At 70.9% G+C, this 57,671-nt stretch carries 50 protein-coding genes, 7 tRNA genes and 2 pseudogenes (1 of these 59 running past the window's edge); 17 read left to right on the plus strand and 42 right to left on the minus strand.

From position 1 onward, the window contains the following. Positions 1-150 precede the first annotated feature (150 nt). From VB059_RS13420 to VB059_RS13515, 20 genes and pseudogenes are all read right to left on the minus strand, one after another. Complete coding sequence (locus tag VB059_RS13420) at positions 151-1,464, minus strand: YhjD/YihY/BrkB family envelope integrity protein (RefSeq protein ID WP_323422487.1); 1,314 nt, start codon at positions 1,462-1,464, stop codon at positions 151-153. 50 nt (positions 1,465-1,514) lie between these two features. Beyond that, complete coding sequence (locus tag VB059_RS13425; RefSeq protein ID WP_323422488.1) at positions 1,515-2,096, minus strand: MerR family transcriptional regulator; 582 nt, start codon at positions 2,094-2,096, stop codon at positions 1,515-1,517. A 190-nt stretch (positions 2,097-2,286) separates the two neighbouring features. Next, complete coding sequence (locus VB059_RS13430; protein ID WP_323422489.1) at positions 2,287-2,826, minus strand: bifunctional nuclease family protein; 540 nt, start codon at positions 2,824-2,826, stop codon at positions 2,287-2,289. 64 nt (positions 2,827-2,890) lie between these two features. After that, positions 2,891-3,640, minus strand: coding sequence for a MerR family transcriptional regulator (locus tag VB059_RS13435; protein WP_323422490.1), 750 nt, complete (start codon positions 3,638-3,640; stop codon positions 2,891-2,893). Then, on the minus strand, positions 3,640-4,125 hold the full coding sequence (locus VB059_RS13440) for an FHA domain-containing protein (RefSeq protein WP_323422491.1): 486 nt from the start codon (positions 4,123-4,125) through the stop codon (positions 3,640-3,642). Before VB059_RS13440 ends, VB059_RS13435 begins: the two co-directional genes overlap by 1 nt. Positions 4,126-4,158: 33 nt before the next feature. After that, positions 4,159-4,542 (minus strand): glycine cleavage system protein GcvH, encoded by a 384-nt coding sequence (gene gcvH, locus VB059_RS13445; RefSeq protein WP_323422492.1) that lies wholly within the window; start codon positions 4,540-4,542, stop codon positions 4,159-4,161. Positions 4,543-4,693: 151 nt separating this feature from the next. Beyond that, a complete protein-coding gene (locus VB059_RS13450; RefSeq protein ID WP_323422493.1) occupies positions 4,694-6,157 on the minus strand; it encodes a DUF881 domain-containing protein in 1,464 nt (487 codons plus the stop codon). After that, the gene (locus VB059_RS13455) at positions 6,150-6,482 is read right to left on the minus strand and encodes a small basic family protein (protein ID WP_323422494.1); all 333 of its coding nucleotides are present in this window, start codon (positions 6,480-6,482) and stop codon (positions 6,150-6,152) included. The genes VB059_RS13450 and VB059_RS13455 overlap by 8 nt, the downstream gene beginning before the upstream one ends. Further along, entirely contained in the window at positions 6,479-7,300 is an 822-nt protein-coding gene (locus tag VB059_RS13460) for a DUF881 domain-containing protein (protein WP_323422495.1), read from the minus strand. The genes VB059_RS13455 and VB059_RS13460 overlap by 4 nt, the downstream gene beginning before the upstream one ends. Beyond that, positions 7,297-8,952, minus strand: a complete 1,656-nt coding sequence (gene lnt / locus VB059_RS13465) for an apolipoprotein N-acyltransferase (protein WP_323422496.1) — start codon at positions 8,950-8,952, stop codon at positions 7,297-7,299. Before lnt ends, VB059_RS13460 begins: the two co-directional genes overlap by 4 nt. Then, positions 8,949-9,560: a phosphatidylinositol phosphate synthase gene (gene pgsA / locus VB059_RS13470; RefSeq protein WP_323422497.1), complete on the minus strand. Its 612-nt coding sequence runs from the start codon at positions 9,558-9,560 to the stop codon at positions 8,949-8,951. The genes lnt and pgsA overlap by 4 nt, the downstream gene beginning before the upstream one ends. Positions 9,561-9,706: 146 nt before the next feature. Next, positions 9,707-10,261 (minus strand): annotated as a pseudogene (locus VB059_RS13475) (HIT family protein); the annotation flags it as partial. Positions 10,262-10,281: 20 nt separating this feature from the next. Then, a complete protein-coding gene (gene thrS, locus VB059_RS13480) occupies positions 10,282-12,282 on the minus strand; it encodes a threonine--tRNA ligase (protein ID WP_323422498.1) in 2,001 nt (666 codons plus the stop codon). A gap of 388 nt (positions 12,283-12,670) precedes the next feature. Continuing rightward, positions 12,671-12,745 (minus strand) — tRNA-Val (locus tag VB059_RS13485). A gap of 1 nt (position 12,746) precedes the next feature. Further along, positions 12,747-12,817, minus strand: a tRNA-Cys gene (locus VB059_RS13490). 61 nt (positions 12,818-12,878) lie between these two features. Further along, positions 12,879-12,951: transfer RNA gene (locus tag VB059_RS13495), tRNA-Gly, on the minus strand. Positions 12,952-13,821: 870 nt separating this feature from the next. Further along, positions 13,822-14,238 carry a hypothetical protein gene (locus VB059_RS13500; RefSeq protein WP_323422499.1) on the minus strand — a complete coding sequence of 139 codons (417 nt, stop codon included), beginning with the start codon at positions 14,236-14,238 and terminating at the stop codon, positions 13,822-13,824. 235 nt (positions 14,239-14,473) lie between these two features. Next, positions 14,474-14,548: transfer RNA gene (locus tag VB059_RS13505), tRNA-Val, on the minus strand. Between the two features lies 1 nt (position 14,549). Next, positions 14,550-14,620: transfer RNA gene (locus tag VB059_RS13510), tRNA-Cys, on the minus strand. 99 nt (positions 14,621-14,719) lie between these two features. Beyond that, positions 14,720-14,792: transfer RNA gene (locus VB059_RS13515), tRNA-Gly, on the minus strand. Positions 14,793-15,209: 417 nt separating this feature from the next. Here VB059_RS13515 and VB059_RS13520 point away from each other — a divergent pair. The 3 genes from VB059_RS13520 to msrB all read left to right on the plus strand — a co-directional run bounded on the left by VB059_RS13520 (position 15,210) and on the right by msrB (position 17,014). Beyond that, positions 15,210-15,281, plus strand: a tRNA-Val gene (locus VB059_RS13520). Positions 15,282-15,712: 431 nt separating this feature from the next. Further along, positions 15,713-16,528: a sirohydrochlorin chelatase gene (locus VB059_RS13525; protein WP_323422500.1), complete on the plus strand. Its 816-nt coding sequence runs from the start codon at positions 15,713-15,715 to the stop codon at positions 16,526-16,528. 45 nt (positions 16,529-16,573) lie between these two features. Continuing rightward, positions 16,574-17,014, plus strand: coding sequence for a peptide-methionine (R)-S-oxide reductase MsrB (gene msrB / locus VB059_RS13530; RefSeq protein ID WP_323422501.1), 441 nt, complete (start codon positions 16,574-16,576; stop codon positions 17,012-17,014). Positions 17,015-17,222: 208 nt separating this feature from the next. Here msrB and hemQ read toward each other — a convergent pair whose 3' ends face one another. Together hemQ and hemE are read right to left on the minus strand one after the other, a co-directional pair. After that, positions 17,223-17,915 carry a hydrogen peroxide-dependent heme synthase gene (gene hemQ, locus VB059_RS13535; protein WP_323422502.1) on the minus strand — a complete coding sequence of 231 codons (693 nt, stop codon included), beginning with the start codon at positions 17,913-17,915 and terminating at the stop codon, positions 17,223-17,225. 45 nt (positions 17,916-17,960) lie between these two features. Then, complete coding sequence (gene hemE, locus VB059_RS13540) at positions 17,961-19,010, minus strand: uroporphyrinogen decarboxylase (RefSeq protein ID WP_323422503.1); 1,050 nt, start codon at positions 19,008-19,010, stop codon at positions 17,961-17,963. Between the two features lie 265 nt (positions 19,011-19,275). Between hemE and VB059_RS13545 the strand changes: the two genes are divergently transcribed. After that, complete coding sequence (locus VB059_RS13545; RefSeq protein WP_323422504.1) at positions 19,276-19,878, plus strand: DUF3000 domain-containing protein; 603 nt, start codon at positions 19,276-19,278, stop codon at positions 19,876-19,878. A gap of 3 nt (positions 19,879-19,881) precedes the next feature. Then, positions 19,882-21,129 (plus strand): HRDC domain-containing protein, encoded by a 1,248-nt coding sequence (locus VB059_RS13550; RefSeq protein WP_323422505.1) that lies wholly within the window; start codon positions 19,882-19,884, stop codon positions 21,127-21,129. A gap of 141 nt (positions 21,130-21,270) precedes the next feature. Here the strand turns inward: VB059_RS13550 and dxs are convergent, their stop codons facing one another. Then, a complete protein-coding gene (dxs, locus tag VB059_RS13555) occupies positions 21,271-23,196 on the minus strand; it encodes a 1-deoxy-D-xylulose-5-phosphate synthase (protein ID WP_323422506.1) in 1,926 nt (641 codons plus the stop codon). Between the two features lie 286 nt (positions 23,197-23,482). Between dxs and VB059_RS13560 the strand changes: the two genes are divergently transcribed. Genes VB059_RS13560 through VB059_RS13570 form a run of 3 tightly spaced genes read left to right on the plus strand, consistent with a single transcriptional unit; the run spans position 23,483 to position 25,784 of the window. After that, entirely contained in the window at positions 23,483-23,749 is a 267-nt protein-coding gene (locus tag VB059_RS13560; protein ID WP_323422507.1) for an ATP-binding cassette domain-containing protein, read from the plus strand. After that, a complete protein-coding gene (locus VB059_RS13565) occupies positions 23,746-24,195 on the plus strand; it encodes an ABC transporter ATP-binding protein (RefSeq protein ID WP_323422508.1) in 450 nt (149 codons plus the stop codon). The genes VB059_RS13560 and VB059_RS13565 overlap by 4 nt, the downstream gene beginning before the upstream one ends. Then, on the plus strand, positions 24,192-25,784 hold the full coding sequence (locus VB059_RS13570; RefSeq protein WP_323422509.1) for a hypothetical protein: 1,593 nt from the start codon (positions 24,192-24,194) through the stop codon (positions 25,782-25,784). Before VB059_RS13565 ends, VB059_RS13570 begins: the two co-directional genes overlap by 4 nt. A gap of 144 nt (positions 25,785-25,928) precedes the next feature. On the opposite strand, the gene VB059_RS13575 is transcribed toward VB059_RS13570, so the two are convergent. The 4 genes from VB059_RS13575 to acnA all read right to left on the minus strand — a co-directional run bounded on the left by VB059_RS13575 (position 25,929) and on the right by acnA (position 31,396). Further along, on the minus strand, positions 25,929-26,240 hold the full coding sequence (locus VB059_RS13575) for an AzlD domain-containing protein (protein ID WP_323422510.1): 312 nt from the start codon (positions 26,238-26,240) through the stop codon (positions 25,929-25,931). After that, complete coding sequence (locus VB059_RS13580) at positions 26,237-26,959, minus strand: AzlC family ABC transporter permease (protein WP_323422511.1); 723 nt, start codon at positions 26,957-26,959, stop codon at positions 26,237-26,239. Before VB059_RS13580 ends, VB059_RS13575 begins: the two co-directional genes overlap by 4 nt. A gap of 10 nt (positions 26,960-26,969) precedes the next feature. Then, entirely contained in the window at positions 26,970-28,517 is a 1,548-nt protein-coding gene (locus tag VB059_RS13585; protein ID WP_323422512.1) for an amidase family protein, read from the minus strand. Positions 28,518-28,717: 200 nt separating this feature from the next. Continuing rightward, a complete protein-coding gene (gene acnA / locus VB059_RS13590; protein ID WP_323422513.1) occupies positions 28,718-31,396 on the minus strand; it encodes an aconitate hydratase AcnA in 2,679 nt (892 codons plus the stop codon). A gap of 203 nt (positions 31,397-31,599) precedes the next feature. Between acnA and VB059_RS13595 the strand changes: the two genes are divergently transcribed. Next, positions 31,600-32,058 (plus strand): Rrf2 family transcriptional regulator, encoded by a 459-nt coding sequence (locus tag VB059_RS13595; protein ID WP_323422514.1) that lies wholly within the window; start codon positions 31,600-31,602, stop codon positions 32,056-32,058. Positions 32,059-32,180: 122 nt separating this feature from the next. Here VB059_RS13595 and VB059_RS13600 read toward each other — a convergent pair whose 3' ends face one another. The 4 genes from VB059_RS13600 to VB059_RS13615 are packed head-to-tail and all read right to left on the minus strand — an operon-like array spanning position 32,181 to position 35,210. Next, complete coding sequence (locus VB059_RS13600; RefSeq protein ID WP_323422515.1) at positions 32,181-33,395, minus strand: class I SAM-dependent RNA methyltransferase; 1,215 nt, start codon at positions 33,393-33,395, stop codon at positions 32,181-32,183. A 2-nt stretch (positions 33,396-33,397) separates the two neighbouring features. Beyond that, a complete protein-coding gene (locus VB059_RS13605) occupies positions 33,398-34,243 on the minus strand; it encodes a DUF3710 domain-containing protein (RefSeq protein WP_323422516.1) in 846 nt (281 codons plus the stop codon). Continuing rightward, positions 34,240-34,770: a dUTP diphosphatase gene (gene dut / locus VB059_RS13610; RefSeq protein WP_323422517.1), complete on the minus strand. Its 531-nt coding sequence runs from the start codon at positions 34,768-34,770 to the stop codon at positions 34,240-34,242. Before dut ends, VB059_RS13605 begins: the two co-directional genes overlap by 4 nt. After that, entirely contained in the window at positions 34,767-35,210 is a 444-nt protein-coding gene (locus VB059_RS13615; RefSeq protein WP_323422518.1) for a DUF3093 domain-containing protein, read from the minus strand. Before VB059_RS13615 ends, dut begins: the two co-directional genes overlap by 4 nt. 84 nt (positions 35,211-35,294) lie before the next feature. Between VB059_RS13615 and VB059_RS13620 the strand changes: the two genes are divergently transcribed. After that, positions 35,295-35,585 carry a DUF4235 domain-containing protein gene (locus VB059_RS13620; RefSeq protein WP_323422519.1) on the plus strand — a complete coding sequence of 97 codons (291 nt, stop codon included), beginning with the start codon at positions 35,295-35,297 and terminating at the stop codon, positions 35,583-35,585. A 183-nt stretch (positions 35,586-35,768) separates the two neighbouring features. On the opposite strand, the gene VB059_RS13625 is transcribed toward VB059_RS13620, so the two are convergent. Next, the gene (locus VB059_RS13625) at positions 35,769-36,071 is read right to left on the minus strand and encodes a DUF4193 domain-containing protein (protein WP_323422520.1); all 303 of its coding nucleotides are present in this window, start codon (positions 36,069-36,071) and stop codon (positions 35,769-35,771) included. 208 nt (positions 36,072-36,279) lie between these two features. Continuing rightward, positions 36,280-37,335 (minus strand): ferrochelatase, encoded by a 1,056-nt coding sequence (locus VB059_RS13630; protein WP_323422521.1) that lies wholly within the window; start codon positions 37,333-37,335, stop codon positions 36,280-36,282. A 63-nt stretch (positions 37,336-37,398) separates the two neighbouring features. Between VB059_RS13630 and sepH the strand changes: the two genes are divergently transcribed. Continuing rightward, positions 37,399-38,439, plus strand: a complete 1,041-nt coding sequence (gene sepH / locus VB059_RS13635) for a septation protein SepH (protein ID WP_323422522.1) — start codon at positions 37,399-37,401, stop codon at positions 38,437-38,439. Between the two features lie 211 nt (positions 38,440-38,650). Here sepH and VB059_RS13640 read toward each other — a convergent pair. The 3 genes and pseudogenes from VB059_RS13640 to VB059_RS13650 all read right to left on the minus strand — a co-directional run. Continuing rightward, positions 38,651-39,337, minus strand: a pseudogene (locus VB059_RS13640) (thymidine kinase); the annotation flags it as partial. A 48-nt stretch (positions 39,338-39,385) separates the two neighbouring features. Then, on the minus strand, positions 39,386-40,576 hold the full coding sequence (locus VB059_RS13645) for a nucleotide pyrophosphatase/phosphodiesterase family protein (protein ID WP_323422523.1): 1,191 nt from the start codon (positions 40,574-40,576) through the stop codon (positions 39,386-39,388). Further along, the gene (locus tag VB059_RS13650; protein WP_323422524.1) at positions 40,573-41,160 is read right to left on the minus strand and encodes a DUF5998 family protein; all 588 of its coding nucleotides are present in this window, start codon (positions 41,158-41,160) and stop codon (positions 40,573-40,575) included. The genes VB059_RS13645 and VB059_RS13650 overlap by 4 nt, the downstream gene beginning before the upstream one ends. Before the next feature lie 130 nt (positions 41,161-41,290). On the opposite strand from VB059_RS13650, the gene VB059_RS13655 reads away from it, so the two are divergent. The 3 genes from VB059_RS13655 (at position 41,291) to VB059_RS13665 (ending at position 45,449) form a co-directional block, all read left to right on the plus strand. Beyond that, complete coding sequence (locus tag VB059_RS13655) at positions 41,291-42,349, plus strand: App1 family protein (protein ID WP_323422525.1); 1,059 nt, start codon at positions 41,291-41,293, stop codon at positions 42,347-42,349. Between the two features lie 90 nt (positions 42,350-42,439). After that, on the plus strand, positions 42,440-44,935 hold the full coding sequence (locus VB059_RS13660; RefSeq protein ID WP_323422526.1) for a DNA topoisomerase IV subunit A: 2,496 nt from the start codon (positions 42,440-42,442) through the stop codon (positions 44,933-44,935). A 10-nt stretch (positions 44,936-44,945) separates the two neighbouring features. Continuing rightward, the gene (locus VB059_RS13665) at positions 44,946-45,449 is read left to right on the plus strand and encodes a carbonic anhydrase (protein ID WP_323422527.1); all 504 of its coding nucleotides are present in this window, start codon (positions 44,946-44,948) and stop codon (positions 45,447-45,449) included. A gap of 11 nt (positions 45,450-45,460) precedes the next feature. Here the strand turns inward: VB059_RS13665 and VB059_RS13670 are convergent, their stop codons facing one another. After that, complete coding sequence (locus tag VB059_RS13670) at positions 45,461-47,554, minus strand: DNA topoisomerase IV subunit B (RefSeq protein WP_323422528.1); 2,094 nt, start codon at positions 47,552-47,554, stop codon at positions 45,461-45,463. Between the two features lie 327 nt (positions 47,555-47,881). Here VB059_RS13670 and VB059_RS13675 point away from each other — a divergent pair, with 327 nt between their 5' ends. Beyond that, positions 47,882-48,085, plus strand: coding sequence for a hypothetical protein (locus tag VB059_RS13675; protein ID WP_317839723.1), 204 nt, complete (start codon positions 47,882-47,884; stop codon positions 48,083-48,085). Positions 48,086-48,176: 91 nt separating this feature from the next. Here the strand turns inward: VB059_RS13675 and VB059_RS13680 are convergent, their stop codons facing one another. The 4 genes from VB059_RS13680 to VB059_RS13695 form a co-directional block, all read right to left on the minus strand. After that, positions 48,177-49,652, minus strand: coding sequence for an alanine/glycine:cation symporter family protein (locus tag VB059_RS13680; RefSeq protein ID WP_323422529.1), 1,476 nt, complete (start codon positions 49,650-49,652; stop codon positions 48,177-48,179). Positions 49,653-49,945: 293 nt separating this feature from the next. Next, entirely contained in the window at positions 49,946-51,295 is a 1,350-nt protein-coding gene (locus VB059_RS13685; protein WP_323422530.1) for an RNA polymerase sigma factor, read from the minus strand. A gap of 174 nt (positions 51,296-51,469) precedes the next feature. Further along, positions 51,470-51,826, minus strand: coding sequence for a universal stress protein (locus VB059_RS13690; RefSeq protein WP_323422531.1), 357 nt, complete (start codon positions 51,824-51,826; stop codon positions 51,470-51,472). Between the two features lie 64 nt (positions 51,827-51,890). Beyond that, entirely contained in the window at positions 51,891-53,384 is a 1,494-nt protein-coding gene (locus VB059_RS13695) for a glutamate--cysteine ligase (RefSeq protein ID WP_323422532.1), read from the minus strand. A gap of 168 nt (positions 53,385-53,552) precedes the next feature. Here VB059_RS13695 and VB059_RS13700 point away from each other — a divergent pair, with 168 nt between their 5' ends. Beyond that, positions 53,553-55,826, plus strand: coding sequence for a S9 family peptidase (locus VB059_RS13700; protein ID WP_323422533.1), 2,274 nt, complete (start codon positions 53,553-53,555; stop codon positions 55,824-55,826). A gap of 246 nt (positions 55,827-56,072) precedes the next feature. Then, a complete protein-coding gene (locus VB059_RS13705) occupies positions 56,073-57,047 on the plus strand; it encodes a sigma-70 family RNA polymerase sigma factor (protein ID WP_323422534.1) in 975 nt (324 codons plus the stop codon). A gap of 204 nt (positions 57,048-57,251) precedes the next feature. Here VB059_RS13705 and VB059_RS13710 read toward each other — a convergent pair whose 3' ends face one another. Beyond that, positions 57,252-57,671, minus strand: partial view of an acyl-CoA thioesterase II gene (locus tag VB059_RS13710; RefSeq protein ID WP_323422535.1) — the 3' portion only. Its footprint extends 456 nt past the window's final position; 420 of the gene's 876 nt are visible here — the last part of the coding sequence; its start codon lies off the right edge, out of view; the stop codon is at positions 57,252-57,254.

Consider the following 57,671-nt stretch of genomic DNA (forward strand, 5'->3'; position numbering starts at 1 on the left):
GCCCCCCCCCCCACGTCCGTGTCCGGGGTCATATCCGTGTCCGGGGTCAGAGGTGCCCGGAGTCCGGGGCGTACGTGTCCGGGGCCCAGGGCACCGTACGCATCTCGCGGTGTCCCTCCCCGTGTCCCCGTGCGGGGGAGCATCCCGGCCTCAGCGTCGACGGGTCAGGGCCCGGCCCAAGGCCGCCAGCAGGGTCCCCAGCCCGACCCCGGTCAGAGTGCCGGTGATCCAGCCCGTACGCATCGCCATCCGGGCGTTGCGGACGGCCATCGGGCGAGTGACCTGCACGGTCCCCGGTGGCGGGGCCATCGCGGCCGCGGCCCGCGCCTCCCGCTCCCCGGTGATGGTGGCTCCGGCAGCAGAGCCGGTGAGGGTGGCCCCGGCAGCGGTGGCGGTCGACCCGACAGCATCGGCGGTGAGCCCCGGAGCGGTGGCGGCCCCCGGAGCAGCAGGTGACGTGACGGTGCCCGGGGACGTGGGCTGCGAGCCGGCCTGCAGGGCCGCCACCTGGGCGGTGGTGACCCCGGTGCCGGGCAGTGCGGCGAGGGGGGCGTCGATGTCCTGGAGGCGCAGCGGGTTGGCCCGCTGGACGGCGGTCGCCATCCAGGCGGCCACGTAGAGGATCAACCGCGCGAACAGGTTGAGGAACAGCATCAGGACGATGACGGGGCCGAAGAGCGCCGCCGCGGGATTACTGGTGAAGCTTGCGACCAGAAAGCTCGTCAGGTACTCCAGCAGGCCCAGGCCGATCGACCCGATGAGAGCAGCACGCCATTTCACCCGGAACGCGAAGGACTCCTCGGGGAACACCGTGAGGACGTAGAGGAAGAGCAACCAGCCCGCCGCGGTGGCGGCCAGGATGCCCACCAGCCGCAGCGCGGCGCCGACACCGGGAACGTCTTCGGCCCCGATCAGCACCAGCAGCGCGTCGGTCAGCGTGGTCGAGGCGTTCGCCAGGGCGATCGTGGTCGGGATCAGCACCAGCAGGCCGAGCATCAGCGCGACGTTGACCAACGTCTCCACCACCACGTTGCGATTCGTCTCGGCCAGGTCGAACTGCGCGCGGGTCTGGGCCCGGATCGCACTCTTGAGGTTGCCCGCCCAGCCGGACGCCGAATAGATGCCGGAGAGCAGGCCGACGATGCCGATGGCGCCCCAGTTGATGAGGAAGCTGCGAATGATGCCGGAGATCATCGCCTGCAGATCCTGGCCCAGGCCGGACAGCTGCTCGGTGATCGCCGCCTCGACCAGGACGAGGAGGTCCGGACGGGCGACGGTCAGGATGAACCCGACGGTGGCGAAGGTGACCATCAGCAGGGGCACCAGCGCCAGGACCGAGAAGTAGGTGATCGCCCCGGCGAACTGAGCGCCCAGCCTGGTGCCGAACCGGTCCTGCATGCGCAGGACGTGGGCGATCCACGGCACCGTCTTCGCCCGGGCCACGTACTCCTGGAGCTTGCTCATCACGGCGTCCTGCGGACCGCGTCGTGACGGACCGGGATCCGGCGGCCGGGTCAGCTGGCCTGACGGCGCCGACGGCGGGCGGCAAGTTCGTCACCCTGGACGACGGCCGGGGACTCCTCCGCATTGCGCTCGGCCGGCAGCTCGGACAGCGAGCCCTCGACGTCGCGCCAGACCGAGCCGATGGCGATGCCGAACATCCCCTGGCCGCCCTTGAGCAGGTCGATCACCTCGTCGTCGCGGGTGCACTCGTACACCGAAACGCCGTCGCTGATCAGCGTCACCTCGGTGAGGTCCTCGACGCCACGGTCGCGCAGATAGTCGACGGCCTTGCGGATCTGCTGCAGGGAGACCCCCGCGCTGAGCAGCCGCTTGATCACCTTCAGCATCAGGATGTCGCGGAAGCTGTACAGCCGGGCGGACCCGGAGCCGTTCGCGTCCCGGACGCCGGGGGTGACGAGCCCGATCCGGGCCCAGTAGTCGAGCTGGCGGTAGGTGATGCCGGCCGCCTTGGCCGCGATCGGGCCGCGGAAGCCGACGTCCTCGGGGACCGGCGCGAAGTCACCGTCGAAGAGCGTGGCCTGGGCCACCGGGGACTCGACCGCGGGGTTCGTGGTGCCCGTCGTGCTGCTCATCATCTCCGCCTTCCGACGACCTGCTCGCCTGCCTTGCTGGACGTTGCTCGCCACGTCATCGATTCCGCTGACGCTGCTTGCCAACGACGTCGACACTAGCCAGGGAGCCCCGTACGACAGGGCCGCCGTGCGGCGACACGCCCAGGGACCACCTCAAGCTCAGGGACGGGTTGAGGGTTCAGGGCAGACTCTACGCCGGCCCGTCGTCTCCGGCATCCCCCGGAGAGTCGTCGTCTCCGTCGTGCCCGTCGTCCTCCCCCTCGCCGCCCTCGTCGACGAAGTCATCGGCACTGACGTGGTCGAGGAATTCGCGGAACTTCTCGACCTCCTCCTCGGCCTCTTCCTCCTCCTCGAAGCCGGCGGCCTCGAGCACGTCCTCGGCGCAGTAGACCGGGGCCTGGCAGCGCAGCGCAAGCGCGATGGCGTCGGACGGGCGAGCGCTGATCTCGACGCCGTCGATCATCAGGACCGCGTAGAACGTCCCGCCCTCGAGCTCGGTGATGTGGACCTCCTTGAGGGTGTGGCCCAGTCCGGTGAGGGTGTCGATCATCAGGTCGTGGGTCAGCGGGCGCGGCGGCCGCAGGCCTTCGAGCGCCTCGGCGATGGCGTTCGCCTCGTTCCAGCCGATCCAGATCGGCACCATCCGGTGGCCCCCGACCTCCCGCAACAACACGATGGGTTCGTTGTTCGGCATCTGGGCCCGAACGCCGACCACGTCCATCTCGCGCATGGCCCCACACTACCCGCGGCGGCGTGGCGCGCCAGCCCTCTGGGTCACCCCGTCACGACCGCGGTCAGCCGAGCTCGCGCTGCACGCCGGAACGCACCATCGCCAGATGGGTGACATTGATCAGCCGGGTGAGCTCCTCGATGGTCTGGCGGGAACTCCCCCGTCGGCTGTGGGCGGCGGTCGCCTGGTTGATCAGGCCGACCTCCTTGTCGGCTGCGATCTTGATCTGGCGCAGGTGGCGCGGGTCGATGCCGAAGCTGGCGAGCTGCTTGGCCGCGATCGCCACGGCGAAGGCGTCCTGGTCGTAGTAGTGGGTGCCGCGCCGCGGGGTGATCACCAGCAGGCGTTCCAGCTCGGCCAGCACCGGTTCGGCCAGCCCCGACTTCTCGATCAGCTCGGCCCGGCTCAGCCGCACCGGGCGGCGCTTGCGCGGCTCCTGTCCGGTGCGCGGCGGGTCATCGACGTGGCGGTCACCGGGTGCGGGCCGGCGGGATGGCGCCGCCTCGGGCTCCGGCGGCGGATCGGGGACGGCCGGGCTGGGGGTGTCGATCCGGGGCGGAGTGAGTCCCCGGTCGATCTGGTCCAGGTGCTCGCGGATCACCTTCAGCGGCAGATAGTGCGTCCGCTGCATGTTGAGGATGTAATGAAGGCGCTTGACATCCCCCGCCGAGTACTTGCGGTACCCGGAGGGAGCTCTCTCGGGGCTCAGCAGTCCTTCGGTCTCCAGATACCGGATCTTGGAGATCGACAGATCGGGGAACTCCGGCGTGAGCTCCTTGACCACCCACCCGATCGAGTGTCGGGCCTCAGTCATCAGCGGGAGCCGCGTCCGCCGGTGAAGTAGATCATCCGGAACTTGCCGATCTGCACCTCATCCCCATCCTTGAGGACGACGTCTCCATCGACCAGGGTCCGGTTGACGTACGTCCCGTTGAGGCTGCCGACATCGCGCAGCACGACGCCCTCGGGCCGCCGCAGGAACGTCACGTGATGGCGGGAGACGGTGATGTCGTCGAGGAAGATGTCCGAACGCGGGTGGCGTCCGGCGGTGATCTCGTCCCGGTCCAACAGGAAGCGGGCGCCGGCGTTGGGGCCACGACGGACGACGAGCAGTGACGATCCGGACGGCAGCGCGGTGACCGCCGCCTTCTCGTCGGAGTTCAGCTCGTTGATGTCGTTGTCCTCGGGCACGGCGGGGATGACCTTGGTGGTCTCGGACACCGTGACCAACGGCTCGCCGCATTGCGAGCAGAACTTGCTGTCCTCGGTGTTCAGGTGGCCGCAGGAGGGGCACAACATGTCAGTCAATTCCTTGGTCTCGGGGGTGAGCTTTCAGGACTCGATCAGTTCTGCATAGGCATCGGCATCGAGGAGGTCGTCGACCCCGTCATCGTCGCCGAGTTCGACCTCGAACAGCCAACCGTCGCCGTACGGGTCGTCGTTCACCAGGTCTGTGTTCGCGTCGAGGTCGTCGTTGATCTGGGTCACCACGCCCGCGACCGGACTGAGGATGTCACCGGCACTCTTCACCGACTCGACCTCGCCGACCACATCACCGATCGCCACCTCGTCCCCCACCGAGGGCAGCTCGATCGACACGACCTCGCGCAACTGGTCGGCCGCGTACTCGGTGAATCCGACGCGTACGGAACGCCCGTTGCCCGACCTGACCCACAGGTGTTCCTCGCTGTATTTGAGGTACTCGGGGAGCTCCATCCGTCCTCCTGGGTCTGGGGGGTGACCATCGTCGCTGAACACTGAACCTTAGCCTAACGCCGAGGGATCCGGCACGCGCACCCGGTGCTGGGGCCGCGGAACACCTCGGCGACCCGCCCGGTCGGTTGCCGCCCGGTCAGTTGCCGCCCGGTCAGTTGCCGGCCGGGGTGCTGCCGCCGGTGCTCTCGACCGTACGGGCGAACCGCGGGGACTGCACCGTGTGCAGGGAGGTGATCGACAGCCGATCCGACCGGGCGATGCTCACCTGCCCACCCACCCGCGGATCGGTGATCTGGCTGACCAGCCCGCCGCGGAACCGGGCGGCCTCCTCCAGGGAGTGGGGATCGCCGATCACCTCCATGGTGATCGGGGTGGACACCGCCTGCCCGTCGACGACGATACCGGCGGGACCGCTGCCGACCCAGCTGCTCGCGACCACCCTGATCCGGCCGTTGATCTGGATCACCTCGCCGCCCGCATCCCGCATCTCCTCGAGAGCATCAAGGATCATCGCGGGCTTCACCTTCCCCTGCGGGTCGGTGATCGTGATGGTGATGCCCGGCCCCTGGGCGGGGAGGGTGCCGGCGAGGATACCCAGCGCGGTGAGCCGATCCTCGGCCTGGGAGCGGGCCAGGGCCTCGTTGTTCTGGCCGGACTCGAGCTCGTTGCGGGCGCTCTGGAGGGACTCCAGCTCGCTCTGCAGCCGCTGGGACTCCTGATTGAGCCCGTCGAGCATGCCGACCAGGTCGGACTGACGCAGCGAGCTGTAGCTGTCGACCTGGCCTCGGGTACGGATCTGCGTGACGGCCCCGAAGGCCACGACGGCGAGGACCAGAGCGACCACCACCTGGGTGCGTTCCGGGCGCAACCAGTCGCGCACCGTCGGCCGCGCCGGCGCCGCGTCGACCGGCGAGGGCTCCGGGTCCTCGGTCCCGGGCCCCGCCGACGAGGTCGGGTCGGGCTCGGCGGGCGTCGATCCGGTCCCGGCCGTTCGGTGCTCCCGCGACCAGATGGACGGAGCCTCGGCGGCCGTATCAGCAGCCGGTCCGTCGTCAGCGAATTCGCCGGTCACGGCCTCGGGGGCCACCGGCTCGGCAGCGTCGGATTCCTCCGGGGCCACCTCTGTCCCGATATCGCCCGTCCCGGACTCGACCTGCACCTCAGCGTCGACGTACACCTCAGGGTCAGAGTCCGCCTCTGCATCGGTGCTTGCCGAGGCCGACTCCACGGTGACGGGCGGGTCCGTCAGGTCCTCTTCGGGCCGGTCCTCGGCCATCACCTCGTGGTGCTCGGGCGGCGCCTGCACCGGCTGCGACCGCTCGGTCTCCGCGTCGACGGCGCCGGCCGGGTCGCTCGACTCCACGGCGTCATCCGGGTGGTCCGACCCCACGGCATCGTCCGGGTCACCGGGCACCGCGGACACCCGGGCGTCTCCGCGGGTCTCCTCGACGGACGCAGGCTCGGCCTCGCGCGGGCCGGGCGCCCCGACCTCACCGGGCCGGGTCTGATCCGGCTGGGGACGAGCCGGCCGGGGGTGATCCGGGCCGGTGGGGGCGGCCGTGGCGGGCGGTTCGTCGCCGGGGGTGGCCTCGGAGCGGGCGCGGTCGTCAGGCATGGAAGATCGCCCGTCGGATCGCGGCGACGTTGGTGAAGATGCGGATGCTCAGCACCACCACGACACCGGTCGACAACTGGGACCCGACGCCGATCTGGTCGCCCACCCAGACGATCAGGGCGGCGATCAACACGTTGGAGAAGAACGACACGACGAACACCCGGTCGCTGAACCGTCCCTCGAGCCAGGCCCGGAAGGCTCCGAACATGGCGTCCATCGCGGCGATGATCGCGATCGGGAGGTACGGCTGGAGGGCGGCCGGGACGTCGGGCTGGAAGATGATCCCGAGGACGATTCCGACGACGAGCCCGATGATGGGGATCACGGGGTGCCTCCCTTCGCGTGGCGGAGCGTGACCCTGGTGGCCGCGGGCAGCTGCAGGTTCTGCTGGCGGGTGACGGTCATCCGGATACCGATGTTCTTCTCCAGGTAGGTCCACCAGACGCCGCCGTCGGTACTGATGAACTTCTGCTGCAGGCTGTTCGGGTCACCGATGGCGCTGACCGTGTACGGCCTGGTGAGCGAACGATAGTCGACGGTGATGGCGTCACCGGCGCCGCGGATGGCGGTGAGCGCGGTGAGGCGGTGTCCGTTGACGGCGATGCCCTCGGCGCCCGCCTGCCACAGGCCGTTGACCAGCTGCTGCAGGTCGGTGTCGATCACCCGCGCGTCGGTGGCACCGGACGTGGCGTCGTCGACGACGATCTCGAGGCCCGGGCCGTGCACGGCGACGGCACCGGTCGGCACCGACAGTTGGTCGATCTGGCCGCCGATCCGGGCGTTGCCCGCATCGTTGGCCAGCCCCTGCTGCTGCAGTGCGTACACCTCCGAGCGGGTGGTCGCGATGTCCTTGCGGAGCTGGTCCTGGTCCTTCTGGGTGGCCTGGATGGCGGTGATCATCGCGGCCCGGTCCTTCTCGATCTGCGGCGCCGCGCGGGTGGTCATCACCGCGGACATCGCGAACAGCATCGCCGCCAGGACGAACACCGGCAGCTGCACCCAGCGATGTGCCCGGCCGCCCTGGGCCCAGGCCCGTTGGCGGGTGTAGTCGGGGTCGACGGCGCAGGCCTGGATCTCCCGCAGCAGGTCCATGCTGTCGGCGCGCACCGGCGCCGACCGCTGGTTCCCCCCCGCTCCGTTCACATCGACAGCCTAGGCGATGCCGAGACCGCCCCCGCTCCCCGACGACGCCGGATCGTGGCGCCGAGCGCCGCGGCCAGCAGGCCGAGGACGCCGATCCCGGCGCCGGTCAGTCGGATCGCGGTCCCGAAACGTACGGCCGGGGTGATCGTGGTGGTCAGCGGCACGTCGACGACCATCGCCTCCGGTGTGTACCAGGGGACCTGGGCCAGCACCCGGCCGTCCGGGCCGAACGCGGCGGTGTGCCCCACGGTGGACACCTGGACGAGGGCCCGGCCGGTCTCGACGGCCCGCAGCCGGGCGAAGGCGAGCTGCTGGTCGAGCTCGTCGGTCCGGCCGAAGTCGGCATTGTTGGTCGGCGACACGAGCCACTGCGCCCCGTCGCGCACCGCCTCCCGGCCCAGCGCGTCGTCGATGATGTCGTAGCAGATCGCCACCCCGACCTTGGCGGACCGCCCGTCCCGTGTGGTCAGTCCGAGGACCGCAGGACCGGTTCCCGGCACGATGTCGCGCTGGATCAGCCCGATCAGGCCCGGGACGATCCTGGTGTAGACCTCCCGGTCGGGCACGTACTCCCCGAACGGGACCGGATCGCGCTTGTCGTAGATCTGCCGGGTGCCCCCCGAGGTCGGCCAGACGTACTCGGACTGGTAGGTCCTGCCGTCCCGTTCGGTCGACGACCCGAGCAGCAGCGGGGCCCCCAGCCGGGTGCTGAGGGCGTCGAACTCGTCCGTCAGCACCGGCCACTTCGCCGGGTCCCACTCCGCCGATCCCTCCGGCCAGACCACCACGTCGGGAGCGGTGCCGGGGGCGATCAGGCCCGACGCCTTCAGGTGCGCGGCGAGGACATCGCCCGGCTGGCCGCCCATGAAGTATCCGGCCCTGTCGTCGCCGCCCTGGACCCCGACCACCCGGATCGTCCCCACTGTCGGCGTCGGGAACGCGGGGACCGCCACCAGACCGAGGGCGATGGCGAGCCAGCCGGTGATCGGCAGCAGCCGCGACGACGGTCGGACGCCGCGGCACACGGCCCGCCGGGCCACCGGCACGATCCAGGCGGCCAGCAGCGCGAGGACGAAGCCGGTCCCGGCCAGTCCGAGCCAGGCGACGACGTCCAGCAGCGGGCTCCAGGCGAGTGACTGGGCCGGCCGCCCCCAGGCGAAGCCGCCGTAGGGCCAGGAGCTGGAGAGCGCGTCGCGAGCCGTCCACAGCCCCGCGGTGACGAGCGGGGTGAGCAGCCAACGCCCGACCGGCCCGGGCCAGGCCGTCCTCCCCCACCGGTGCAGCCAGTGGACGGCGACGTAACCGAGCGTCCACCAGGCGGCCATCACGGTGCCGAGTGCGACCCAGGGCAGCCAGCCCAGGAAGAGTGTCGCCCAGTGGACGAGCGGGAGGTAGAAGGCCAGGCCGCTGAGGAATCCGACCGGCACCGCCGTCCGGGGGCGGACCGCCACCGAGGCGGAGGCGAACACCAGGGCGAGTCCGGGCACCAGCAGTGGCCACCAGCCGGGCTGCGGGAACGCCAGCCGCATCATCAGTGCTCCGGCGACGGCCATCGCGGCCACCACCCACCACGGCGTACGGTGCCCGGTGGCCGGGCCGACCGACGTCGTGGCAGCGGCCGGAGCCTGGCCGGTGATCACGGTCGTCCTCACCGGTCCTGGAGCACTTCCGCCTGGGTCCGGACGGTGCACAGGCGCTGTGCAACCGTCACCGTGCCGGCGACGGCGAGCAGCACCACCGCCGCTTCGGCGGCCAGCGGCACTCCGAGTCCGGAGAGCAGCAGGCCGAGCAGGACGACGACCAACCGGTCGGCCCGTGCGGCGATGCCCACGTCGGCGTGGAAGCCTTCCGCCTCCGCCCGTGCCTTCACGTACGAGGTGACCTGCCCCATCGCCAGTGCCCAACCGGCCAGGCCGACCATCCAGGGTGAGTCGCCGATCCGGACGAAGTGGATCATCGCCGCGGTCATCACCGCTGCGTCGCTGACCCGGTCCAGGGTGGCGTCGAGGAAGGCCCCGTAGCGGGACTCCTGGCCGCTGAGCCGGGCCATCTGGCCGTCGACCGAGTCGGACATCACCAGGACACCCATCGCCAGGGCCCCCTGCCACAGCCAGCCGAACGGGATGGTGCCGAACGCCACCAGCACCAGGCACAGCGTGCCGACCCAGGTGACGGTGTTCGGGTGGACCCCCCGGCCCAGCAGCAGCCGGGCCGGTGGCGTCATCACCCGGCGCCAGCCGTGGCGGAACCGTTCGAGCATCAGTCGGTCCGTTCTGCCGTGTCGGGAGCCACGTCGGGTCGGGACGCCGTGTCAGAAGGCACCTCAGGCCGGGACGGGTCGGGGTCCGCTTCCGGCTCGGCCGCGTCGGAGGCCGCCTCGCGCCGGGCCACGTCCGGCCGGGAGGCTCCGGGCCAGGCCTCGGCGAGCAGCCGCCGGGTCTCCCCCAGCAGCTGCGGGATCGCCTTGGTCCTCGCCACGATCGGGAAGAAATTGGTGTCCCCGCGCCAGCGCGGCACGACGTGCTGGTGCAGGTGCGCCGCGATGCCGGCCCCGGCCGCCTCGCCCTGGTTCATCCCGAGGTTGAATCCCTGCGGGTGGCTCACCGAACGGATCACCGTCATCGCCGTCCGGGTCAGCTCAGCGACCTCGACGACCTCGGCCGGGGTCAGGTCGGTGTAGTCGGCCACGTGCCGGTACGGGCAGACCAGCAGATGGCCGGCGTTGTACGGGTAGAGATTGAGCAACACGTACGCCACCGCGCCGCGGTGCACGATCAGCCCGTCCTCGTCACTGGTCCGCGGGGCCGTGCAGAACGGGCAGGTGTCCCCCGCCGCCGGCCGCGGATGCTTGTCCCCGCTGACGTACGCCTGCCGATGGGCGACCCACAGGCGGTCGAACACGTCGGGGTCGCCGGCCAGCGTCGAGGCCTCGACGGTGACCGGTCCCCCCTCCTGCCCCATACGGTCGGGCTGCACCGCGATCAGACCTGGACCTTCCGTGCGATCGCCTCGACGATCTCCTCGATCGCCTCGTCGATCGGCACCCCGTTCTTCTGCTCGCCGTCGCGGTAGCGGAACGAGACGGCGCCGGCCGCCCGGTCGTCGCCGCCGGCGATCAGCATGTAGGGCACCTTCTGCTTCTGGGCGTTGCGGATCTTCTTCTGCATCCGGTCGTCGGAGGAGTCCACCTCGACGCGTACGCCCCGGGCCCGCAGCTTCTCGGCGACCTCGTCGAGGTAGCCGGTGAACTCGCCGGCGACCGGGATTCCGACCACCTGCACCGGCGCCAGCCAGACCGGGAAGGCGCCGGCGTAGTGCTCCAGCAGCACGCCGAAGAACCGCTCGATCGACCCGAACAGTGCCCGGTGGATCATCACCGGCTGCTGGCGGGAGCCGTCGGCAGCGGTGTACTCGAGGTTGAACAGGCCCGGCTCGAAGAAGTCCAGCTGGATGGTCGACAGCTGCCAGGTGCGCCCGATCGCGTCCTTGGCCTGGACCGAGATCTTCGGGCCGTAGAACGCGGCGCCGCCCGGGTCGTCCACCAGCTCCAGCCCGGAGGCATGGGCGACCTCGGCGAGCGTACGGGTCGCCTCCTCCCAGGTCGCGTCGTCGCCGACGGACTTCTCCGGGTCACGGGTCGACAGCTCCAGGTAGAAGTCATCGAGGCCATAGTCCTTGAGCAGGTCCAGGACGAAGGTGAGCAGGCGGGTCAGCTCGTCCTTCATCTGCTCGCGGGTGCAGTAGATGTGCGCGTCGTCCTGGGTGAAGCCGCGGGCCCGGGTGAGGCCGTGCACGACACCGGACTTCTCGTAGCGGTACACCGAGCCGAACTCGAACAGCCGCAGCGGCAGCTCGCGGTAGGAGCGCCCGCGTGAGGAGAAGATCAGGTTGTGCATCGGGCAGTTCATCGGCTTGAGGTAGTAGTCGACGCCCGGCTTGACGACCGTGCCGTCCTCGTCGCGCTCCTCATCGACCCGCATCGGCGGGTACATGCCGTCGGCGTACCAGTCGAGGTGCTTCGAGGTCTCGAACAGATGGCCCTTGGTGATGTGCGGGGTGGAGACGAAGGAGTACCCGGCCTCGAGGTGACGCTGGCGGGAGTAGTTCTCCATCTGCATCTTGATCAGCGCACCCTTGGGGTGGAACACCGGCAGGCCGGAGCCGATCTCGTCGGGGAAGGAGAACAGGTCCAGCTCGCTGCCCAGCTTGCGATGGTCGCGCTTGGCGGCCTCCGCCATCCGGGTCTGGTAGTCCTTCAGCTCGTCCCTGGACGGCCAGGCGGTGCCGTACAGGCGCTGGAGCTGCTGGTTCTTCTGGTCACCGCGCCAGTAGGCGGCCGAGGACCGGGTCAGCGCGAAGGCCGGGATGTAGCCGGTGTGCGGCACATGCGGGCCGCGGCAGAGGTCCTCCCAGGCGCGTTCGCCGTTGCGCCGGACGTTCTCGTAGATGGTCAGGTCACCGGCGCCGACCTCCATCGACGACCCGTCCTCGGCGTTGGCCGAGCCCTTGTCGGTGATCAGCTCGAGCTTGAACGGCTCGTCGGCCAGCTCGACGCGGGCCTCCTCATCGGTGACGACCCGCCGCCGGAAACTCTGCTTCTCCTTGATGATCCGCTGCATCTGCTTCTCGAGCGCCTTCAGCGCCTCGGGGGTGAACGGCTCGTCGAGCATGAAGTCGTAGTAGAAACCGTCGGTGATCGGCGGGCCGATCCCGAGCTTCGCCTCCTCATGGAGGTTCTGTACGGCCTGGGCGGCGACGTGGGCACAGGAGTGGCGCAGGATGTTCAGCCCGTCGGGGCTGCCGATCAGGACCGGCTCGACCGTGGCGCCGTCGGGCAGCGGGAGATGGAGATCCTTGATCTCCCCGTTGACGCGGCAGGCGACGATCGTACGATCCTCGCCGAACAGGTCCAGCCCCGTGGTGCCGTCGGCGACCACCTCGCGCAAGGTGTCGGAACGGACCAGGGTGACGGTGATGGACACGGCGGTTTCCTCTCTCCCCGACCGGTTGTCGCACACATACCGGGCATGCGGTCGGACGGGCTCGTGTTCAGGGACGCCGGTGGCGTCTCCAGGGACGCCGGTGGCGTCGATCCACGAGCCTACCGTGCCGACGACCGGGGAGATCCTTCCGGACAGGCCCGGCCGGAAGGTGAAGGTTCCGAGCGCCCGCGGCCAGGTGCTCGCATGTCGGCGGGTGTCCGGCCGGTCTTTCGGGTGTAGCCGACCCCGGATGCGTCGAGGCCCCAGGAGATATCGGGCCCCGGATGCGCCGGGTCCCCAGCAGGCGTTGAGCCCCGGATGTGTTGGGGGCGGCAGAGGACATCGCGAGGGGCCGCGGGGCAGGAGAGAAAGCCGGCCGGAGAAGACCTGGTGGGCGGTACTGGGTTCGAACCAGCGACCTCTTCCGTGTCAGGGAAGCGCGCTACCGCTGCGCCAACCGCCCGAGGTGGAGACGGGATGCGAACACGCATGCACGGATGTGCAGTCCGTTGCCTCGCCTCTCGGCCACTCCACCGCGTGAAGAAACTCGCCCGGCGGAGGGCGTACAGGTCTGCCCAAGGGCGGAACCCGCTCCGAGCGGACGACGGGATTCGAACCCGCGACCCTCACCTTGGCAAGGTGATGCTCTACCAGCTGAGCCACGTCCGCAGACGATTTCAGGAGACCCTGCCGGGCATCCTGCACCATCTTCGACCCCGTCAATCGCTTGGCGAGGCGTTCAGGAACTTTAGCAGACGCCACCCCGGATGAGGCAAATCCGGGACGCCGGGCGCGGTCGTCACCCGCCGACCGAGGAGCCGACAGGCAGGCGTACCGAGATCTCTCGTGAGGTCGATTCCTGGCGGCGGTGGCGGGACGGTGGTTGCCGCTCACACCTCCGGGCGGCGATCCTCAAGCTCACCTGTAACTGGAGGGTGTCCTCTCGGATCGGGCCGGCTCTACCCTCAACGGGATCGAGCTCGCTCGCGGCGGTTCGCCGATCGGGCACACCCGGAGAGGGCCCCAGATGAACACGATTCCCGCACGGATGTTGGCCGCCGTCGTCGCCACCACGACGATCACCGTGCTGCCCTTCACCCCGATCGCCGATGCCGCCTCGGACAGGTCCGTCCAGTTCTACCTGACGGGCTACAGCTGGTGGGACAACACGCCGGCGGGCAGCAGCACGATCTCGGATCCGGTCATCCACCGCACGGCCGGCGGCGTCGGCACATATGCAGATCCGATCACGCTGGCCGTCGGGCACAGCATCACCGCAGCCGGGGACGTCCTCGACTACCCGGCCGGTACCCGGATGTACATCCCCAACCTGCGTCGGTACGTGATCGTCGAGGACACCTGCGGTGACGGGTCGACTCCCCAGAACGGCCCCTGCCACACCGGCTACCGGACGAGCAGCGGACGGGTCCCATGGATCGACGTCTATGTCGGCGGGGAGGGCACGTCGAGGAGGCTGTCCGACGCCTGCATGGATGCGATCACCGGCGTGACGCGGGTGATCCTCAACCCGGCGAAGGACTACCTCGTCGCGGCGGGGCCGATCTCGGACGGTCGCTGCGTCCAGTACGGGGTGACGCCCGTGCGCGTGCCTGCGGCCACTCCGACCACGACCATGACCACGGCGGACTCGCCGACGACGGCGCCGCCGACGTTGTCACCGCGGCCGGCAGCGGCCACCCCCACCCCGCTCGCGCCGGCCCCCAGCGCGCCCCCCACCAGCACACCTCCGACGCTCACCCCCACCGCCCCGACGCCCTCTCCCACGACGAAGCCGACTGCTTCGACGACCGCGGTGACCACAACCGCCCCCACAACGGTCCCGGCCGCCACCGCGCCAGCCACACCCTCCAGCACACCGGCTCCGGCCGTCGTCACCCCGGTGACGTCCGCCCCGGCCCCGGGCGCACCGACCGTCAGGGCAGTCCCGCAGCCCACGGACACCCGCCGTCGAGGCGCCGAGGTCGTCGCACCGCCGGGCCCCCTGGGACGGCTGGTTCGGTCGTACGAAGGGGTGGTGGCGCGGGTTCATGCACTGGATGGGCACCGACAACTGACTCGAGGGGACGAGCCGGCCCACCAGCACGAGGAAGTGGACCGGGAACCACGAGGAAGTGGACCGGGAACAAGAAAGTCGTCCGACCGGTGGGTACCGATCGGACAACTTTCTCTCTGGTGGGCGGTACTGGGTTCGAACCAGCGACCTCTTCCGTGTCAGGGAAGCGCGCTACCGCTGCGCCAACCGCCCGAGGTGGAGACGGGATTTGAACCCGTGTACACGGATTTGCAGTCCGTTGCCTCGCCTCTCGGCCACTCCACCGCGTGAAGGACTCCCACCCGGATGACACATCCCGGATGCACCCGGTCCGAAGGCAGGAGACCTGCTCCTGCCGAGCTTCCAAGGGCGAGACCCTCTCCGAGCGGACGACGGGATTCGAACCCGCGACCCTCACCTTGGCAAGGTGATGCTCTACCAGCTGAGCCACGTCCGCAGACGACGCCAGCCGTCCGTGACCGGACAGACCTTCGCCATCAGTGCCCCTCGGGACCCGAGGCGCGATCAGGAACTCTAGCAGGCTTCCCCCGAGGGGCCAAATCCGCGATGTCGCGGATCCCGCTCCTCGTCGAAGGCCAGTTGCTCCGGACGACGCCTCCCGTCTCCGTTCGGCGAGGAGATGTCTATCAGAGCACGTGACACGGGTGCAACTTCGGCCCACCCGGACCAGCCGAGCGACCACCCGGCCAGACAAAGAGGCCACCCGACGGGACGGTCCACCACAACAGGGCGGATCACCCTCGACAGGACGGTCCACCTCAACCACACGCGGACCGGATCCACCCCGCGAAAAGCCCGCCGCCACGCCGGTTTGGCGATTCCACACCGTCATGGCTATTGTTGGCTACCGCACGGGCGGTTGGCGCAGTGGTAGCGCACTTCGTTCACACCGAAGGGGTCGCTGGTTCGAATCCAGTACCGCCCACTGATGAAGCCGTTCCGACGGGAGATCCCGTCGGAACGGCTTCTGCATTCACCGCCGGACCTGACAGCATCACCAGATCCGGACGGTGTCGTCCGGACCGGACGACACCCTCGGACCGGAGGGACCACGGGTCCGGACGACATCACCGCGACCGGGCAGCCCACGGGACCGGACCGACCGGAACCGAACGGCAGCAGTCCCTCCCGGCCCCGCCGGCACACTTCCCGAGGTCCCCTCCTCAAGTCCCACACAGGACCACATTTTGAGAGACGGTCCCAACAGGTGAGACAAGAACTTGCGTTACCCATTTCACACGGGCGAAAGTTCTCTTATCCACCTTTTGAGACGCCGTCCCAGGACGGCCCTCCTGATCAATACTCCCCGGCCACAGGTCCGGCTCATCCGGCGGCCCGGGGGGAAAGGAACCGGCAATGACGGCCCCGGCCCTCGTCCTGCTCGCCCATGGCCACAGCGATCCCCAGATCGCGGAGATCACCCATGCGATGCGGAACGAGCTCATGGCCAGGTGCCCCGAACTCGTCGTACGGGCCGCCTATCTCGGCGGAGCCGGCCCCTCCCCGGTCCAGGTGGCCGGGAAGCTGGCCCGGCTGGGCACCGAGGAAATCGTCTTCGTCCCGCTCGAGGTCGGTTGCGCCTACCGTGCCAGTGCCACCGCCCGTGACGCGATCTCCCGGGTCGCCGCGGCCCATCCCGACCTGCGGGTCCAGCTGGCCCGACCGATCGGACCCGAGCCGGTGCTGCTGACCATGCTGGACCGCGCCCTGCGCCAGGCTCTCAGCGACCACCACGTCACCGAGCTGGACGGCCTGGTGCTGTCCACCGCCGGGACCGAGGACGTCCGCAGCCGCGCCCTGCTGGCGCGTCGGACCCGACAGTGGGGCATGCACCACAAGCTGGCCTGTGTCACGGCGTACGTGGACGAGACCGGCCCCTCGGTCGAGGAGGCGATCCAGACGCTCTGGAGCCAAGGGCGCCGGCACGTGGCCGTGGGCTCATGGTTCCTCAGCACCTCCGACCTGTGGGCGCACCAGGCCGAGTCCGCCCTGGCCGCCGGCGCGATCGCGGTCAGCCGACCGATGACCGCCGGACCGGCGGTGGCCGAACTGGCCATGCACCGGTACGTGGTGGGCGCGATGGACCTGATCGACTTCGGCAGCCTCGTACCGGCCGCCGAGGGCGACGAGGAGCCGGACGAGGCCCCCGAGCTGCGCGCCATCGGCGCCTGACCGCAGGCCCCCGGTGGCGCGGGGGCCCGGCCTACACTGACCCGCATGAAGCCCACCCCCCATCAGCACCCCCAGGAGCCGGCCCTGAAGCTGTCGGAGCAGGAGTGGCGCACTCGGCTCACCCCCGCCGAGTACCACGTGCTGCGCGAGGCCGGCACCGAGCGGCCCTTCAGCGGCGAGTACGAGACGACCACCACCCCCGGCGTCTATCGCTGCCGTGCCTGCGGCGCGGAGCTCTTCCGGAGCATCGAGAAGTTCGACGCGCACTGCGGCTGGCCCGCCTTCTGGTCACCACTGGCCGGCGACCGGATCGTCGAGTTGGTCGACGACAGCCTCGGCATGCGCCGCACCGAGGTGCGCTGCGCGAACTGTGGCTCGCACCTCGGCCATGTGTTCGAGGGCGAGGGGTTCGACACCCCCACCGACCTGCGTTACTGCATCAACTCGATCAGCCTCACCCTCGACCCGGGCGACACCCGCGGCTGACGCCCCCGGCGGGCGCCGGTCATCCACCCTCGGTGCGTACGGCGCCCGGACGCACCGATGCCCACAACGGCAACGCGTACGGGCACGCACGCCCGCCCGGACGACGGACGACAGCCCCGGCTCCAGGAGCCTCGACCGCGACGAACGACCCGCCCCTTGTCAGGGACGGGCCGTTCGTCGTGTCGGCAGATCAGGTCGTGCCGGTAGGTCAGTGCGCCGGGTTCCAGCGGGCGACGAGCTCCGGCAGCTCGTAGCGGCACCCGGTGTAGAACGGGACCTCCAGCCGGGTGTGCCGGCGGGCCTCAGCACCGCGCAGGTGACGCATCAGGTCGACGATGCGATGCAGCTCGTCGGCCTCGAAGGCCAGCATCCACTCGTAGTCGCCCAGGGCGAACGAGGCGACGGTGTTGGCCCGGACGTCCGGGTAGTCCCGGGCCATCATGCCGTGCTCGGCCAGCAGCTTGCGCCGCTCGTCGTCGGGCAGCAGGTACCACTCGTAGGACCGGACGAACGGATAGACGACCAGGTAGGGGTGGGGCTCCTCCTCGGCCATGAAGGCGGGGATGTGGCCCTTGTTGAACTCGGCCGGGCGGTGCAGCGCGACCTGCGACCAGACCGGCTCGAGCGTACGACCGAGCGCGGAGGCGCGCAGCGTGTTGTAGGCGGCCTGCACGGTCTCCACCTCGGGGGCGTGCCACCACACCATCACGTCCGCGTCGGCCCGGAAACCGGACACGTCGTACCAGCCACGGATCACCAGGTCGGTGTCGTCACCCTCGTACCCGGCCAGCGCGGCGAGCGCCTCGCGGGCCGCCGCCGTCCCGACGGTGGGATCCGTCCGCCGGAACACGGACCACATGGTGTAGCGGATGGTGTCATTGATCTCGCGCGCCTTCTTCACGGCGGTGCCTTTCTGCGATGGACGGGGTCAGTGGGCCGGTGCCGTTCAGCGGGCCGGTGCCGCGGCGCGGAGGGCAGGGCCCTCCTCGTGCACCAGGGCCACCAGCCGGGTCAGCACGTCGGGGTCGGTGTCGGCCGGCACGCCGTGGCCGAGGTTGAAGATGTGGCCGGGCGCTGCCGCCCCGGCCCGGATGACGTCGCGGGCACGGTCCGCGACGACCTCCCACGGTGCCCTGAGCAGCGCGGGGTCGAGGTTGCCCTGGACGGCCCGGCCGGGGCCGATCCGCCGGGTCGCCTCATCGAGCGGCACCCGCCAGTCGACGCCGACGACATCCGCGCCGGCCGCGCCCATCAGGCGCAGCAGCTCACCGGTGCCGACACCGAAATGGATCCGCGGCACGTCGGAGACGCGGGACAGGACGTGCGCCGAGTGCGGTTGGACCCGGGTGGCGTAGTCGAGCGGGGCGAGGCTGCCGGCCCACGAGTCGAACAACTGGACCGCCTGCGCGCCGGCATCGATCTGGACCCGCAGGAAGGTCGCGGAGATCCTCGCCAGCTTCGCACACAGCTCGTCCCACAGCATCGGCTCGGCGGCCATCAGGGCCTTCGTCCGGGCGTAGTCCTTGCTGGGCCCGCCCTCCACCAGGTAGGAGGCGAGGGTGTACGGCGCGCCGGCGAAGCCGATCAGCACCTTGTGCGGCGGCAGGGCCGCCCGGATCGCCCGGACCGACTCCGCGATGTCGGGGATCGCCTCCGGGTCCAGGTCCGGCAGGGCGTGGATCTGTTCGGCCGTACGGATCGGGTCGGCGATCACCGGGCCGACGCCGGCCCGGATCTCCAGGTCCACCCCGGCGGCCGCCAGCGGCACCATGATGTCGGAGAAGAAGATGGCCGCGTCCACGTCGTGACGCCGGACCGGCTGCAGGGTGATCTCGGTGACCAGGTCCGGCCGCCGGCAGGACTCCAGCATCGGGATCCCCTCGCGGATCGCCCGGTACTCCGGCAAGGAACGACCCGCCTGACGCATGAACCAGACGGGGAGGGTGTTCCCCTGTTCTCGGGCGGCGGCGGCCAACAGGCTGGGGGTGTCTGTCACCCGGCCATCCTCGCACGCCGGACCAGGTGGCCGGCCGACGTCCGCGACGTCGTTCCGTGCTGCGGTCATCCGTACCGCGGACACCAGTGCCGGGGGCTCCGCATCGCGGACGTCCCGGCCGTCGAGTCGGTGCCACCGACTCCGCGTCACCGACTCCGCATCACTGGCATCCCGACCGGTGCACGCGGTCCCGGCGGGCGCCACGGGCACGGGGCCCGGCGAGTCGTACGCAGACGGGAGGGACCGGGCAGCATACCCTACAGGGGTGGCAGCTCATCCCGACCCCACGGCAATGCCGACCCCGTTCCAGCGGGTGGTCGCCGACCTGAGGGCACACCTGTGGCGCCCGGGCCTGGTGATCGAGGAGATCCCCTCGCCGCAGCGGGTCGCCCCCTATGCGGTCGCCGTCTCGGCCGACCTCACCATCCGGGACCAGGAGCTCGGCAGTGGCCGCTTGGTGATCCTGCACGACCCCGACGGGATCGACGCCTGGCAGGGCACGTTCCGGGTCGTCGCGTACGCCAAGGGCGCGATGGACCCCGAGATGGTGACCGACACCATGCTGGCCGACGTCGGGTGGTCGTGGTTGCTCGAGGCACTGGGGTCCCACCAGGCCGCGTACGTCGCCCCCAGTGGCAACGTGGCGTGCACCTGGAGCCGGTCCTTCGGCGGCCTCCAGGAGCAGCCGTCGCAGGCCGAGATGGAGATCCGGGCCTCCTGGACCCCCCGGCTCGACCTGGACGGCGGTGGGATCGAGGCGCACCTGGATGCGTTCGCCGAGTTGCTCTGCGCCACCTGCGGCATCCCGCCGCTGCCCGACGGCGTCGTGATGATGACCCCGCTGCGCCAGCGCAGCCAGGAGCGCTGAGCCGTGGACGGGCTGGTCACCGGGACGGACACCGAGCTGCCCACTCTGCTCACCCCCCGCGACGGGGTGCCGGCGGTCACCGACACCGACGCCGGGTACGAGGCGATGGTCGAGGCCCTCGCCGGCGGGGAGGGCCCGCTCGGCATCGACACCGAACGCGCCCACGGGTTCCGCTACTCCCCGAAGGCCTGGCTGATCCAGCTGCGCCGCCGGGGAGCCGGGACGTTCCTCCTCGACCCGGTCGCGCTGGCCCCCGACGACGAGCTGGCGGACCTCTCCGGCCTGCGCGACGCCGTGGGCGATGCCGAGTGGATCATCCACGCCGCCACCCAGGACCTGCCCTGCCTGGTCGAGGTCGGGCTGACCCCCACCCGGCTGTTCGACACCGAGCTGGCCGGCCGACTGCTCGGCTACCCCAGGGTGTCATTGGGGGCGATGGCCGAACAGTTCTGCGGGGTGCACCTGCTGAAGGAGCACTCCGCGGACGACTGGTCGACCCGGCCGCTGCCGGAGGACTGGCTGGTCTACGCCGCGCTCGACGTCGAGCTGCTGGACGAGCTCCGCGACGCGATGTCCGCCGAACTCGTCGCCGCGGGCAAGGACGAGTGGGCACGACAGGAGTTCACCCACCTCGTCGAGGACGCCGGGACGTCCCGGCCACCCCGCGAGGAACTCTGGCGTCGGGTCTCGGGCATCCACGACGTCCACGGACGCCGCCAGCTGGCGCTCGTGCGCGAGCTGTGGGAGGCGAGGGAGCGGATCGCCGCCCGTCGGGACAAGGCCCCCGGCCGGATCCTCAACGACCGGGTGATCGTCAGCGCCGCCACCCGGTCGGATCTGACCGCCGGCAGTCTCAGCGAGCTCTCCGGCTTCCGTAAGGGCGTCGCGAAGCGCTACCTCAACATCTGGTCCGACGCGGTGCGACGGGTCGAGGCGATGGACCCGCAGGAGTATCCCTCCGTCCGCCCGCCACGGCGGGGCAACGGCGCGCCGCGCACCTGGCAGGGGCACAATCCGGAGGCGTACGCTCGCTTCACCGCGGCCCGCGAGGCCCTCAGCCGGATTGCCGAGCAGCACACCGTGCCACCGGAGAACCTGCTCACCCCCGACACCTGGCACCGGCTGTGCTGGCAGCCGCCCCGCTCGCTGACGCCGGTCGCGGTCGACGAGCAACTCGCGGCCGCGGGGGCCCGGTTGTGGCAACGGGAGCTCACCCGGGAGGCGCTGGCCTCGGCACTGGCCGTCGCCTGAGATCGTCCGGGGCAGTCCCCGGGATCGTCGGGGTCAGTCCCTGAGGGCCATCGGAACCCCCGGAGACTCGTCGGACCACCCCCTCGTCGGACCGCCCCGGATCCGAGCCGGCCGTGGGGATGATCCGCTCGCGGCGCGCCGCTAGTCGGTCTCCGGGCGGACGTCGACCGCAGGGGCTGCCGGGACCCGGTCCAGCCGCAGCATGTGCTCGACCACCGAACGGGCGATGTCCTGGCCGGTGAGGCCGAGGTCGGTCAGGAGCTGGCCGCGTGACCCCTGCTCGAGGTACTGGTCGGGGATGCCGAAGGTCTGCGTCGGCGTGGTGATCTCGCGGTCGGCCATCACCTGCTCGAGCCGGGCCCCCACTCCCCCGACGACGCAGTTGTCCTCGATCGTGACGACGAGGTCATGGTCGCCGGCGAGGTCCAGCAGGTCGTCCCCGACCGGGAGCGCCCAGACCGGGTCGACGACCGTCGCCGGGATGCCCTGCTGGGTGAGCCGTCGACCGACGTCGAGACCGGTGCCGACCATCTGGCCGTACGCCACCACGAGCACCCGCGGGCGGCCCGCGGACGAGTAGAGCACGTCGACGCCACCGTGGTGGCTGATCGCCTCGATGTCGTCGGGCAGCTTGTCCTTGGAGAAGCGGACCAGGGAGGGGGCATCGTCGATGTCCACCGCCAGGTTCAGCGCCTCACGCAGGCGCGTGGCGTCGCGCGGAGCGGCCATGTGCATCCCGGGCACGACCTGGAAGACCGACAGGTCCCACATGCCGTTGTGGCTGGGGCCGTCGGAGCCGGTGATGCCGGCCCGGTCGAGGACGAAGGTGACCCCGGCGCGGTGCAGGCCGACGTCCATCAGCACCTGGTCGAAGGCCCGGTTGAGGAACGTGGAGTAGACCGCCACGACCGGGTGCAGGCCCATTGCCGCCATGCCCGCGGCGGAGGTCACCGCGTGCTGCTCGGCGATGCCCACGTCGAAGGTCCGGTCCGGGTAGGTCGCGGCGAACCGGTTGAGGCCGGTCGGGTGCAGCATGGCCGCGGTGATGGCCACGACGTCGTCGCGACGCGCGCCGATCCGGACGAGTTCCTCGGCGAAGATGTCGGTCCAGGTGGCCGTGACGATGCTGGACAACGGCTCACCGGTGTGCGCGTCGATCTGGCCGATCGCGTGGAAGCGGTCCTCCTCGTTCTGCTCCGCCGCCCGGAAGCCGTGCCCCTTCTGGGTCAGGCAGTGCACGATCACCGGCCCGCCGAAGTCCTTCGCCTGGGCCAGTGCCCGCTCCACCGCCGGCTCGTCGTGACCGTCGATCGGCCCGACGTACTTCAGGCCGAGGTCGGCGAAGAGACCCTGCGGCGCCAGCACGTCCTTCAGCCCGATCTTGAGACCGTGCAGCAGGTCGTAGGCGGGCCGGCCCACCAGGGGCGTACGGCTCACGTTGCGCTTGATCATGTCGAGGAGATCCTCGTAGCGCCGATCGGTGCGCATCACCGCCAGGTGCTGCGCCAGCCCGCCCACCGTCGGGGTGTAGGAACGACCGTTGTCGTTCACCACGATGACCAGCCGCAGGTCGTCCTGGACGGCGATGTTGTTGAGGGCCTCCCAGGCCATCCCGCCGGTCAGTGCCCCGTCACCGACGAAGGCGACGACCGTACGCCCCGTCTCCCCCCTGAGTTTGAGCGCTTTCGCCATGCCCTCGGCCCAGGACAGCGCGGCGGAGGCATGCGAGTTCTCCACCCAGTCATGCTCGGATTCCTCCCGGCTGGGATAGCCGGACAGGCCGTCGCGCTGGCGCAATTGGTCGAACCTCGCCTGGCGCCCGGTGAGGATCTTGTGCACGTAGCTCTGATGGCCCGTGTCGAAGACGATCGGGTCCTGCGGCGAGGTGAAGATGCGGTGCACCGCCAGAGTCAACTCGACCACACCGAGGTTGGGTCCCAGGTGGCCGCCCGTACGGCTCACGTGGGTGATGAGGAAGTCACGGATCTCCGCGGCCAGCTCGTCCATTTCGGTGCGGGTCAGGTCACGCAGGTCCTCGGGACCCTGGATCCTCTCCAACAATGGCATGCTGATCAGTCTAGGGCGCGACCCCGTGGATCCTCGACTTTCGAAGCATCCCGGTCACGGGATCGGAAGCATCCCGATGTCGAGATCAGCAGCGGTCCGTCGGGGGTCGGTCTCCGGCACCGACCGGCACCGGGTGACCAGGTATTGCCTTTCACCAGGTATTATGTATTGCAAGCTAACTGGTTATCCTATACTCTTCGGACATCCGATCACCGGACCATCACCGGACCATGCGTTCATCACCTGACCACCTGGTTCATCACCCGATCACCCGAGGAAGGCTCCGATGCTGGAGATCGCGCACCTCACCCATCGCTTCGGCAGCACCCTCGCGGTGGACGACCTGACCCTCGACGTCCCCGACGGGCGGATCACCGGATTCATCGGGCACAACGGTGCCGGAAAGTCGACCACGCTGCGGGCCGCGGCAGGCATCCTGCCCTTCGCCACCGGCAGCATCACGATCGACGGCCACGACGTCCGCGCCGATCCGCTGGGCGCCAAGCGGGTCACCCCTTCCTCCCCGACAACCCCGACCTGTACGACTTCATGACCGGCCTGGACTTCCTCGGGTTCATCGCGGACCTCTACCGGATCCCCCGCGCCGAGCGACGCGCCCGGATCGCCGAGTACGCCGAGGCGTACGGTCTCACCGAGGAGCTGGGCGGAATGATCGGCGGCTACAGCCACGGCATGAAGCAGAAACTCGCCCTGATCAGCGCCTTCCTGCGTCAGCCGCGCCTGCTGCTCCTCGACGAGCCCTTCGTCGGGCTCGACCCGGTGGCCTCGCACACCCTCAAGCAGCACCTGCGCGGGCTGTGCCGCAGCGGCGGGGCGGTGCTCTTCTCGACCCACATCCTCGAGGTGGCCCAGACCCTGTGCGACGACATCGCGATCATCCGGCACGGCCGGCTGATCGTCAGCGGCCCGACCGCCCAGGTGACCCGGACCGCGTCCCTGGAGGATGTGTTCCTGGAGTTGCAGGGAGAGGCCCGATGATCCCCGGGCTCGCCCTCACCCGGATCCAGCTGTGGGCACTCCTGGTGGGCATGGGCCGCCGGACCCGTACCCGACGCCGCTGGTCGGTGGCCGTGCTGGTCACGATCATCACCGCCATGACCGCGGGCCTCAGCTCCGTCTACTCGGCCGGCCTCGCAGTGGCGCTCGACCGGGTCGGCGCGGCCGATCTGGTCCTGGTGATCATCTCCGCACTGGCGGCGTTCGGAGCGCTCTCGGCCGGCACCTTCGGCGTGAGCCGGTCGGCGCTGGGCGGCCGTGACGACACCCTGCTGCTCAGCCTGCCGCTGCGCCCCCGCACCATCGTCCTGGCGAAACTCGCCGCGGTCGCGCTGCAGAACATCCTGCTCATCGTCGTCGCCATGGTGCCCAGCGGGGTGGTGTGCGCACAGTACGTCGCCGTCCCCGGCTGGTTCTGGCCGGCGCTGGTCGTCGGGGCGATCCTGGTGGCACTGGCCGTCACCGCGCTGTCGATGGCCCTGGCGCTGCTGTTCACCGTGGCCACTCCGTGGCGTCGCGGACGGTCCCTGGCCAACGTCACGATCCTGGTGGTCACGGCGGCGCTGTCGCTCGCCCTCGTCCCGGGCGTACGCCACATCCAGGACCTGCTGGGCAGCGACCCCGCCGCCCTGCGAGCCGTCCTGCAGTCCTGGGCCTGGCCCTTCATGGCCCTGCGCGATCTCACTCTCGACGGGTCGGTGGGCGCCGCGGCGGTCCTCCTGCTGATCGGCCTGGTGCCGTTCTGCCTGGTCGCCTGGCTGCTGTCGCTCGTCTACGTCCCGCTCGTCGTCGGCCGGCCCGACACCGCACCCACGACCTCCCGGGTCGACCTCACCGCCCTGGGCGTCCGGACGCCGTTCCACGCCCTGCTCCGCCGGGAGGCCCACAGGTTCTTCACCAGCACCGTCTACGTGGTGAACAGCGGTTTCGGCGTGATCATGCTGCTGGTCGGCGCCGGATGGCTCATCATCGCCGGTGGTCTGCCGGAGCCGGTGCGCGCGATGTCCGCCGCGCTGGACGTCCCGCTTCCCGTCCTGGCGGCCGTCGTGCTCGCCCTGCTGCCGGCTCTGACCTGTACGACGGCCCCGAGCATCTCCCTGGAGGGCGACCGGCTGTGGATCCTGCGCGCCGCACCCGTCGACCCGTCCGTGGTGCTGGCGGCGAAGGCGGCGCTCAACCTGCTGGTGGTGTTGCCGGCCCTCGTTCCACTCGCCCTGGTGCTGGCCGTCCTCACCGGAGCGGGACCGGTCGACGGGGCGCTGCTGCTGCTCATCGCCGCCCTCGTCACCGTGCTCGTGGCGGAGCTGGGGCTGGTCACCAACCTGCTGTGGCCGGTGCTCGACGCCCCCGGCGACGCGATCGTCGTCAAGCAGAGCGTGAGCGTGCTGGTCGCCCTGCTGGTCGGCTTCGCCGGCAGCGTGCTGCTGAGCATGGTCGGGCTCGCGGCGGCACCGGTGATCGGCTCGACCGGGGCGCTGCTGGCGATGCTGGTGACCGTGACGACCGGGGCCGTGGCCCTGTTCGCGGCGCTGCGTACGTGGGGCATCAAGGCCTTCACGCGGCTGGGCTGACCGGCACGGCTGGGCTGAGCGACACGGGCGAGCTGACCGACCAGGCCGAACTGCACCGGACGAGCGGCTGAACCGGGCTGAACGGCCCGGTCGTGCGGCAGCTCGCCCCGAGGCGGTTCCACCCGGAGGTTCCGCCTGGCCCGGTCAGCCCCAGCCGAGCAGCCGGGTCAGGGCGGCGGCCACCGCGCCCAGCACCACCACCAGCAGGAACGGGGCCCGCAGCGCCAGCGCCACCACGGCCACCACGAGTGCCACCACCCGGGCGTCCAGGACCAGCGCCGGACCGCTGGCGAACGTGTTCGTCACCACCAGCGCCGACAGCAGACCGATGGTGAGCACCGTCGTCAGCCGGGTCATCGCCGGGTGCTCGAGCACCCGGTCGGGCACCAGGTAGCCCGAGACCTTGAGTCCGTACGCGGCCAGGCAGGCCAGCACGATCCATCCCCAGAGGCTCATCGTGGCCTCCCCCGCCCCGGACGGGCGCGGCCCGGGCGGTGCGCCGGACGGGAGCGGCCCGGACCCCACAGCGACCACCCCACGGCCACCACGGCGGCCGCCAGGATCGGGATGCCGGCCGGGACGAACGGCGTGGCCAGGGCGGTGACGAGACCGCAGACCACGGCGACGGAGCCCGCCTCGCGGCGGCGCAGGCGCGGCCAGAGCAATCCCGCGAAGGCGGCGACGGCGGCCCCGTCGAGCCCCCAGGCCCGCGGGTCGCCCAGCGCGGCGCCGACCAGGGCGCCGACCAGGGTGAACAGGTTCCACAGCACGAAGACGCCGAGGCCGGTGGTCCAGAATCCGCGCCGTACCTCGACCGGCTCGACCTGACTGGCGCCGACTGCTGTCGACTCGTCGATGGTCAGCTGGGCGGCGACGAAGCGGTGCCAGCCGCTCGGTCGCAGCCGGGCGTTCATCGAGACTCCGTACACGGCGTTGCGCACCCCCAGAAGGGTCGCGGCGAGTGTCGCGGTCATCCCGCCCCCACCACCGGCGATGGTGCCGATGAAGGCGAACTGGGACCCACCGGTGAACATCAGCAGGGAGAGCGCGCAGGTCTGCCAGATGGTCAGGCCGGCGGCGACGGCGAGTGCGCCGAAGGAGACCCCGTACAGCCCGGTCGCCAGCGAGACCGACAGTCCCAGCCTGACGACGGGCGATCTCAGCGGGGCGAGCACCCCGGCGAGTCTAGGTGACCGGTGTCCACTCACCGGCCAGCAGTCGACGGGTGAGCGCCACCAGGGCATGGTCGCTGCCCACCGGGCCGATCAGGCTCAGCCCGACCGGCAGCCGGCGCCGGGTCAGCAGCGGGACGGTCAGGGTGGGGAGCCCGCCCAGCGGGGCGATCGCCGCCAACTGGGCGCTGCGCTGCCGGCCGCGCCGCCCGGCCGCCCCACCGAGGTCACGGGTCGGAGCGACGGTGGCGGTCGTCGGCACGATCAGCACCCCGTTGCCGACGGCTTCGGCGATGGCGGCCCGGGCCGCGGCCTGGGCCCGCCGGACCCGTTCCGCCCCGTCGGCCAGGACGGCCCGTCCGGCCCGCAGCACCGCCGCAGTCTCCGGCTCCAGGGGCTGGGGACCGGCCAGGGCCCAGTCGCCGAACCGGACGGCCGCCTCCAGGTCACGGACATCCCGCAGCGTGTCGCCCCACCCGGCCAGGGTGCTGCGGGACAGTGCGACCAGTCGCATCGGCGCCAGCTCACTGTCCCAGCGCCCGGTGACGGCCTCGACGGCCCGGACGACGTCCGGATCGGCCAGTTCCAGCAGCTCGGGGCAGAGCAGCACCTCGTCGGGCTCCCGTCGCCCGGCCGCGGGCAACAGGGTCTCGGCGACCGTGGCCAGGGTCCCGAGATCACGAGTGGCCCAGGCGATCGTGTCGAGGGAGGGTGCGACGGTGGTGACTCCGTCGGTCGGCACCAGGCCGTGGGTGGTCCGCAGTGCGAAGAGTCCCTGGTAACAGGCGGGCGCGAGCAGGGAGCCCCCGCTGTCGGTGCCGACCGCGATGTCGGCCTGGCCCTGCGCGACGGCGGCCGTCGGCCCGGACATGGACCCGCCCGGGATGCGGTCGACCGCCCGGACGTTCACCGGCATCCCCGCGGGACCGGCACCGGTGGTCCCCAGGGTGAGTTCATCGACCCGGGCCAGTCCGACGATCCGTGCCCCGGCCTGCAGGATGGCCTCCACGACGGCCGCCGAGGCGGGTGCCGGGACATCCGCGGCCAGCACGGCGGCGCTGCCGAGAGCGGTCCGGTGGCCGGCGACCCGGATGACGTCGGCGAGAGCGATACCCAGCCCGTCGAGGGCCCCTGGCCCGGTCGGACCGACCAGTGGGGTGCCGGCCTCCCGCCAGATCCGGGCGTCCACCGCCGGGACCGGGGTGTCGACGTGGGCCGAGGCGATCCGCCAGCCGTCCGGCGTACGCTCCCACAGCAGGGTCATCACCCCCCGTCCACCGCCGGGAGCGCGATGGGTCACGGTGATCAGGGTGCCCTCCGGCCCGATCTCGCGCATGTGGGTCTGGACCAGCCCCTCGATCGCCGGCAGCGGGTCGGCCCGTACGGCCTCGACCACCTGGGCGAAGCCGACCACCATACCGCCGCCACGGCCGAGCAGGGTCTGCTCGCCGGGCACGAAGAAGCGCTCCACCAGCCGCGGGTCACCGGCGCCCAGCGCGGCGAGGAACTCGCGGAACATCGGTGCCAGACCGGCGTCGTGGCTCGGCATGCGTGGGGTCACGCCACCACGCTAACCGCCGGACCGGTCCGGTGTCCCCGGAAGCGGCGTACGGCAACCTTCCCGGAGGACCGCTCACGACGCCGGTGCCCCCACGGCGCCCACCCACCGGACCGGTCAGCTCGCGCACCGGTGCCGCCTTGGCACGGGGCCGGTCGGGTGGTCCCCCCCCCGACCGGCCCCGGTCGTCGACGAGCAGCTGATCAGGCGGTCGCCTTCATGTGCCGCAGCACGTACTGCAGGATGCCGCCGTTGCGGTAGTAGTCGGCCTCTCCGGGGGTGTCGATCCGGACGACGGCCTCGAACTCGACCACCGAGCCGTCGGGACGGGTCGCGGTGACGTGCATCGTCTTCGGAGTGCACCCGGTGTTGAGCTCCTCCACACCGGAGATGTCGAAGGTCTCCTCGCCGGTCAGGCCGAGGGACTCGTGCGACTCGCCGGCCGGGAACTGCAGCGGGAGGACGCCCATGCCGATGAGGTTCGAGCGGTGGATGCGCTCGAACGACTCGACGATGACGGCCTTGACGCCCAGCAGCATGGTGCCCTTGGCGGCCCAGTCACGCGACGAGCCGGAGCCGTACTCCTTGCCGCCCAGGACGACCAGCGGGGTGCCGGCCGCACGGTACGCCTCGGAGGCGTCGAACACGGTGGTCACCGGGCCCTCGGCCTGGGTGAAGTCGCGGGTGAAGCCGCCCTCGGTGCCCGGAGCGATCTGGTTGCGCAGGCGGATGTTGGCGAAGGTGCCGCGGATCATCACCTCGTGGTTGCCACGACGGGAACCGTACGAGTTGAAGTCCTTGCGCGCCACACCGTGCCCGGCGAGGTACTTGCCGGCCGGGGAGTCGGCCTTGATGTTGCCGGCCGGCGAGATGTGGTCAGTGGTGACCGAGTCGCCCAGCTTCAGCAGGACGCGGGCGCCCTTGATGTCGCTGACCGGCTCGGGCTTCGCCGGCATGCCGTCGAAGTACGGGGCCTTGCGGACGTAGGTCGAGTCCTGGTCCCAGGTAAAGACCTTGCCCTCCGGGGTCGGCAGCGAGCGCCAGCGCTCGTCGCCCTTGAAGACGTCGGCGTAGTCCTTGGTGAACATCTCCGGGGAGATGGAGGAGGCCACGACATCGTCGATCTCGGCCTGGGTCGGCCACAGGTCGCGCATGAAGACGTCGTTGCCGGCCTGGTCCTTGCCGAGCGGCTCGGTGGCCAGGTCGATGTCCATCGTGCCGGCGAGGGCGTAGATGATGACCAGCATCGGGGAGGCCAGGTAGTTCATCTTCACGTCGGGGCTGATCCGGCCCTCGAAGTTGCGGTTGCCCGACAGCACGGCGGTGACGGCCATGTCGTTCTCGTTGACCGCCTGGGAGATCTCCGGGATCAGCGGACCGGTGTTGCCGATGCAGGTGGTGCAGCCGTAGCCGACGGTGTTGAACCGCAGGGCATCGAGGTACTGCTGCAGGCCGGCCTTCTCGTAGTAGTCGGTGACGACCTGGGAACCCGGGGCGACCGAGGTCTTGACCCACGGCTTGGGCGAGAGGCCCTTCTCGACGGCCCTCTTGGCGATCAGCGCCGCACCGAGCATCACCGACGGGTTGGAGGTGTTGGTGCAGGAGGTGATCGCCGCGACGGTCACCGCACCGTTCGGCAGGTCGAACGAGGTGCCGTCGGCCAGGGTCACCGGGACGGTGGCCTTCCAGTCATCGGTGTAGGACGGGACGGTGGCCTCGAACTTGTCCTTGGCCTCGGCCAGCAGGATGCGGTCCTGGGGGCGCTTCGGGCCGGAGATCGACGGGACGACCGTCGACAGGTCCAGCTCGATGTACTCGGAGTACTTGGCCTCCTTGGTGGTGTCCAGCCACAGGCCCTGGGCCTTGGCGTACTGCTCGACCAGAGCGATCTGGTCCTCGGTACGGCCGGTGAGGCGCAGGTAGTCGATGGTCTTGTCGTCGATCGGGAACACCGCGATGGTGGAGCCGTACTCCGGCGACATGTTGCCGATGGTGGCGCGGTTGGCCAGCGGGATGGAGGCGACGCCCTCACCGTAGAACTCGACGAACTTACCGACCACCCCGTGCTTGCGCAGCATGTCAGTGATGGTGAGGACGAGATCGGTGGCGGTGACACCCTCGTTGAGCGAGCCGGTCAGCTTGAAGCCGACGACGCGCGGGATGAGCATGGAGACCGGCTGGCCGAGCATGGCAGCCTCGGCCTCGATGCCACCCACGCCCCAGCCGACGACGCCGAGGCCGTTGACCATGGTGGTGTGGGAGTCGGTGCCGACACAGGTGTCGGGGTAGGCCTGCAGGACACCGTTGACCTCACGCGGGAAGACCACGCGGGCGAGGTTCTCGATGTTGACCTGGTGCACGATGCCGGTGCCCGGGGGGACGACCTTGAAGTCGTCGAAGGCGGTCTGGCCCCAGCGGAGGAACTGGTAGCGCTCCTGGTTGCGCTGGTACTCGACGTCGACGTTCTGGGCGAAGGCCTCAGGGGTGCCGAAGTGCTCCACGATGACGGAGTGGTCGATCACCATCTCGGCCGGGGAGAGCGGGTTGACCTTGGCCGGGTCGCCACCGAGGTCGGTGATCGCCTCGCGCATCGTGGCCAGGTCGACGACACAGGGCACGCCGGTGAAGTCCTGCATGATCACGCGGGCCGGAGTGAACTGGATCTCCTTGCTCGGCTCGGCCGCCGGATCCCAGGACGCGAGCGCCTTGATGTCGCCGGCGGTGATGTTCGCACCGTCCTCGGTACGGAGCAGGTTCTCCAGCAGGACCTTGAGGGAGTACGGGAGGTGCTCGGAGCCCTCGACCGCATCCAGGCGGAAGATCTCGTAGTTCGTGCCGTTGACCTCCAGGCCGGCCTTGGCACCCAGGCTGTTGACGCTCATGAATACAGCTCCCTCGACAGTTTTCTCTTGACGTCAAGATATCACGGCTTCCCGTGCTCTGACGATCCAACCACGTCACCGCGGCACGCGCAGCCCGCCACCCAACATCACCTCAGGGACCATGTACCTCGGCTGCCCATCATCACCTCAAGGCGCCCGTCGCGGCTCCCGTATCGGCACGGCCCTACCCGTAGGATGACGGCGTGAACCTCTCCGCGCGCACCGAATACGCTGTCCGCGCCATGGTGCACCTGGCCACCGCCGATCCGTCGGAACCGGTGACCCTGGACTCCGTCACCCAGCAGGAGGACCTGCCCCGTAAGTTCATGGAGGCGATCTTCGCCGATCTGCGCCGCGGCGGCCTGATCACCAGCCTGCGCGGGTCCAGGGGCGGCTATTTCCTCGCCCGCGGGGCCGATGAGATCACCATCGGCGACATCATGCGCACCGTCGACGGCCCCCTCTGGGAGGTCCGGGGGCTGCGTCCCCAGGACACCGAGTACCGCGGCGCCACCCAGCACCTGCCGACCCTGTGGGTCGCCGTCCGGGCCTCACTGCGCGCGGTCCTGGACTCGACCACGCTCGCCCAACTGGCCAGCGGTCACTTCAACCAACTGGTCACCGACCTGACCACGGGCGGGGAGGCCTGGGCGAACCACTGACGTCCACCGACCGCGTCCGCACGCCAGGCGCCCGCCACCGGTTCCTCCCCGTACGACCAGGCATCGGCACCACCGGGCCTCTCGGCTGCCCCACCCGGCGTTCCCGTCGCGGGCGGGCCGGCTCAGGCCGGCACGCAGGTCGCCACGCACTCCACGTGGTGGGTGTTCGGGAACAGGTCGAAGGCCCGCAGCGACGCCAGTTCGTAGCCCTGGCGGCGGAGCCGGCCCAGATCACGGCCGAGTGCGGCCGGGTCGCAGGCGACGTAGGCGATCGCCCTCGGGTTGCGGTCGGCCACGGCGTCGATGACGTCCTTGCCGGCACCGGTCCGTGGCGGGTCCAGCACCACCAGGTCGGTGGCGCGGGGCATCCGGCGCAGCACTCGGTCGACCCGGCCGGCGGTGAACCGGGCGCCCGGCACGTTCGCCTGGGCCAGTTCGATCGCCCGCCTGTCGACCTCGACACCCCACATCCGCACGCCGGCGTCCCCCAGCGCGCCGGCGAACAGACCGACCCCGCAGTAGAGATCGAAGCCCCGCTCCCCCTCCTGGGGTGACACCGCCTGCAGCACCGCGTCCACCAGGGTGTCGGCGGCGTACGGGTGGACCTGCCAGAAGCCGTCGGCGTCGACCCGCCAGTCGCGCCCGGCGGCCCGTTCGACGAGGTCACGCGTGCCCTCGGTGACCACGCCGTCGACCAGCACCGTCGTGGCCCCGCGCGCCGCGGTGACGACGCGCAGCGCGTGCTCGTCCGGATCGCCGAGGGCGCCGGCCAGGGCGTGCGGGTCGGGTTGGGCGGCGACCGCGAGTGGGCAGCCGCCGGCCGGGACGTCGATCAGGTCCTTGCTCCGGTGTACCCGCATCGCCGCGGCGCCCCCCCGGGCGATGTACGCCATCCGGGTCCGCCAGCCGAAGGAGCCGCCGGGCAGTTCCTCGACCTCGACCTCGACGTCCAGCCCGGCGAGGTGGGAGAGCTGTTCGCGGACGACGGCCGCCTTGAGGCCGCGCTGGGTGGCCGGATCGGCGTGCTGGAAGTCGCAGCCCCCGCACATCCCCGGCCCGGCGACCGGGCAGCGCGGAGTGATCCGTCCGGGGACCGCCTGCAGGACCTCGACGGCATCGCCGCGCCAGAACCGGTCGTGGGTGGTGTCGGTGATGGCCACCCGAACGGTCTCACCGGGCAGCGCGTGCCGGACGAAGATCACCCGCCCGTCGAGGCGGGCGACGCAGTGGCCACCATGGGCGACCGGACCGACCTCGACCGGGCCGACGACACTCCCCACCACGATGGTGGGGTCGGCGGATGCGGGACCGGCGACGCCGGCGGCATTGTCCGTCATGGTCAGCCCTGGATGGCGGTCGACTGGCCGGTCGGGTCCGGCAGGACCCGCCGCTGTGCCTCGGCCCCGGCCTGGGCCGCCACCTCCGCCTGGGTCGCAGCCCGGACCTGCTCGTCGAGTTCCGGCGGCAGGGTGAGCGCGAGGATGCTGCCGGGCGGCATCGGCAGGTCGCCGCGGCGTACGACCGTGTCACGCAGCACCTCGCGCAACTCGGCGGTGACCGCCTCGTCCGCGTAGTCGATCGCGGCCCGGCCGTAGACGACGGCCCGCAGCGCCCAGCGCGGTCCCTCGATCATCAGCATCCGGGTCGGCTGCAGCCCCTGCTGGCCCTCGGGGGTGACCACCGGCATCATCCGGCGGACCTCGACCCCGAACGGTCCCTCGGCCAGCTCAGCGGTGCCGCCCTGCTGGCGGGCGGCCTCGGCCACCTCCTCGCGGACGTCGGCCCACAGTCCGCCGCTGCGGGGGGCGGCGTAGACACTCAGCTCCATCGCGGACTCGTCGTGGAGCAGCAGCACGGCGGTCGCCCGGGCAGAGGTCTGCTCGACCTGGAAACGCACCTCCATGCCGTCGATCGGGGTGATCACCAGGGCCCCGAGATCCATCCGGCCGACCGGGTCGCTCTCGAGGTCGACCTCGTCGATGTCGAACGGACCGTCCTCGCGCCAGTCTCGGGCATCCACCGCGGCCCACGGGTCGTCCTGGGCGGCCCCACGCCAATCGGTGGGCTCCCCCGTCCCGGCGGCCTTCTCGTCGGTGCCGGTCCCGGTCGCCTGCTCGGTGTCGGGGCGCTCCTCCTGCGGGTCGGCGCCGTCCTTGCGCGCCGTGCGCTTGCGTCCGAAGATCATGCGTTCTCCTGTCGTGCGGACGACCGGGTGCCGGTCGAACCGTGTCCATCGGTGCCACGTTCCGAGGCCGGCAGGTCGGCGACCTCGAGGAAGGCGGCCCGCACCACCGGCTGGATCACCAGCTGGGCGATGCGATCACCGCGCCGGATCCTGATCGTCCGGTGCTGGTCAGTGTTGATCAGGCACACCTTGACCTCACCACGATATCCGGCATCCACCGTACCCGGACTGTTGACGATGCTGAGCCCCTCGCGGGCCGCCAGCCCCGATCGCGGGTGGACGAAGGCGGCCGTCCCGGGCGGGATCGCCAGCGCGATCCCGGTCCCGACCAGCTGTCGCTCGCCCGGTGCGAGATCGACGTCCTCGGTGGCGTGCAGGTCGGCGCCCGCGTCGAGCGCCCGGGCGTACGAGGGCAACGGCAGACCCGGGTCGAGGCGCACGATGCTGATCGGGACGGTGCGCTCACCCGGGACGGTGCACCCATCCCGCTCGGTCCCGGGATCGGGGCGGCCCTCGGCGGCGCTCATCGGTGGGCCGCCCGGCGGATCGCGTCGGCCAGCTCCTCGGGGTGGCGCGAGCTGATCAACCAGTACGGATGGGGATCGGCGGGATCGGCGAGGGTCACCTCGACCACCCGGCGGATGTAGGGACGGGTGGCCAGGAACGCCTGGACATCGGCGCCGGCCCCCATCCGGTCCCGCGTCTCGTCCTCGGCCAGGGCCCGGGCGTCGGCGACGTAGCGCCACTCGAGCAGGTTGCGCCCGACCCGCAGCCCGGCCGGTTCGACGGCCACCCGGGTGCTGCCGGCGGCTGCGGCACCGGCTGCGACGGCGACCAGGGCGAGGGTGACCGAGGCGGCGATCCCCGGCGGCTGGTAGACGAAGTAGACGATCGCCACCGAGAGGATCAGACCGGCGATCACGACGATCCACCACCACGACAGCATCAGTCGTTCGCGATATGCCACGGACCCACCTAACCATCTCCTTGCCCCCGGACGGCATCGCCACCCTAGGATGGACCCATCGCCCGGCTGTGAGAAGGGACTCCGATGGCCATCGCCGATGCACTCGTGTACAAGGTCTACACCGCCGTCGCCGGTGCGGCGGCCACGATGGTCGCCCACAAGGTGCTGACCGCCGGCTGGACCTACGTCACCGGGGAGGAACCGCCGGAGCCGACCGACCCGGAGGCGGACGCCACCTCCGCCATCCTGTGGGCCCTGGCCAGCGCCGCCGGGCTGGCGGTCGCCCAGGTGGTGGCGCAGCGGATCGGCACCCGTTATCTCCTGTCCCGCGGTGGCAAGAAGCCCACGCCGCACCGGATCGCGATGAAGATCTGACGCACGACGCGCACTGTCGCCGACGCGCACTGCACCGGCACGGATGGAGGGAACGCCGAAGGGCTCAGGCGATCACACCCGGGTGATCACCTGAGCCCTTGTCGTCGCTCGCGGATCCCTCGTGCACGGATCCTGCGCTCGTGGGTCCCGCCCGCCGTCCCGGCCGGCGGGACCCGACCGCCATCAGCCCCGGATGCAGTCGGTGCAGTAGATGAGGTCGCCCTCGATCTTGGCGATCTGGCTGCGCTTGCGCACCAGGAAGCAGCCGGCGCAGGTGAACTCGTCCTGCTGCTTGGGCAGCACCTTGACGGTCAGTTCCTCGTGGGAGAGGTCAGCGCCGGGGAGTTCGAACGACTCGGCGGCCGTCACCTCGTCCTCGTCGACGCTGCCGGACTGCTGGTCGTTGCGACGGTTCTTGAGGGCTTCGAGCGAGTCCTCGCTCACATCCTCCTCGTTCTTGCGAGGAGCGTCGTAATCAGTGGCCATTCGTGCCTTCCCCATCACGGCCCCTGCAGTCGCTGCGGGGCCACCTCGGTGGACCAATACAGGGGCATTCATACCATGTCTGTCAAGGTCCTCGGCCAACGGGATTCTCCGCCGGTCGGCCGCCGACCCGTCCCGTGGGCCCTTCCGACAGGCCTTTCGCGTGGGCCTTCCCGTACGCCCCGACGCCGGTCGGGACCCGGGCACACGGTCAGCGCTCGGCGGACCGTCCCGGCTGTCCCGGACGAACCGGCGGCGGACAGCAGCCCGTCGGACAGGCCACCGGGTCGGCGGCGGTCGCCGAGAGCCGGTCGACCAGCCCGGCGACGAACGCCGGGTGGGTGCCCGCGGTGGCGGCCCGCCGCATCGCCAGGCCCAGCTCGCGGGCGGTGGCCGCCGCCTCCACGTCCAGGTCGTAGACGACCTCCATGTGGTCGCTGACGAAGCCGATCGGCGCCACGACGACAGCCCCGACGCCCCGGTCGGCAAGGGTACGGAGGGCGTCGTTGACGTCGGGTTCCAGCCACGGCACCGCGGCGGGGCCCGAGCGCGAGCAGTAGGCGATGCCGTGGTCGGGGCGGGCACCCCCGCCGGTCCCCAGACCGGTCAGGATCCGCTCGGCGACACGCTCCAGGACGGACACGTACGCCCCACCGGGGTGGCCCTCCCGCTCCGGTGAGCCGGCCGGGCCGGACGTCCGTGCCATCGACACCGGCACGGAGTGGGTGACGAAGAGGACGTACGGGTCGGGATGGCCGGCCGCGACCAGGTCGGCCCGGGCCGTACGGACGGCGTCGAGGTTGGCGGTGACGAACCCGTCGTCCAGGGCGAACGGCATCACCTTGTCCACCCGGAGCCCGGGCGGGCAGTGTCGGGCGATGTCCTCCAGGTACTGGCGGCACCCGGAGTAGGACGGGTAGGCGCTGGTCGCCACCGCCAGCACGCGCCGCGCGCCGTCGGCGGCGAGGTCGGCCAGGACGTCGGCGAGGTAGGGCGCCCAGTTGCGGTTGCCCCACACCACCGGGACGTCCAGTCCGCGGGCGTCGAGCTCGGTCCGCAGCGCCGCCAGCAGGGCACGGTTCTGATCGTTGATCGGGCTGCGTCCCCCGAACAGGCGGTAGTGCCCGCCGACGACCTCCAGCCGCTCGTCGGGGATGTCGCGGCCACGCGTCACGGTGCGCAGGAAGGGGACGACGTCCTCCTGACGCTCCGGCCCCCCGAACGAGAGGAGCAGAACGGCGTCATAGCCGGACAGCGGTGAGGTCACCCCGAGAGTCTAGGTTGAGGGTTGCGCTGGGGGGTGTCCGTCCACCGGGGTATCTTGGCCCGCATGGACAGCTCTTTGACACTGCGTGAGATCCAGGACCGCCTGCGGTCCGGATCGAGTGTCGAGGAGGTCGCTGCAGAGGCCGGGGTCGAGCCCGCCGAGCTGCAGGGGTATGCCGTCCCGATCCTCGCGGAGCGCGACCACATCGCCGATCTCGCCCGCGCTGCCAACGTCCGCCGCGCCGGTGACTCCCCCGCCCACCGCGGGCTGGAGGCCGTGGTCACCGAGCAGCTCCGGGCGCGGGGCCTCGATCCGCGTGATGTGGAGTGGTCCGCCGCCCGGGTGGAGCGCCGCCGCTGGCAGGTGCTGGCCGTGCTGTCCGCGGAGCACGAGCAGCGCCGCGCAGTGTTCAACTTCGACGTCGACGGGCGCTACTCGGTGGCCGCCAACGAGGACGCCCGGTGGATGCTGGGCGAGTCGCCGCTGCCGCCGCTCGATCTGGACACCGAACCGACCCTCGAGCTGACCGAGGAGGAGCGCCGCGCCCGGATGGCGCCCGAGGACGAGCCCGGGACGGCGCCCGAGGACGAGTACGACGACTGGGACGACGACGAGGGCCCGAGCGAGATCGACACCCTCTACGAGATGATGAGCACCTACGAGGACACCCTGTCCGGCTACGAGGACACGCTCAGCATGCTGCGGGGGTTCGGCGGGGAGCGTGAGGCCTACGCCGGCCCGCGGCTCGTGCCCGACCTGCCGGACGACGACTCCGACCTCACCGGTGCCGGTGACGGGCCGCAGGAGGATTCCCGCTACGGCCTCGGCCACCCCGCCGGGACGGCCCGGCACACCGACCAGCCGCAGGAGGTGGCGGGGCAGGACGAGCATACGGAGGACGACCGGGCCGAGGGCCCGCGACGACCGTCCAACCGTGCGGCCTCCCGGGCCGCCGCCCAGCGTCGACCCCGGCCCGGGACCGACCAGCCGCCGCTGGTGGAGGGGGAGACCCCTGCCCCGCGCCGGCGGACATCGCGCCGGCGGGCCCACGTCCCGAGCTGGGACGAGATCGTCTTCGGCAGCGGGTCCGACCAGGACTCCTGAACCCGCGCGGCGGCACCGGCCGTCACGCCGGTGGTCGGCCGGCCCCTCCCCCGGCCTGTCCTGCGCCGGTCTCTGCTCCGCCGGTCTGTCCTGCGTCGAGTGCTCGTACGCTGGTCTCGTCTCCGGCGGCCTCTGCTCCGGCGCCTCGGTCGGCTTCCCCGACGCCCGGCCCGGCCGGGACGGCCAGGGCGTCCTGGCCGGGTGAGGACAGGGGCAACGGCTCGGCCGACGACCCGAGGGCGACGACCCTGCGCGTGGTGCCGGTGCGGTGGTGCTTGCGGCACAGCACCTCGTACGCGACGACCCCGGTCGCCGCCCCGGCCGGGACGGTGCCTTCCGGAACGCCCCCGTCCGGGGCAACAGCACCCGCGGCGACGTCACCGACCACCTTCTGGTCGCCTTCGGTGACGATCCAGCCGTCGACCGTACGGGTGTTGGTGGTGGCCTTCGCCCCGCACCAGCACAGCGGGGTGACCTGGAGCGTCTCCAGCCGGTCGGCCAGTTCGACCAGCCGCCGCGAGCCGGGGAAGATCTCGGTGCGGAAGTCGGTCAGCAGGCCGAAGGCGTACACGTCGATGCCGAGATCGTCGACGATCCGGGCCAGCTGGTCGATGTGCGCCGGCCGATAGAACTGGGCCTCGTCACAGATCAGGAAGTCCAGCCGCTCCCCGTGCGTGAGCGCGTCGATCACGCGGTGCCAGAAGTCGAAATCATCGGTCACCTCGACCGCTTCCCGGCTCAGCCCGAGCCGCGAGGTGACCACCCGCTCCCCGGCGCGGTCGTCGCAGGTGAACACCCGGCCCCGGCGCCCGCCGGTGGTCATCGTGTGGTCCATCTGCAGCGCCAGGGTCGACTTGCCGGACTCCATCACCCCGGTGAAGAAGACCAGCTCGGCCATTCAGCCCACCACCTGCCCGGCCGGGCGATCCACCGCCGGCTCGAGCATTCAGTCCACCACCAGCGGGACGTACATCTCGGCCGCGGTCAGCGACCCGTGCATGCCGACCAGGGCGAGCTCGCCCGGCAGCGTACGGGTCATCACGGCCCAGTCCTCGAGCAGGGCCACGACGACGTCGCCGTAGCGTGGCAGCACCTCGGGGTCGACCTCCCCGTACCAGCCCTCGGCGACGGCCTCCGCGCGGGTGCGGACCAGCGCGTGCGGCCCGAGCTCACCGCGCCACCGCTCGGCCACGGCGCCGGCCCGCCCGGGAGCGGTGTAGAGCTGGCGGAACCGTCCCTCGCCGGCGACGAGCTCGACATCTCCCTGGAGGGCGGCGACGTCCTCGACGACGAGCCGGTGCTCATCGGGGACGTCGATCATCCCGTGGTCGCCGGTGATCACCATCCGGACGTCGTCGGGCAGCTCGTCGCGGACGCGCTCGAGCATCGCGTCGATCCGGCGCAGCTGGTGGCGCCATTCCCCCGAATCCACCCCGCGGGTGTGGCCGGTGTGGTCCAGTTCCCGTTCGTACGCGTACACCAGGCTGCGAGGACCGGCGGTGGCAGCATCGAGGATCGCCGCCACCCGACAGTCCTCGTCGCGCTCGTCGTGGATCGGGTGGAAGACCGGGCCGGCCAGGGCGACCTGGGTCAGCCCGGACCCCTCGAACCGGGCCGGGGCGACCATGCCGACGGCGACGCCCGCCTCGGCGAAGGTCCGCAGCCGGGTCGGATGCGGTTGCAGGGAAACGGGATCGTCCTCCCCCTGCCAGGTGAGCATGTTGAGGAAGGCACCGGTGACCGGGTGCCGGGCCGAGTATCCGACGATGCCGTGCCGGCCGGGGACCAGCCCGGTGCCGAGGCTGGTGAGGCTCGTCACCGTGGTCGAGGGCAGGCCGGCGGTGAAGCCGTCGAAGGGGGCGTGATCACCGTCACCGCGCAGCAGGGAGGCCAGGTACGGGGCGTGCTCGGCGTGGTCGGCGAGCTGCAGCGCCCCCAGGCCGTCGACCAGCACCACGACCCACCGGTCCGCCTCCGGCAGTCCGAGGCCCACCGGCCCGTCGGGCCGGGCGTCCGGCGCGGCGATCCCGAGCCGGGCGCCGATCGCCGGCAGCAGGTCGCACAGTGCGCCTCGGTGGTACTGCGGCAGGGTCACCTGACCGGCCACCGGGAACACCGGTCCGGACAATGACCTCATGCCAGGTTCGTCGAGCGCTGCAGGGCCAGGCCGAACCGGACGAGCCGGGCCACCCCTTGGGCGCCGTCGGCGTCGCTGCTCATCCGCATCACCAGGTCATCGCCGACGAGCTGGCCGGTGAGACCGTGGTCCGCGTCGCAGTCGGGGGTCTCGCAGGTCGCCGGCTCGAGGTCGATCCGGGACGCGAAGCCCCAGGCCACGGTCAGCAGCGCCTCCTGGACGGCGGCCTGGCCGGGGCGGTAGCCACTGGGGTCGTTGACGATCCGGCTCAGGCTGACCGAGTTGATCCGGCGGATCGCGACCACCTCGCTGGTCGAGGCGGCCTGTGCCCCGAACCCGGCTGTGGCGTCGGCGTCGTCGGTGTGGTTGATGATCAGGCGGGTCGGCGTCAGCACCGACACGGTCACGTGCCGGTGGATGCCGTCGGGGGTGATGGTGGGCTCGTGCTGCACGACGAAGGAGACCATCTCCTCATCGCCCAACGAGATCATCACGCTGTCGAAGACGAGCGCGGGGAAGTATCCGCAGGCCTCGATGGCGAGGCGCAGCTCGTCGGTGTCCGTCAGCTGTTCCGATCCACTCACCCGGCCATCTTCGCACACCCTGGCCGCCGCGCCGCTGGTCGCCGACTGATCCGGGAGCGGCATCGACGGGTGGGCCGTCCGGCGGGCCGTGCCCGACGTCGGTGGCACGGGGGTGTGTAATGTCGGGGCCATGTCGCGATCGTTCTTCGCAGCCCGCGTCGAGGAGGCGTCGAACCGGGCGATCGGCCGTGTCCTGCGCCGACTGGGCTGGACCGAACGTGTCGTCGCCTACACCGGCTACGGCGATCCGACATTCGTCCGGGTGATGGCCAGGCTGATCCTGGTGCCGTCGCGTTCGGCCGCCGGGATGCTCGGCCGCGAACTGCTCAGGCGTCGTGGCTGGCGCAACTTCCTCGCGCTGCCCGTGGTCCGCGGGACCATCGTGGTGCACACCTCCGCCGGTCCGGTGGAGGTCCCGACCGACCGCTCCGGCTACATCGACGTACGACTGGAGAACGGCACCCTGGAACCCGGCTGGCGGCTGATCGACTACTCCACCGTCGACGGCCGGACCACCACCGGGGACGTCCAGATCGTCGACCCGACGGTCGATTTCGGGATCATCTCCGACATCGACGACACGATCATCTCGACGATGCTGCCGCGCCTGATGCTGGCGGCGTGGAACTCCTTCGTGGTGCACGAGTCGGCCCGGCAGGCGGTGCCCGGCATGGCCCGGCTCTACCGCGACCTGCTCGACGAGCACCCCGGGACCCCGCTGGTCTTCGTCTCCACCGGCTCCTGGAACACCCAGCCGACGCTGACCCGGTTCCTGCACTCGCGGCGGTTCCCGCTGGGCGCCATGCTGCTCACCGACTGGGGCCCGACCTCGACCGGCTGGTTCCGCTCCGGGCGGGAGCACAAGGAGCGCGAGGTGCGCCAGCTCGCGGCGGACTTCCCCCACATCCGGTGGGTGCTGGTCGGCGACGACGGCCAGCACGATCCGGCGATCTACGGCCGATTCAGCCGTGAGTTCCCCGAGCACGTCCGGGCCGTGGCGATCCGCCAGTTGACCCCGGCCGAGCAGGTGCTGGCACACGGTACGCTCGACAGTCTGGAGAGCGCACAGATGGACCGTGCGCACTCCGTCCCGTGGGTCACCGGCCAGGACGGCTGGGAGATCCACGTGAAGCTGGATGCGGCACTGTCCGGGGACGACCCGGCCGCCCGCCGCACCGACACGCCGTAGCCCGGGTCGGCCGAGGACGGTCCCGCAGCAGCGACAATTCCGCTTGTCGGCGCGGGTCCGTGCCCGCCCCGGCAGAAGGGAAGGACCGCGATGGCTCGCAGGGGCAGCACCGTCGACGAGGAGGAGTTCGAGGAACACGTCATCGACGTGGACGTCTCCGACGAGATGCAGTCGTCGTTCCTCGAGTACGCCTACTCGGTGATCTACGCCCGCGCTCTGCCGGACGCCCGCGACGGCCTGAAGCCGGTGCAGCGGCGCATCCTCTACTCGATGAACGAGATGGGCCTGCGCCCCGATCGGGCCCATGTCAAGTGCGCCCGCGTCGTCGGGGAGGTGATGGGCAAGTACCACCCGCACGGCGACAGCGCGATCTACGACGCCCTGGTCCGGCTCGGCCAGCCGTGGGCGATGCGGCTGCCGATGGTGGACTCGCACGGCAACTTCGGCTCGCTCGACGCGGGGCCTGCGGCGATGCGCTACACCGAGTGCCGGATGGCGCCCCCCGCGCTGGCGATGACCGACGGCCTCGATCTCGACACCGTCGACTTCCGCCCCAATTACGACGGCCACGAGACCGAGCCGGCCGTGCTGCCGGCTTCCTTCCCCAACCTGTTGGTCAACGGCTCGACAGGCATCGCGGTGGGCATGGCGACCAACATCCCACCGCACAATCTGATCGAGGTCGTGCACGCGCTGCGCCACCTGCTGGCCCACCCGGAGGCCGACCTCGACACGATCATGCGCTTCATCCCGGGCCCCGACTTCGCCTCCGGTGGCACCATCGTCGGGCTGGACGGCATCCGGGACGCGTACGCGACGGGCCGGGGCAGCTTCCGGATCCGGGCGAAGGCCCGGATCGAGCAGATCACCGCGCGACGCCGGGGCATCGTCGTCACCGAGCTGCCGCCGATGATCGGCCCGGAGAAGATCATCGAGCAGATCAAGGTGCTGGTGCAGGGCAAGAAGCTCCAGGGCATCGCCGACGTCAAGGACCTCTCCGACCTGCAGCACCCGACCCGGTTGGTGATCGAGGTGAAGAACGGCTTCAACCCGGAGGCGCTGCTCGGGGAGCTCCACCGGCGGACGAAGCTGGAGGACAGCTTCGGGATCAACACCGTCGCACTGGTCGACGGTCAGCCGCGGACGCTCAGCCTGCTCGAGGCGCTGCAGGTCTACCTCGAGCACCGCCTCGACGTCACCATGCGTCGCTCACTGTTCCAGCGGGCCCGGGCCGAGGAGCGGTTACACCTGGTCGAGGGCCTGCTGATCGCCATCCTCGACATCGACGACGTGATCGCCATCGTCCGCCAGTCGGAGGACGCGGCGGAGGCGAAGGCACGGCTGATCGAGGCCTTCGACCTCAGCGAGGTCCAGGCGACGTACATCCTCGACATGCAGCTGCGCCGGCTGACCCGGTTCTCCCGCCTCGAGCTGGAGGGCGAGCGCGACGAACTGAACGAGCGGATCGCCGCGCTGACCGAGATCATCGACTCCGACGAGAAGCTCCGCGCCCTCGTCGGCGACGAGCTGGCAGCGGTCGCCACGGCGTACGGGGATCCCCGCCGCACGGTGCTGCTCTCCTCCGCCGGGGTGACCACCTCGGCCGCGGCCGCCGGGCCGCTGGAGATCAGCGACGACCCGTGCTGGGTGATCGTCTCCGCCACCGGGCTGCTCGCCCGTACGTCCGACGCCGACTGGCTGCCGGCCGAGGGGCCACGCACCGGCCACGACGTGATCACCGCCGTGGTCCGCACCAGCGCCCGGGCCGAGATCGGCGTGATCACCTCCACCGGCATGCTCCACCGGCTGTCGGTCCTCGACCTGCCGGTGCTGCCGCCGACCGCCGCCGCCCCGCACCTGCAGGGTGGCTCCCGGCTCTCGGAGCTGCTCGCGCTGGAGCCGGGCGAGGAGTTCCGCGCCCTCGTCCCGCTCGACCCGGACTCCCCCGGCCTGGCGATCGGCACCCGGCAGGGCGTGGTGAAGGTGGTGCGCCCGGAGATCCTCACCCGCTCGGAGTGGGAGGTGATCCGGCTGGAGGACGGCGACGAGGTCACCGGTGCGGTCTGGCTGGGCGGCCGGGCCACGGCGGAGCTGTGCTTCGTCACCTCCGACGCCCAGCTGCTGCACTTCCCCCTGGGGGTCGTACGTCCGCAGGGCCGGACCGGCGGCGGTATCGCCGGCATCAAGCTGAACCCCGGGGCCCGGGTGGTCTTCTTCGGCGCGGTGCCCGTCGACGGGTCGGTGGTGGTCACCCTCGCCGCCTCGTCCGGGGCCCTGCTCGGGGTCGAGACCGGCAGTGTCAAGGTCGCCCCGTTCGAGGAGTTCCCGGGCAAGGGCCGGGCCACCCAGGGCGTCCGTTGCCACCGGTTCCTCAAGGGCGAGGACGAACTGCAGCTCGCCTGGGCCGGCCCTGCACCGGCCATCGCCTGTGCGGCCTCCGGCGCCCCGGTCGATCTGCCCCCGGCCGACGGCCGGCGCGACGGCTCCGGGCACCCGGTCCCCCAGCCGATCCTGGCCATCGGCACCCGGAGCTTCCCCGTGCCGTCCTCGGAGAGCGGCGCGCCTGCGGCCGGGGCCGCAGAGTAACGTCTGCGCCATGCATCACGACGACTTCGCCGATCTCCTCGGGAGCAACGCCCGCTACGCCGAGGCCTTCACCGACAGCGGCTTCGACGGCATCGCCAAGGCGGGGGTCCTGATGGTCACCTGCATGGACTCCCGGATCACCCCGCTGCAGATGATCGGGCTGCGGCTGGGCGACGCCAAGATCCTGCGCACCCCCGGTGGGCGCGTCACCCACGACGCCCTGATCGGCTGCATCCTCGGCGTCCACCTGCTCAACGTCGACCGGATCATGGTGGTGCCGCACAGCCGCTGTGCCGTGGGCTCGGGTGACGACAAGTTCCTGGCCGACAAGGTGCGCGACGCCACCGGCGCGGACATCTCCGGCATGGTGCTGGGCAGCACGCCGGACCAGGAGGCCGGCCTGCGTTTCGACGTCGAACTGCTGCGTACGCACCCGCTGATGGTCGGTCGCGACGTCCTGGTCGGCGGCTTCCACTACGACGTGGACTCCGGCCGACTGACGCAGCGCTACTGAGCACCGGGCGCCTACACGTCGATGTGCTCGTGGTCCAGGCGATAGGCACCATCGATGATGAACTCCTTGCGCGGCGCGACCTCGCTGCCCATCAGCATCTCGAAGACGTCCTCGGCGACCTCGGCATCCTCCAGCGTCAGCCGGCGCAGGGTCCGGTGCCGGGGGTCCATCGTGGTCTCCATCAGCTGGTCGGCGTCCATCTCGCCCAGGCCCTTGTAGCGCTGCGGCTCCTTGAACCGGACGCCCTTCTTGGCGAGCTCGGCCCTCTTCCGTTCGTACTCGGCGTCGGAGTACGTGTAGAGGTACTTCTCCTGACCCTTCTTCGGGTTGATCAGCTCGAAGCGGTGCAGCGGCGGCACCGCGCTGTAGACGTGGCCCTGCTCGATCATCGGGCGCATGTAGCGGAAGAACAACGTCGCCAGCAGCGTACGGATGTGCGCCCCGTCGGAGTCCGCATCGGCCATGAAGATCACCTTGCCGTAGCGGCTGGCGTCGATGTCGAACGTACGTCCCGACCCCGCGCCGACCACCTGGATGATCGAGGCGCACTCGGCGTTCTTGAGCATGTCGGTGATGGAGGCCTTCTGGACGTTGAGGATCTTGCCGCGGATCGGCAGCAGCGCCTGGTACTCCGCGTTGCGGGCCCGCTGGGCGGTGCCGAGCGCGGAGTCACCCTCGACGATGAACAGTTCGCAACGATCCACGTCGTTGCTGCGGCAGTCCTTGAGCTTGGCCGGCAGGGTGGACGACTCCAGGGCGTTCTTCCGCCGCTGGGCCTCCTTGTGGATCCGTGCCTGCACCCGGGTCCGGGAGGCGGCGACGACCTTCTCCAGCACCGTACGCGACTGCTGCTTGTCGTCGCGCCGGGTGGAGGAGAAGTACTTGCCCAGCTCCCCCTCGACCACCCGGGCCACGATCCGGGAGACCGCGGGGGTGCCGAGCACCTCCTTGGTCTGGCCCTCGAACTGCGGCTCGGCGAGTCGTACGGTGACGACGGTGGTGAGCCCCTCCAGAACGTCGTCCTTGGTGACCTCCTCGCCGCTCTTCACCAGCCGGGTGCCCTCCAGGGCCCGCCCGATCGCCCTCACCAGGCCCCGGTCGTAGCCCTGCACGTGGGTGCCGCCGGAGGGGGTGGCGATGATGTTGACGAACGACTTGGTGATCGTGTCGTAGCCGGTGCCCCAGCGCAGCGCGATGTCGACCCCGAGGTCGCGGGTGACGTCGGTGGGGGTCATGTGGCCCCGCTCGTCGAGCACCGGCACGGTCTCCTCGAACGTGTCGTGACCCTGCAGCCGGATGACGTCGGTGAGCGGGGGATCCTGCGCCAGGAAGTCGCAGAACTCCGAGATGCCACCCTCGTGATGGAAGATCTCGACCTGCGGCTCCTCCCCCCGGGCGTCGGTCACCTCGATCCGCAGCCCCGGCACCAGGAAGCTGGTCTGCCGGGCCCGGGCGTACAGGTCGGGCAGGGACAGCTTGGCGTCCTTGAGGAAGATGCTGCGGTCGGGCCAGTAGCGGATCCGCGTCCCGGTGCCGGTGCCCTTGGGTGCCCGGCCCGCCTTGACCAGCCCACCGCCCGGGGTGAAGGACGCGTCCGGGCCCTCACCGTCGAACGTGCCGGGGGTGCCGTGGCGGAAGGACATCGTGTACCGCGACCCGTTGCGGACCACCAGGACGTCCAGCCGGCTCGACAGCGCGTTCACCACGGAGGCGCCGACGCCGTGCAGGCCACCGGAGGCACCGTACGATCCGGAGCCGAACTTTCCGCCGGCGTGCAGCTTGGTCAGCACGACCTCGACACCGCTGAGCCCGGTCCGCGGCTCGGTGTCGACCGGGATGCCGCGGGCATGGTCGGTGACGGTGATCGACCCGTCATGGCCGAGCTCCACCTCGATCGCGGAACCGTACCCGGCGAGTGCCTCGTCCACCGCGTTGTCGATGATCTCCCACAGGCAGTGCATCAGCCCCTTGGTGTCGGTCGACCCGATGTACATCGCCGGCCGCTTGCGGACCGCCTCCAGACCCTCCAGCACGGTGAGGCTGCGGGCGTCGTACGCGCGGGGTTCGGTGACGGGGGCGGAGGGAGCGTTGACGGAGGTCGGCACGCAGCGAGCCTACCTGCCGCCCTGCCGCACGGTGTCGTACGACAGACGCGTGACGGCTCACGGACGGTGCGCGGCGGGCTCGTCACATGATCGAGACGCGCCCTTCTTCGCGGAGCACTGGTGTCGTTGGTCCGCCGCTGTAGGCTCAGAGGAACAAGGACGTGCGGTCGTACGTTACAACCAGAGCAAGTCGACAGATCGATCCCATCACCACTCCACCACCCGCGTCGGCACCACCCGGCATCCGCACTACACAAAAGCGACTGCACGACCGAGTTCTCCGCCCCGGCGCACCGGCCCCAGAGGCCGGAGAAAGTGAGGCCCACCATGAGCACGACGACCACCACGGTCCAGGATCCCGCACTGACCGCCGCCGACCGCTGCGATCGCTGCGGTTCGAAGGCCTACCTCCGGGTCACTCTCGCGAGCGGCGGACAACTTCTCTTCTGTGCCCACCACGCCAAGGAACACGCGGAAGCCCTGGCCAAGGTGGCCGCCCGGATCCAGGACGAGACGCACCTGCTGTCCTGATCCTGGCTCCGCCGCAAGGTCACGCCATCATCGATATCGAAACCGGACTCCCCGTCACCCTTTGAGGGCGACGGGGAGTCCGGCGTTCGACTCAGTCCTGACCGACGAGCACCTCGGGCTCCGGCTCCGGCCCGGAGTCGGCCCGCCAGGCCGCGGACAGCAGGCTGGTGTCCACGCGCCGCAGCGCCCGTGGATCGAGGATCGGCTCGACTCCGGCCGCACGCTGGCGCTCGTAGTCCCGCAGCGCCTCGACCACCCAGCGACCGAGCATCAGCAGGGCCACCAGGTTCACCACGGTGACCAGGGCCATCGCGGTGTCCATCAGGGTCCAGACGGTGGTGAGGGCCAGCACGGCACCGACACCGGTGCACGCCACCGTCACCATCCGCAGCACCCGGTACGACCAGCGCGGGGCCCGCAGGTAGCTCATGTTGACCTCGGCGTACGCGTACGCCCCCAGGATCGAGGAGTAGCCGAAGAAGAACACGATGATCGTCATCGGCCAGGCCATCCAGCCACCCAGGCTGTACAGCACCGACCCGGTGGTCAGGGTGCCGGCGGCGTCCGGTCCGGTGACGCCGGGCAGGTAGTTGCCGGCACCGGCGGCGAAGATGATGAACGCGGTCATCGTGCAGATGAAGAAGGTGTCGAAGAAGACGCCGAAGGACTGGATCAGGCCCTGCTGCACCGGGTGGCGTACGGTCGCGGTGGCCGCGGCGTTCGGGTTGGTGCCCATGCCTGCCTCATTGGAGAACAGGCCTCGGCGCACCCCGTTGAGCACGGTGGCCCAGACACCGCCGGCAACGCCGGCCAGGCCCTCTCGCAGGCCGAAGGCGCCGGCGAAGATCTGCCCGAGGAAGCCGGGGATCGATCCGAGGTTGAGCGTCAGGATGACCAGGCCGATCAGGATGTAGCCGAGCGCCATCAGCGGGGTGAGCCATTCGGCCACCCGGGCCACCCCGCGGACCCCACCCATCACGACTGCGGCGGTCAGCGCCGCGAGGACCAGTGCCGAGACGGCCTGCGGGATGCCGTGCGACCCGTGCGCCACCGTGGAGATCGCGTTCGCCTGGACCATCGGCATCGCGACGGCCATCGTCCCCACCAGCAACACGGCGAACACGCCACCGAACGCCTTCGACCGGGTCCCCCGGGCGATGTAGTAGGCGGGGCCGCCACGGAACGTGCCGTCGCCGGCGGGCTCCTTGAACAGCTGGGCCAGCGTGGCCTCGGCGAACGCGGTCGCCATCCCGATCAGCGAGACCATCCACATCCAGAACACCGCGCCCGGCCCACCGAGGATGACGGCGAGGGCCACGCCGGTGATGTTGCCGATGCCGATCCGGGTGGCCATGCCGATCGCGAAGGCCTGGAACGAGGAGATCCCGCCCTCCCCGCCCTCACGGGACCGGGTGATGTAGGAGACCATCTCCCCGAACAACCGGAATTGCACTCCCCGGGTCCGGACGGTCATCACGACGCCCACCAGCACCAGCAGACCGATCACCACCCACAGGTAGACCCAGTCGTTGATCGCCCCGAGTGCTTGCGTGGTGTCGGCCAGCATGATTCTCCTCTTCGTGACGGACCGATTCCCATGGCCGGACCGATGACGGCTCATTGTCGCACCGGGCACCGGTGCTCCGACACCTGCGCCCTGCGCTGAGCGGTGGTGGCCCTTCCGTCCGTGCCACGCTCCCTTCCCGTCCCGTTCGCCACCCGTCCGCCACAAAGGGCGAGCCGGCCCCGTCGTCCGCGCGCCCCGTCGCCGCGCACGCCGAGCCCGCCCGGTCCGCCGCAGACGGCGATGCCCCCGTCACGATCGTCGTCGTGGCGGGGGCATCCGTGTCGGTCCGGGGGTCAGTCCAGGTAGTCGCGCAGCACCTGCGAGCGGGACGGGTGACGTAGCTTCGACATCGTCTTGGACTCGATCTGGCGGATCCGCTCACGGGTCACGCCGTAGACCTTGCCGATCTCGTCCAGGGTCTTCGGCTGGCCGTCGGTCAGGCCGAAGCGCATCGACACGACGCCCGCCTCGCGCTCCGAGAGCGTGTCGAGCACGTCGTGCAGCTGCTCCTGGAGCAGCGTGAAGCTCACGGCATCGGCCGGCACGACCGCCTCGGAGTCCTCGATCAGGTCACCGAACTCGGAGTCGCCGTCCTCGCCCAGCGGGGTGTGCAGCGAGATCGGCTCACGGCCGTACTTCTGCACCTCGATGACCTTCTCCGGGGTCATGTCGAGCTCCTTGGCGAGCTCCTCCGGCGTGGGTTCACGGCCGAGGTCCTGCAGCATCTGGCGCTGGACGCGGGCGAGCTTGTTGATCACCTCGACCATGTGCACCGGGATGCGGATGGTCCGGGCCTGGTCGGCCATGGCGCGGGTGATGGCCTGCTTGATCCACCAGGTGGCGTACGTGGAGAACTTGTAGCCCTTGGTGTAGTCGAACTTCTCGACCGCACGGATCAGGCCGAGGTTGCCCTCCTGGATCAGATCGAGGAAGAGCATGCCGCGACCGGTGTAGCGCTTGGCCAGCGACACCACCAGTCGGAGGTTGGCCTCGAGCAGGTGGTTCTTGGCGTTGTGGCCGTCGTTGGCGATCCACTCGTAGTCGTCGAGGTCGCGAGCACTGATCTTGCCGGTGTCCTCGCCGAGCTTCTCCTCGGCGAACAGGCCCGCTTCGATCCGCTTGGCCAGCTCGACCTCCTGGGCGGCGTTCAGCAGGGCGACCTTGCCGATCTGCTTGAGGTAGTCCTTCACCGGGTCGGCGGTCGCGCCGGCGACGGTGACCTGGACCTCGGGCTCGTCCGAGTCGTCGGACTCGGCCAGGCTGAAGCCCTCCTCCTCGTTGATCTTCTTCTCGTCGACCTCGGCCTCTTCGACCTTGAATTCCTTGTCGTCGACCTCGTCGAGGTGGCGGCCCTTCTCACCGCCGCCGATGGTGATCTCGACCGCGTCACCCACCCGGGTGGCCTCGACCGGGGTCTCGGCGCCCTTGCGGGCGGCGGTCTTCTTGGCAGCTGTCTTCTTCGCGGCGGTCTTCTTGGCGGTGGCCTTCCGGGCCGGGGCCGCCCGGCCGGTGGTCGCCTTCTTGGTGGCACCGGTCCCGCTGGTCGTCTTCGCGGTGGTCCGGCGAGCCGTCGCCTTGCGTGCGGCGCCCTGCGGCCCCCCCACGGTCGGTTCGGAGGAGTTTTCCTCAGCAGCTGATGACACAGACAACCTCTCTGCTCGGTGTCACGGAGAACACGGGCGCGCAGAACCAGACCGGTCGATGCGCAGACCTGCAGGCCATTGTGACACGGCGGGGCAAACCGGTCCTAATGGAAACGGGACCGCCCGGACGCTCCTGCGGCGGGCGGACACGTTCGTCGACGGACGGGTGTCCCGTCAGCCGCACTTGACGGTGACGACCGGGCAGGGTGCCTCGAGCAGGACGCGCTCGGCGGTGTGCCCGAGCAGCAGCCGGCCCTCGGTGGTACGACGCCGCAGCCCGATCACGATGGCGGGCGCCCCACAGGTCCCGGAGTCCTCGGCCGGACAGGCGGCCCGGAGCACCCGGTCAGCGAAGTCGTCGCCGGCTCCGCACTGTTCCCACTCCCAGGTCAGTCCCTCCAGCAGGTCGAGGACATCCTCGGGGACCGCCGGCTCGCGGCTGACCACATGCAGCACGGTCCGGTCGTGCCGGGCCCGATGGACCCCATGGACCAGTGCCGCTCGCCCCTCATCGGACGAAGAATGAGCCACGACGGTACACACGCTGAACGGCCTCCATGCTCGCTGCGCGGCGTTCCCCGGACGCCGCCTCGATTCATCTGGACGACACTGGCCATTCGTGGGCGGGGACGTTGGACCTCATCAGGTCGACGTACGAGGCGAGCATATCCCCCAGGGCGGCTCGCCGGTCCAGGCCGTCCGCCTCACGGGCCGCGACCTCGGCGACCTGCCAGCTGGACCCGTTGCGCCCCAGGACGCAGCGGCGCTCCACGATGCCGAGCAGCCGATCGATCTCCTCCCCCGCCACGCCACGGTCGGCGAGGCCCTCGGCCGCCAGCGGGAGCAGGGTCCGCACCACCAGTTCACGACCCGGCACCTGACCCACACCCGGCCAGTACTGCTCGGCCCGGATGCCGTCGCGCACCCCGGCGCGGAAGTTGTCCTCGGCGGCGCGGAACGACATCGTCGACCACACCGGCGTGTCCGCATGGGCCAGCGCGTGCACCAGCCCGGCGAAGAAAGCGACGTTGGCGATCGTGTCGACGACGGTGGGCCCGCCCGGCAGCACCCGGTTCTCGACCCGCAGGTGCGGGCGGCCGTCGGGGGCGGAGAAGATCGGCCGGTTCCACCGGTAGATGGTGCCGTTGTGCAGACTCAGTTCGGGCAGCCGGGGCACCCGGCCCGCCTCCAGCTCGGCCTCCGGGTCCTCCGGGCCGGTGATCGGCAGGAGGGCCGGGAAGTAGCGCCGGTTCTCCTCGAACAGGTTGAAGATCGAGTCCACCCACCGCTCCCCGAACCACACTCGGGGGCGTACGCCCTGGGCGACGAGTTCGGCACTGCGAGTGTCGGTGCTCTGCTCGAACAGCGGCACCCGGGTCTCCGCCACCAGGTGGCGGCCGAACAGGAAGGGGGAGTTCGCCCCCACCACGAGCTGGACACCGGCGATCGCCTGGGCGGCGTTCCAGTGCGCCGCGAACTCCTCCGGGCTCACCTGCAGGTGCACCTGGGTCGAGGTGCAGGCCGCCTCCGGCATGATCGACTCCGATTCGATGGCGAGGTGCTCGGCACCCCGGATGTCGATCACCAGGTTCTCCTGGCGCGACTCCAGGATCTGGTCGTTCAGCAGCAGGTAGCGCCCGCCCTCGGAGATGTTGGCAATGTCGAGATGACGTGGCTCCAGGGTCGGCAGGGTACCGATCATCACGATCGTCGGGCGGCCCGGCAGGGCGGCGGCGTCCACCCGCCGCTGGGCCCGGGCCAGTACCTGGGACACCGCCTGCTCGAACGATCCCAGCCCGTGCGGCCCCAACGAGCGCGGCTCGACGTTCAGCTCGATGTTGAACCGGCCGAGCTCGGTGGTGAAGTCCTTGTCGTCGATCGCCTGCAGGGCCCGGGCATTGACCATCGCCGGCCGCATCCGCTCATCGACCAGGTTGAGTTCGACCTCCAGCCCGGCGAGCTTGGGCTCGGTGACGAACTCCACCTCCTCCAGCAGGCGCCCCAGGACGGCCACGTCCCGGCCCACCTTGCGGCGATAGCGGCTGCGGTCCCGGCGATCGAAGGTCCGGATCTCGACTTCTGCTCCCATGGACTCCATCGTCCGGCCCGACTTCCGACTCTGTCCACCGGAGCGCCCCATTGTGGAGCGCGCCCGTCCCTGAGCTTGTGGAGCGCGCCCGTCCCTGAGCGCTCCCCCGCCCGCTTCGGCCACCTCCCGGCGCCGGCACGTCCCCGGCACCGCCACTAGGGTGGAACCGTGTTCGACTCCGCTGACACCCGCCCGAGCGGCGCTCCCCGTGCCGCACGTCTCCCCCGGGAGCGCACCCATCACGGTCGCACCTTTCTCGATCCGTACGAGTGGCTGCGGGACGACGACCCGGCGGTGGACGCCTACCTGCGGGCGGAGAACGACTGGTTCGACGCCTGCACGGCCGACCAGGAAGAGCTGCGGCGCTCCCTCGTCGCCGACATCGCCGCCCGCACCCAGCAGACCGACCTCAGCGTGCCGGTGCGGGTGGTGCACGACACCGACCGCGGCCCCGTCACGTACTGGTACTACCGCCGGTTCGTGGCCGGCGACAGCTACCCGATCCAGGTGCGGTTGCGGACCGACGCCGGCCCCGACGAGCTGCCGCCACGACCGGCCGATGCCCCCGAGACGGAGGAGGTCCTGCTCGATCTCAATGCCCGGGCCGCGGGTCACGACTTCTACCAGGTCGGCCTGCTCGACGTCTCCCCCGACGGCACCCTGCTGGCCTGGTCGGAGGACACCACCGGTGACGAACGGTTCACCGTACGGTTCCGCGATCTGATCACCGGGCAGGACCTGCCGGACACACTGCCCGAGGCGGCCTGGGGCGGGGTGTGGGCCGGGAACGAGGCGCTGGTCGTCACCCGGTGCGACGAGGCGTGGCGCCCCTTCCAGGTGGTGGTGCACGAGCTGGGCACCCCCGTCGAGGACGACCGCGTCGTGTGGACCGAGACCGACGAGAAGTTCTGGCTCTCGGTGGACGTCTCCCGCGACCGGCGCTGGGTGCTCATCGCCTCGGCGAGCAAGGACACCACCGAGTGCGCCCTGCTGCCCGCGACGGACCCGTACGGCCCGCCCCGGGTGGTGCTGCCGCGCACCGTCGGCCTCGAGTACGACGTCGAGGTCGGCCCGGACCGGCTGTGGATCACCCACAACGCGACGTTGGCCGAGGAACGTGCGGTGGACTTCGCCGTCGCCACCGCCCCGTTCACCGCCCGCTCCCTCGACGACTGGACCCCGGTGGTGCGGCCGTGTCCGGGGGTGCGGGTCCTCGGCGTCGACGCGTACGCCACCCATCAGGTCGTCCACGTCCGCCACGACGGCGCCCTGGACGCGTACGTGATCCCGACCGGCAGCTGGCAGGCGCAGATCGCCGAGCCGGCCCGGGCGGACCGGCTGCCCGGGCGGTCGATCGCGGCCGCACTGACCGGCGTCGGCGCCGCGGGGCCCACCACCGTGCAGGCGCTGCCGCTGCCCGAGCTGGGCCCGCACCGGGTCCGTGCTGTCTTCACCTCGCTGGTCGACCCGCAGACGGTGGTGGAGTGCGATCTGTCCCCCGCCGGCGCACTGGCCGACACGCCGGTGCACGTCCTGCGGCGGACCCCGGTCCTCGACCACCCCGAGCACGGTCCCTACCGCCCGGAGGACTATCGACAGTCCCGGCTGTGGGCGACCGCTGACGACGGCACCCGGGTGCCGATCTCGGTCGTGCACCGCCGCGACGTGCCCCTCGACGGCACCGCCCCGGCCCTGCTCTACGGCTACGGGGCGTACGAGATCAGCATCGACCCGGAGTTCAGCATCTCCCGGTTGTCCCTGCTCGATCGCGGCTTCGTCGTCGCGCTCGCCCACGTCCGCGGCGGCGGCGAGCTCGGGCGCACCTGGTACGACGACGGCCGGCTGCTGCACAAGGTCCACACGTTCACCGATTTCGTCGCCTGTGCCCGCCGGCTGGTCGAGGCCGGCTACACCCGGCCGGAGCGACTGGTGGCCGAGGGCGGCAGCGCCGGCGGACTGCTGATGGGCGCGGTCGCCAACCTCGCCCCCGAGGCGTTCGCGGGCATCCTGGCCGAGGTGCCGTTCGTCGACCCGTTGACGACGATCCTCAAGCCGGAGCTGCCGCTGACCGTGACCGAATGGGAGGAGTGGGGCGACCCGCTCACCGACCCGGCCGTGTACGACTACCTGGCCGGCTACTCCCCGTACGAGAACGTGGCCGCCCGGCACTACCCGAAGATCCTCGCCACCAGCGGCCTGCACGACACCCGGGTGTCGTACGTCGAGCCGGCGAAGTGGGTGGCCGCGCTGCGCCACACCGCCACGAACGCGGACACCGACATCCTGCTACGGGTGGAGATGGAGGCGGGCCACGGCGGGGTGTCGGGCCGCTACGAAGGGTGGGCGGAGCGCGCCCGGGAACTGGCCTGGGTGATCACCGTCGCGGGCACCCAGCCGTACCGGGCCACAAGGCCTGGTCGGACCGGGCGAGGAGAATGGTGACAGTCCGCAGGTCCGGCTGGACAGTCCGCAGGTCCGGCTGACATGAGAGAGCCCCGGCGCTGCGTGCTGCGCCGACCGGGCCCCGACGGGACGCCGACCACCCACCGTGCCCACCCCGAGCTGTCATTGACGGGTCAACCCTGACCGGTCACAGGCCCGGATCAGGGTCGGCTCAGGGTGTCTTCGGGAATGAATTCCACGCTGAGGGACGTTGAATGTCCGTAGGCAACGGAAAGGGGCCCCCCTGTGGCTACGACGCGCACACGCACCAGTGATGGCATCGACGGCAAGGATGCGGTCGGACTCTACCTCGACGGCATCGCCAAGACCCCGCTGCTGAGCGCCGAAGAGGAAGTCGCCCTCGCGAAGAAGATAGAACTCGGACTCTATGCCGAGCACATCCTGTCCGGAGACGTCACCATGGCGGACCGGCGGGCCGCCGTCGCGGAGCGCGACGGCCTCATCCTTCGGCGCCCGAGCGTCGAAGAGCTCAGATTCCTCGTCGCCGAGGGCGAGGAGGCCATGCAGCAGTTCGTCCAGGCCAACCTGCGTCTGGTCGTCTCGGTCGCCCGGAAGTACGGCCGCGGCCAGATGCCGCTGCTCGACCTCGTCCAGGAGGGCAACACGGGCCTGATCAGGGCGGTCGAGAAGTTCGACTACGCCAAGGGATTCAAGTTCTCGACGTACGCCACCTGGTGGGTACGCCAGTCGATCTCCCGCGGCATCGCCCAGCAGGGACGCATCGTACGGCTGCCGGTCCACGTGGCCGAGCAGGTCAACCAGGTCGGGGCCGTCCGCCGCACGCTCGAGCGTGCCCTCGGGCGCGAGCCCGAGCTGGCCGAGATCGCCGCCGAGATGGGGCTGGAGGAGGAGAAGGTCGTCGATCTGATCCGCTTCGGGCATGACCACGTCAGTCTCGACGCGCCGGTGGAGCAGGACGGTGACACGGCACTGGGTGACCTGATCGCCCGGGAACCGATGCCCGGCCCCGATGAGGTCGTCCTGGACGCGGAGGACCACGCGTTCCTGGAGGAACTGCTCGCCACCCTGGACGACCGTTCGGCCGATGTCGTACGGCGCCGCTACGGTCTGCTCGACGGACGCCAGGCCAAGCTCGCCGACATCGGCGCGGTCTGGGGCATCACCGCCGAGCGGGTCCGCCAGATCGAACGGCACGCGATCACCCAGCTGCGCGTCCGCAGCGAGGAGATGGCCGCCTGACAACCGACCACGGGTCGGTCGCTACGAGAAAGATTCGGCCGGGGAGGCAGCGCCCAGTGCACTGCCTCCCCGGCCGAACATCGTTCCCGGTCCGGTCACCGGATCTCATCGCATGCCCGGCCGGGCCGGATCGCGCGCCCGGCCGGTGGCCGGGGGACGCCGGCCGGTGGCCCCGAGGCGCCCGCGGCCACCGGGCCGGCCCGCCTAGGCTTTGCGGATCAGGCCCTCCTGGGCCTGGGTCGAGACCAGTTCACCGTTCTGGAACACCCGGCCGAGGGCCAGCCCGACGGCCATCGACGCCGACGGCGAGACCTGTTCGAAGAGCATCCAGTCGTCCACCCGGAACGGCCGGTGGAACCAGGTCGAATGATCCAGCGAGACTGCGAGCAGCTCGGGGCTGAAGCTCACGCCGTGGCTGACCAGGGTCGTGGTCAGCAGCGACACGTCCGACAGGTAGGCCAGGATGCAGTCGTGCAGCCGCTGGTTGACCACCGGATCGGTGCCGACGTCCGGGATCCGCCCGTTGGTGCGGTACCAGAAGCGCTGGGCGGACGGATGTGCGGCGTGTTCCTTCGCCTCCCCCACCCAGCGGATGTCGAGTACGCCCCATTCCTCGTCGACATC

The organism is Raineyella sp. (genome assembly GCF_034933565.1).
Lineage (GTDB): Bacteria > Actinomycetota > Actinomycetes > Propionibacteriales > Propionibacteriaceae > Raineyella.

What these genes read in the sequence shown, in the direction of transcription:
- msrB (WP_323422501.1), top strand. Translation starts at nt 16,574, where the DNA reads ATGAAGCCCACCCCCCATCAGCACCCCCAGGAGCCGGCCCTGAAGCTG.
- VB059_RS13675 (WP_317839723.1), top strand. Translation starts at nt 47,882, where the DNA reads ATGAGCACGACGACCACCACGGTCCAGGATCCCGCACTGACCGCCGCC.
- VB059_RS13620 (WP_323422519.1), top strand. Translation starts at nt 35,295, where the DNA reads ATGGCCATCGCCGATGCACTCGTGTACAAGGTCTACACCGCCGTCGCC.
- VB059_RS13600 (WP_323422515.1), bottom strand. Translation starts at nt 33,395, where the DNA reads ATGACGGACAATGCCGCCGGCGTCGCCGGTCCCGCATCCGCCGACCCC.
- VB059_RS13560 (WP_323422507.1), top strand. Translation starts at nt 23,483, where the DNA reads ATGCTGGAGATCGCGCACCTCACCCATCGCTTCGGCAGCACCCTCGCG.
- VB059_RS13440 (WP_323422491.1), bottom strand. Translation starts at nt 4,125, where the DNA reads ATGTTGTGCCCCTCCTGCGGCCACCTGAACACCGAGGACAGCAAGTTC.
- VB059_RS13430 (WP_323422489.1), bottom strand. Translation starts at nt 2,826, where the DNA reads ATGCGCGAGATGGACGTGGTCGGCGTTCGGGCCCAGATGCCGAACAAC.
- VB059_RS13695 (WP_323422532.1), bottom strand. Translation starts at nt 53,384, where the DNA reads ATGGGAGCAGAAGTCGAGATCCGGACCTTCGATCGCCGGGACCGCAGC.
- acnA (WP_323422513.1), bottom strand. Translation starts at nt 31,396, where the DNA reads ATGAGCGTCAACAGCCTGGGTGCCAAGGCCGGCCTGGAGGTCAACGGC.
- dut (WP_323422517.1), bottom strand. Translation starts at nt 34,770, where the DNA reads ATGAGCGCCGCCGAGGGCCGCCCCGATCCCGGGACCGAGCGGGATGGG.
- VB059_RS13645 (WP_323422523.1), bottom strand. Translation starts at nt 40,576, where the DNA reads ATGAGGTCATTGTCCGGACCGGTGTTCCCGGTGGCCGGTCAGGTGACC.
- VB059_RS13625 (WP_323422520.1), bottom strand. Translation starts at nt 36,071, where the DNA reads ATGGCCACTGATTACGACGCTCCTCGCAAGAACGAGGAGGATGTGAGC.
- VB059_RS13605 (WP_323422516.1), bottom strand. Translation starts at nt 34,243, where the DNA reads ATGATCTTCGGACGCAAGCGCACGGCGCGCAAGGACGGCGCCGACCCG.
- sepH (WP_323422522.1), top strand. Translation starts at nt 37,399, where the DNA reads ATGGACAGCTCTTTGACACTGCGTGAGATCCAGGACCGCCTGCGGTCC.
- VB059_RS13435 (WP_323422490.1), bottom strand. Translation starts at nt 3,640, where the DNA reads ATGACTGAGGCCCGACACTCGATCGGGTGGGTGGTCAAGGAGCTCACG.
- VB059_RS13665 (WP_323422527.1), top strand. Translation starts at nt 44,946, where the DNA reads ATGCATCACGACGACTTCGCCGATCTCCTCGGGAGCAACGCCCGCTAC.
- VB059_RS13655 (WP_323422525.1), top strand. Translation starts at nt 41,291, where the DNA reads ATGTCGCGATCGTTCTTCGCAGCCCGCGTCGAGGAGGCGTCGAACCGG.
- VB059_RS13420 (WP_323422487.1), bottom strand. Translation starts at nt 1,464, where the DNA reads ATGAGCAAGCTCCAGGAGTACGTGGCCCGGGCGAAGACGGTGCCGTGG.
- VB059_RS13450 (WP_323422493.1), bottom strand. Translation starts at nt 6,157, where the DNA reads ATGCCTGACGACCGCGCCCGCTCCGAGGCCACCCCCGGCGACGAACCG.
- dxs (WP_323422506.1), bottom strand. Translation starts at nt 23,196, where the DNA reads ATGCCATTGTTGGAGAGGATCCAGGGTCCCGAGGACCTGCGTGACCTG.
- gcvH (WP_323422492.1), bottom strand. Translation starts at nt 4,542, where the DNA reads ATGGAGCTCCCCGAGTACCTCAAATACAGCGAGGAACACCTGTGGGTC.
- VB059_RS13565 (WP_323422508.1), top strand. Translation starts at nt 23,746, where the DNA reads ATGACCGGCCTGGACTTCCTCGGGTTCATCGCGGACCTCTACCGGATC.
- VB059_RS13575 (WP_323422510.1), bottom strand. Translation starts at nt 26,240, where the DNA reads ATGAGCCTCTGGGGATGGATCGTGCTGGCCTGCCTGGCCGCGTACGGA.
- VB059_RS13660 (WP_323422526.1), top strand. Translation starts at nt 42,440, where the DNA reads ATGGCTCGCAGGGGCAGCACCGTCGACGAGGAGGAGTTCGAGGAACAC.
- VB059_RS13570 (WP_323422509.1), top strand. Translation starts at nt 24,192, where the DNA reads ATGATCCCCGGGCTCGCCCTCACCCGGATCCAGCTGTGGGCACTCCTG.
- VB059_RS13680 (WP_323422529.1), bottom strand. Translation starts at nt 49,652, where the DNA reads ATGCTGGCCGACACCACGCAAGCACTCGGGGCGATCAACGACTGGGTC.
- VB059_RS13425 (WP_323422488.1), bottom strand. Translation starts at nt 2,096, where the DNA reads ATGAGCAGCACGACGGGCACCACGAACCCCGCGGTCGAGTCCCCGGTG.
- pgsA (WP_323422497.1), bottom strand. Translation starts at nt 9,560, where the DNA reads ATGCTCGAACGGTTCCGCCACGGCTGGCGCCGGGTGATGACGCCACCG.
- VB059_RS13525 (WP_323422500.1), top strand. Translation starts at nt 15,713, where the DNA reads ATGACGGCCCCGGCCCTCGTCCTGCTCGCCCATGGCCACAGCGATCCC.